The organism is Luteimonas sp. A482 (assembly GCF_054072655.1).
The window spans coordinates 56,473-107,218 of record NZ_JBSVRO010000008.1; the positions used below are offsets into that span (position 1 = coordinate 56,473).

Sequence of the window (50,746 nt, forward strand, 5' to 3'; positions counted from 1 at the left end):
CGCGGCAGGTCTTCGACGAGCGCATGCCGACACCGCACCAGCAGCAGCTGGGCCGCGAAGAGGTGATCGTCACCGCACGCGACCTGCTGGCGCCGCCGCTGGGCACCATCACCCGCATCGGTTTCGAGAACAACGTCGAGGTCTGCGTGCGCTACCTCGCCGCCTGGCTCGACGGCAGCGGCTGCGTGCCGATCCACTGGCTGATGGAAGACGCGGCCACCGCCGAGATCGCGCGCGCGCAGCTGTGGCAGTGGCTGCATGCCACCGACGGCGGCGGCACGCCCCTGCACCTGCACGACGGCACCGTGATCGACGAGGCGCTGTTCGACCGCGCGCTGCTCAACCTGCCCTCGCGCCTGGCCGGGCAGGCGATCCCGGGCGCGACGCGCGTGCAGGAGGCGATCGCCCTGCTCGAGGCGCTGAGCCACCAACCCACGCTCGAGGAGTTCCTGACCCTGCCGGCCTACGAACGCCTCGACTGAGCCGCCATCGCGCGCCGCCGCGCGCTGCCAGAACGCCAGCAGGCGCCAGACCACGCGCCTGCAAACCCGCATACCCGACATCGGAGCCACCATGAGCAACCGCAAGCAACAGATCGACGCCCTGCAGCAGCAGTGGGACAACGACCCGCGCTGGACCGGCATCCAGCGCCCGTACTCGGCCGCCGACGTGGTGCGCTTGCGCGGCAGCGTGCAGCCCGAGCACACCCTCGCGCGCCGCGGCGCCGAGAAGCTGTGGACCCTGGTCAACGGCGGCGCGAAGAAGGGCTATGTCAACGCCTTCGGCGCGATCAGCGCCGGCCAGGCGATGCAGCAGGCCAAGGCCGGGCTCGAGGCGGTGTACCTGTCGGGCTGGCAGGTTGCGGCCGATGGCAACAGCTCCGAGAACATGTATCCCGACCAGTCGCTGTACGCCTACGACTCGGTGCCGACCATGGTGCGGCGGATCAACAACACCTTCCAGCGCGCCGACGAGATCCAGTGGAAGAACATCTGCGACGGCAAGATGGACCAGGCCGATGCGATCGACTTCTTCCTGCCCATCGTCGCCGACGGCGAGGCCGGCTTCGGCGGCGTGCTCAACGCCTACGAGCTGATGAAGAACATGATCATCGCCGGCGCCGCGGCGGTGCATTTCGAGGACCAGCTGGCCGCGGTCAAGAAGTGCGGACACATGGGCGGCAAGGTGCTGGTGCCCACGCGCGAGGCGATCCAGAAGCTGGTTGCCGCGCGCCTGGCCGCGGACGTGCTGGGCGTGCCGACCGTGGTGCTGGCGCGCACCGATGCCGAAGCGGCGAACCTGCTGACCTCGGATTTCGACGACAACGACAGGCCCTTCGTCACCGGCAGCCGCACGGCCGAAGGCTTCTACAAGGTCAACAATGGCCTGGAGCAGGCGATCAGCCGCGGCGTGGCCTACGCGCCCTACGCCGACCTGGTGTGGTGCGAGACCGGCACGCCCGACCTCGGCTTCGCGCGCGAGTTCGCGCAGGCCGTGCACGCGGCACATCCGGGCAAGCTGCTCAGCTACAACTGCTCACCGAGCTTCAACTGGAAGAAGAACCTCGACGACGCGACCATCGCCAGGTTCCAGGAAGAGCTGGCGGCGATGGGCTACAAGTACCAGTTCATCACCCTGGCCGGCATCCACATCAACTGGTTCAACACCTTCAAGTTCGCGCACGACTATGCGCGCGGCGAGGGCATGCGCCACTACGTGGAGCAGGTGCAGGAGCCGGAGTTCGCCGCGCGCGAGCAGGGCTACACCTTCGTCTCGCACCAGCAGGAGGTGGGCGCGGGCTACTTCGACGACGTGACCACGGTGATCCAGGGCGGCAGCTCGAGCGTCACTGCGCTCACCGGTTCGACCGAGGAGGAGCAGTTCGAGCGTTCGCACGCGGTCGCTGCCTGAGCCCGCCGCGCGACAGGTGTGGGAGGGAAGAAACGGCCGGGCTCGATGCCCGGCCGTTTTCTTTTGTTTCTTCTCGGGGAGGAAGGTAGACCCGATTGCTGGAAGTCCCGCGCGACTTCGACTGGACGTCGCGCCCTGTCGACCGGGGATCGCTTTTCGCTCGGTCAGGGCCGCTACGCGGTCCGGCCCGGCACAGCATGCCGGGCGCTCGCGTGGATGCGCGGCATGCCGCGCAAGCCATCCACGCTCTCCCTGCCCTGACTCACGCGCAAAACATCCATGTTTTGCTTGCCGCGATCCCCGGTCGCCAGGGCACGACTCACTGCGACTGGTGATCCGATGCTTCGGTGCGAGCTTTCCGCAGCCACGTCAGTAACTGGTGCTGCGATGCTTCGGTGGGAGCCTTTTTCGAAGCCACGTCAGTGACTGGGCGATGGTCGTTGCGGGGCGGGGGTTGCGGAAAGCAGCGCATGGATGCGCTGCGGCGGCGAGTCAGCCATGGATGGCTGACCGAGCCGAGGAGCAACCCCCGGCTCGCAATGACCGCCACCACAGGCACGAATCCAACCCGCTTCTTCGATGGCCGGAGCCCGGATCGCCCAGCCCGTCTACTTCTGGTCCGCCTCGCCCACTGCCGCCTCCAGCGGCACGCCGTTGGCCTTCAGCCACTCGACCACGGCCTTGCGCTCGGCCAGGGCGCGATCATTGAGGATGGCGCGGTTGTAGCCGAAGTAGTACGGCTGGAACGTGGTGCCGCCCGAGTTCGCGGCAAGCGGGGAGGCGCCCTTGGCGAGCAGCGCCAGGATCGCGCCGCCGTTGTTGGTGCGCGCGGCCACGTGCAGCGGCGTGTCGCCGTTGCGGTCGGCGATGTCGGGATCGGCGCCCGCTTCAAGCAGGACACGATACTGACCGGCATCGGGGGACAGCAGCGCCTGCACCAGCGGTGTGGCGCCGGTGTTTGGATTGCGCGCGTTGGCGTCGCCGCCGTGATCGAGCACCAGCTGCAGCAGTTCGGCTTTGCCCGAGAACGCCGCCGCGTGAACGGGCGTCTCGCCGCGCGGATCGACGCGATTGGGGTCCGCGCCGCCCGCAAGCAGCGCTTCCACGCTGGCTGTGCGGCCCTGCCGGATTGCCGACATCAGCAGGGTGCTGCCGTCGCTGCCCGGCGCGTCGGCGTCGATGCGTTCGAGCTGGCGGCGGATCTCGGCGGCGTCACCGCGGTCGACGGCATCGGCCAGCGGGCTCAGTTCGGAACTGGAGAAGGCATCGTTGCTCATGGACGGCCGGGCGCACCCTGCGGCAAGGCATAGGAAGAGCGCGGACGCGATCGCGGAAGAGCGGCGCATGCGCGGCATTGGAAACGCGATCATAGCGCCGCGCAAGCGGCCGACCGGTGCATGTGGCTATCGGCCAAACAGCCCGCCGACGAAACTGGCGAAGTCCCTGCCGGCATCGGCTGCGCCCTGCGCGACCCAGCCTGCGCCATCGGCGAGGGATTCGACTGCCTGTCCGCCGGCGTCGGCCACGAACTCGACCGCGTCGCCGCCGCCATCGACCGCGCCCGACAGCACAGTGCCGGCCCAGCCATCGACGCGCGCGTCGATCTCCGCCGCCAGCGTGTCGGCATAGCCGTCGACGGTATCGCCGGCCGAACTCCATGCGCCTTCGGCGAAGTCGCCGACCAGGCTCGCCCCGCCCTGCACGTAACGGCCGTTGGCGAACTCGTTGCCCACCACCGCCTCGATGTCGCTGGCGAAGTCGTGCACGTTGCGCGCGTAGTCGTCCTTGGCTGCGTCCGGCAGCAGGTTCTGCAGGTCGCGGCCGAGGTTGGACGGGTTCTCGTAACCCGCCTGCCAGGGCTGGTGCTCGACCATGCCCGCGGTCAGCGCGTTGGGGCTGTGGCTGATCGCGCTGTAGGTGAGATTGCCGGCCAGGTTCGTGCCGCCGGTGATGACGCCGGTGACCGGGTTGAGCGCCACGAATGGTGTGTGTCGTGCGGTCTCGACGCCGGCATTGAGCAGGGCCAACTGCTCGGGGGTCATCCCCCCGAGCTCCATCGGTCCGTACTGGTTGAACATGTCGTGCGCGTCCGCAGCGGCCGGCTTCACCACGATCTGCGTGCCCAGCGCGTCCGGTGCGAGCACACCGGTGATCCAGCTGTCCTGCAGGTTGGTCAACGCATCGCTTTCCAGGGAATAGGCGCGGATGTGCCCGCCCCCGGCGAGATCGCGCGCGCGCTGTGGATCGATTCCGATCCGGTCGAGGGTATTGGGATGGATGCCCGAGGCATCGAAGGTCACCGCCGGCACGCCGCTGGCGAGCGCGCCAACCGACGCCAGTCCACCGCCCTGGGAATGGCCGGTGATGGCGAGGTTGGTCGACTCGCCGCCCGGGTTGTCGCCGAACACGCGCGCGAACTCGACCGCGGTGTTGACCGCGGTGACGCTGAACTTGTCGCCGTCGGGTGTCTCGAAGCCGGCGCCCTGGTGGAAATTGTTGTCCCAGTCCGCGCCACCTTCGGCGGTGCCGCGGTAGGACAGCACGTAGTTGCCGCTGCCGTCGCTGTAGATTTCGGCGCGAAACTCCTGCGCATTGCTGCCCACTGTGTCGTTGGCGCCGAGAAACTGCAGGCGCCAGGCCTGCGGATCCTGCACGCCCAGATCGCGCAGCTGCTGGTCGGTCACCGCGCTCCAGCCTTCCGGCGGCGCGCCGCGCGTGCCGTACACCGCGGTGGCCAGCTGCGACAGGGTCACGTCGAACGGCTGCGCCTGCGTGCCGCTGGCCACGTCGGCGAGGGTCTGGCCCGGCGGGATTCCGTGCGGGCCGCCTGCCTGTGAAGGCTGCACGCCGCCGGCGGGGGAGGTGACCGGCGGCTGCAGCTGGGGGTGGTAGCTGGCTTCCGGGCGATAGCCACCGGCGAAGGCGGCCGGCAGCGCCGCGCGATCGGCGGTCGACTGCGCCGCAGGCGGCAGCTGCGTGCGCGTGCCTGAATCGATGACCGGTGAAATCCCGCTGACCATGACGGTCTCCGTACCAGCTGGTACGGCAACGCTAGCGCGGCGGCACGCCGTTGACAGCTAGGGCGTCTACCAGGGCACGTGTTGATCGGACAACACAGGTAGAAACCTGCCGACCCGGTCGCGCTTCCGGGCCTGCCTGCTGCGGCGCAACATGCGTCGGGTTAGAATCGAGCGCAGCAATCGCTGCAGTTCTACAGGGGGACTTCGCAATGGAATCGATGCCACGCGTGTGGTCGCACGCTCGCCGGCTGTATCTCTTCGTCCTGCTCGCGGGGCTGTGTGCGGGCGCCGGCGCACAGTCGCTGCCGCGGCCTGCCGAGTTCTATTTCGACGAGGACAGCAGCGCGCGTCCGATCGTCGCCATCGAAGGAAACAACGAGGCCACCGTGGCGCAGCTGGTGCGCATGATGGAGCGCGGCGGCCGCAATGCCGAGCAGGCCGTCCCGCAGCTTGCGCACCTGTCGATGGCGGCGGGCCGCACCGAGACCGGCATGGCGCTGTATGCGCAGGGGCTGGCCTCGAGTTCGGAAGGCAGCCAGCGCCACCGCTCGCTGCAGTGGAACCAGGCCTGGGACCTGTACCGCGCCGGCGATGTCGAGGCCGCGCTGCCGCTGTGGCTGCAGGCGTCCAGTAACCGCGTGGTGAAGCCGTCCTGGGTGCCGCCGACGTTGGCGCTGGCCTTGTGGAAGCTGGGTCGGCGCGAAGAAGCCGTGGCCTGGTATGCCGCAGCTGTCCGCACCTACCCCGATCGCTGGACCAACGCCGGCGCGCTGCCCGGCCTGCTGCCCGACTGGAGCGACGACGACCGCGCCACCCTGGTCGAAGTGCTCGCGGCCTGGAGCCAGAATCCGCCGGCCTGGCCGTGAGCGCCCGCCTGCACGCGCCGCGGCTTCCGCGCTAAGGTGCCGCGCATCGACTCCCACCCAAACGGTGAACCGGTGCGCCAAACCGTCCTGATCATTGCGCTCGCCGCCGCCGCGGCGCTGGCGCCGCCGGCATCTGCCGCCGACCGCATCACCGGCAAGCCCTTCGCCACCCGCAGCGAAGTACATGCGCCGCAGGCGATGGCGGCCACGTCCCACCCGCTGGCCACCCAGATCGCGCTGGACGTGATGAAGGGCGGCGGCAGCGCGGTCGATGCCGCCATCGCCGCCAACGCCGCGCTCGGGCTGATGGAGCCGACCGGCAACGGCATCGGCGGCGACCTGTTCGCGATCGTGTGGGATCCGGCCACGCGCAGGCTGCACGGCTACAGCGGTTCGGGCCGCTCGCCGAAATCGCTGACCCTGGCCGAATTCGAGCGCCGCGGGCTGACCGAGGTCCCCTCGCACGGGCCGCTGCCGGTCACGGTGCCGGGCGCGGTCGACGGCTGGTTCGCACTGCACGAGCGCTTCGGCAAGCGCACGATGGCGCAGAACCTGGCGCCGGCGATCAGCTACGCGCGCGACGGACATCCGATGCACGAGGTCATTGCCTACTACTGGGATCGATCGGTGCCGCGGCTGTCGAAGTGGCCGGGCTTTGTCGAGCAGTTCACCATCGACGGCCGCGCGCCGCGCAACGGCGAGACCTGGAAGAACCCGCATCTGGCCAACACGCTGCAGCAGATCGCCGACGGCGGCCGCGACGCGTTCTACAAGGGTGCGATCGCGCGCACCATCGACGCCTACTTCAAGGCCAACGACGGCTTCCTGTCCTTTGATGACCTGGCCGCGCATCGCGGCGAATGGATCGAACCGGTCTCCACCAGCTACCGCGGCTTCGACCTCTGGGAGCTGCCGCCCAGCGGCCAGGGCATCGCTGCGCTGCAGATCCTCAACCTGCTCGAGCCCTACGACCTGAAATCCTTCGGATTCGGCAGCCCCGAGCACGTGCACCTGTTCGTCGAAGCCAAGAAGCTGGCCTTCGCCGACCGCGCCGCCTCCTATGCCGATCCGGACTTCTACGCGACCCCGGTCGAGCGGCTGATCTCGAAGGACTACGCGCGCGAACGCGACGGGCTGATTTCCATGGACCGTGCGATGCAGGCCGCCGAACCGGGCGTGATCCCGCAGCTCAACGAAGGCGACACCATCTACCTCACTACCGCCGATGCCAGCGGCATGATGGTCTCGCTGATCCAGTCCAACTACCGCGGCATGGGCAGCGGCATGGCGCCGCCGGGGCTGGGCTTCATCCTGCAGGACCGCGGCGAGCAGTTCGTACTCAAGGCCGGGCACCCGAACTCGTTCGCGCCGGGCAAGCGGCCGTTCCACACCATCATTCCCGCCTTCGTGACCAAGGACGGCAAGCCCTGGCTGAGCTTCGGCCTGATGGGTGGGGCGATGCAGCCGCAGGGCCACGTGCAGATCCTGCTCAACATGATCGACTTCGGCATGAACCTGCAGGAGGCCGGTGATGCGCCGCGCATCCAGCACGATGGTTCCACCGAGCCGGCGGGCCAGGCCGTGGCGATGGCCGATGGCGGCCGCGTCGAGCTGGAAACCGGCTTCCCCTACGAGACCGTGCGCGCGCTGATGCGCAAGGGCCACAGCGTGCGCTTCGCCGACGGCCCGTTCGGCGGCTACCAGGCGATCATGGCCAATCCGCACGGCGGCTGGACCGGCGCCAGCGAATCGAGAAAGGACGGGCAGGCGGCAGGCTACTGATCCGGCCGCGACGGGCCGCCGGTATCCTGTGGCGAACCTCCACGGATTCCGCACCATGAGCCCACGCCTGCTGCTGGTCGCCGCGCTGCTGCTCCTGCCCGTCGCCCAGGCGCAGGTCCCCCGTGACGCCGATACGGCCCAAATGGCCCAGGCCGATGCGCACCAGGCCTACATGCAGCGCCTGGCCACCGCGCTCGCCCGCGACGGTGGCGCCCGCGATCTGGCGCTGGCAGCGCTGCTGCGCCACGCCAGCGCTCCGCGGGCGCAGGCGCCCGACGACCCTACGGCGCCCCCGCCGCCGCCGCCGCGCGATGCCCAGGCCGAGGCCTGGCTGCGTGCGGCTGCAGCCAAGGCGGGCGACGACCTCGTCGCCAACCGCCTGCTCGTGCTGGCGGCGGGTGCCGATGATGGCGCGGTGCGCCTGGAAGCCGCCCGCCGCTGGCAGGCGGCCGAGCCGGACAACCTGATGCCGCTGCTGCATGCGGGCCTCACCGTCGATGCGCTGCTGGCGCAGGCGCGCAATGCTTCGCGTGCCGATGCGGGCATGTATGCAAGCGTGCGCTGGATTGCCTCGGCCTGGCAGCGGCATCCGCCGAACGCCGCCGAGCAGGCGGCGATGAGCCGCGGCCAGCCCTTCCACGGCGACGAGGCTGCGGCGGTCTCGGCCATGGCGCTGTGGGCCGCGAGCGCCGGGCCCGGTTACGACGCCCTGGTCGAGGGCTGCAGCCAGCAGATGCTGCGGGCGATGCCGGCGCGGCGCGGCGACTGCGCGCACGTGGCGAGCCTGCTGGCCGACCGTTCCACCAACATTGCCGACGAACACGCCGGCCTGGCGATGCTGGGCGCGCTGGCATCGACCCTGGCCGAGCGCAGCGAACTGCAGGCGCGCCTGCGGCGCATGGACTGGCGGATGCTGGAGTGGGGTCGACTGGGGCAGCAGCAGCCGCGCTACGGGGCGGAACAGTTCGCGCGCCTGTTGGCCGACCCGACGATCACAACCGAGCAGCAGCTGGTGGAGCGCGTGCTGGCCGAAGGCGGCGTGTCAGCCGACCCGCCGCCCGGCTGGGCGCCGCCGCGACGGTGATGCACGCCGCCGCGAATGGCGAACGCGGCGAGCCTCAGTCCGCGGGCACCGTCCGGCTGCCGGCCCAGGCGCGCAGCGCGTCGACCTGTTCGCGCATCACCACCGACAGTGGCCGCGTGGCGCGCAGCTCCTCCTGCAGCAGCGCGTTGTCGACGCCGCGGCCGTCGGCGTGGGCCGAGTACAGCGCGGCGACGATGGCCTGCTCGATCTCCGCGCCGGAGAACCCTTCGGCCGCCTGCGCCAGCGCAGGCAGGTCGAAGCGCTCGGGGCCCAGCTGGCGCCGCCGCAGGTGCAGTTCGAACACGTGCGCGCGGGTGTCGGCGTCGGGCAGGTCGACGAAGAAGATCTCGTCGAAGCGGCCCTTGCGCAGCAGTTCGGCCGGCAGCTCCTGCACCTGGTTGGCGGTGGCGACCAGGAACACGTTTGACTTGCGCTCGGCCATCCAGGTCAACAGGTAGCCCAGCACGCGCCGCGAGACGCCGCCGTCGCCGTCGGCGCTGCCGGCGGCCAGGCCCTTCTCGATCTCGTCGATCCACAGCACGCAGGGCGCGAGCTGTTCGGCCTGGGCCAGCGCCGCGCGCAGGTTGGACTCGGTTTCGCCGTGGTACTTGGCGTAGAGCGTGCCGAAATCCAGCCGCACCAGCGGCACGCCGAAGCCACCGGCCACCGCCTTGGCCAACAGCGACTTGCCGCAGCCCTGCACGCCCAGCAGCAGCATGCCCTTGGGCGGATCCAGGCCCGGTGGCGCGTCGCCGCCGGTGAACACGTGCCGGCGCTGCTCGACCCAGCGCTTGAGGCGACGGGCGCCGGCCACGTCGGCAAAGCGGGCGGTGTCGTATTCGTAGTGCAGGTGGCCGCTCTTGTTGAGCAGCTCGAACTTCAGCCGCATCAGCTCGGGCAGGTCGCCCGGGCCCAGCGCGCCGTCGTCGTGGATCAGGTGGCGCGCGATACGGCGCGCGTGCATCACGTCCAGGCCCTGCAGGTTGCGCACGATCCTGCGCACCACCGCTTCGTCGGCCTCGACCCGGCGGCCTTCGTGCTCGCGCTGCCAGGCGGCGATCTCCTCGCGGACCAGCTTGAGCAGGGCATTGCCGTCGGGCAGACGCAGGCGCAGGCGCGCGGCCCTGGCATCGAGCTCGCTTGGCAGCTCGATCCTGTGCCCGACCAGGACCACGGTATGCGCCAGGCAGTCGCGCCGCTGCAGGATGTCGCGCAGCTGCCGCTGGGTGCCGGCATAGCCCAGGTAGGGGTGGAAATCGAGCAACACGTAGACGCCACGTTGGTCCGCGTTGCGGATCGCGCCCAGGGTGGTGCCGGCGTCGGCGGGCAGCTGGGCCGGATCCTCGCCGTCCAGGTCCATGCGGCGCAGGCCCTCGGTGATCGACCAGCGGTACAGCGAGCGCCAGACGTGGGTCAATGACTGCCGGAACAGTTCCACCACCCGCATCTCGTCGGGTGTCTCGATCACGATCAGCGGCGTGTCGGCGCGAATCAGCGCCACGAGGTCCTGCAGGTCGCTCATGTACACGGGGTGGTTGCGGGGCCGGGCGACGATAGCAGACGCGACGGGCTGTCCGCCGGTCAGTCGCGTGGCAGGGCGGAAGCGCGCGGCCGGCCATTGAACAGCCAGCGCATCGTCGGGTGTGGGCGCACCAGCCAGTGGTGCATCGCCAAGGGCACCAGCGCGGCCACGGCCAGCACCATGCCGAACTTGGCCGGTGCCGCCCAGGGCATCGACAGCAGCACGCTGGCGGTGGCCACCACGCACAGGTGGTGGAACAGGTAGATCGAGTAGCTGGCGTCGGACAGGTAGCGGAACACGGGGCTGGGCGCGCCGGCCCAGCGCGAGAACCCCGCGAACAGCATCCGCACCAGGCACCAGGCCAGCCCGGTGCGCGCCAGGATCGTCACCGCCGCCGCAGCAGGCCCGCCCCCTTCGGGCAGGTGCCGCAGGGCGGCCCAGGTAATGCCGGCGCCGATCCACACACCCGCGCCGGCGCATGAGAACCGCCGCAGGAGTGAGGGCTGCACCTGCAGCAGGCAGCCGATCGCGAAGAACGGGGCGTGGTCCAGCAGTTCCTGGGGATTGACCAGGCCGGCCAGCTGCCGGGCCAGCATCGGCGCCAGGTGCGCCGCCATCGCGCTGGCCAGCGGCACCAGGGCGGCCGCCGCCAGCAGCACGGGCAGTGCATGCGGTTGCGCCAGCAGCGTGCGCCCCTGCCCGCCGGCACGGGCATCCAGCCAGGGTCGCAGCGCGGCCAGGGCGATGCAGTACAGCGCCAGGTCGACCAGGAACCAAAGGTGCCCGAGCCAGTCCCCGCACAACAGGGCGGGCAGCAGCGCGCCGCGCCAGAACCCGTCCGCGGGCGCTGCGGGCGCCAGGAACCAGACCTGCACCAGGTTGAAGGTCAGCAGCACTGCCAGCGCCGGCAGCAGCGTGCGGCGCAGGCGCTCGCGCAGGAACACCGGCGGCGCCTGCCGCCCCAGCAGCAGCATCGAGAAGTAGCCCGCGACCACGAAGAACGCCGGCATCCGGAACGCGTGGATCGCGACCGCGAGCGCTTCGAGCAGCGGGCTGCGGCTGGCGTCGGCGACCAGCCAGTCGCCGTCCAGGCCGTAGGGATTGATCGCGTGCAGCACCACGCCCAGCAGCATCAGCACGCTGCGCATCGCGTCCAGCTCGTGCAGGCGGACGCCGTGCGTTGCGGTCGCCGCGACGGCGAGCCTTGCGTCCACCACGCCGGCCGTGGCCGCGCCGCAGTCAGGCAACGTGGCCAGGGGGGAGGGACGCTCGCTCATCATGTAAAGGTTGCGTCAAGAGCGTGGAGGGGTCGCCCAAGTAACGTGGTCCGGTGGTCGCTACGGCCACGCCGCCGGTGTACGCTCGCGGCACGTTCCCAGGCGGAGGCGATGCATGAAGACAGTGCTGGTGGCCAGTTCCAAGGGCGGTGTCGGCAAGACCACGATCGCGACCCATCTGGCGGCGGAGTCGGCCGTGGCGGGGCGCAGCACGGTCATCATCGATGCCGATCCGCAGGGCTCTTCCACGCGCTGGGCCGAACGCCGTGCCGTGCTGGAAAGCGCGGTCCTGCCGATCAACGGCAGCAGCCGCCACAAGACCGCATGGAAGTCGATCCCCGAAGGCACCGAGCGGGTGGTGGTCGATGCCCCGGCCGGGGCCCACGCCGATGCGCTGGAGGTCTACCTCGAGCACGCCGACGCGCTGGTGGTGCCGGTGCTGCCCTCGGCGCTCGACATCGACGCCACCGTGCCCTTCCTCAACGCCCTGGCCAAACACCCGCGGGTGCGCAGCGGCGCGCTGCCGGTGGGCCTGGTCGGCAACCGCCTGCGGCCCTGGACCAATGCCTCGCAGCAGGCGATGGAGCTGCTCGGCCAGTGGCCGTACCCGCTGGTGGCACAGCTGCGTGACAGCCAGGCCTACGTGATGCTGGTCGGCTTCGGCAAGAGCCTGTTCGACTACAACTCGGCCCAGGTACGCGACCACCAGGCCGACTGGCAGCCGCTGCTCAAATGGCTCAGGCGCGCCTGAGCGAGACCTTCGGAGTACGACCGCCATGCGTGAATTGATCCTGTTGCGGCATGCCCATGCCGAGCTGCCGCGCACCGGCCAGGCGGACTTCGACCGCCCGCTGTCGGACGAGGGCCTGGCCGAGGCCGATGCGGTAGCCGCCTGGCTGCGCGAGAAGTCGCTGCTGCCCGACCTGGTGCTGTGCTCGCCCGCGCGGCGCGCCCGCGAGACCCTCGACGCGGTGACCCAGGTGGTCGGCGAACTGGACAAGCGCCTGGAGCCGTCGATCTACGAAGCCACGGCCGGCACCCTCGCCGGCCTGGTCGACAGCCATCGCCACGCCGACCGCCTGCTGGTGGTGGGCCACAACCCCGGGCTGGAGCGGCTGCTGGCGCTGCTGCACAGCGGCCAGTCCGGCGACTACCGTGGCATGCCGCCCGCGGCGGTGGCCGTGCTGCACCTGCCTGAAGACGCACAGATCGAACCGGGAATCGCCTCCGTCTCCGCCTTCTGGTGGCCCTGAGGGCAGATGGGATGCGCAATGTCTGTCGACGGCTGCGGTGGCTGGTGCTGCTGGCGGCCGGGATCGCCCTGTCCGCGCCCGCGGTGGAAATCGACACGGCACTGTCCCGCATCGGTTTCACCTTGAAGACGCGCTGGGGACAGACGCTGGACGGCACGTTCCCGGACTGGCACGGCGAGATCGTGGCGGTGTCCGATGCGCGCAGGCAGGTGCGCCTGCGCCTGCCCACGGGCGATGTGGAGATCCTCGATCATCCGCAATATTCCCGGGTCACCCGCGGGCGCGGTTTCTTCGACGCGGACCGGCACCCGTGGGTGGAGTTCGTGTCCGACCCGTACACGGACGAACTGCTGCGCGAGGGCGGGCTGCTGGGCGGCGCGCTGACCATCCGCGGCGTGCGCCGTCGCGAGGTGTTCACGCTCGAGCCCGCGACCTGTGCTCGCCCCACCATCGACTGCGCCGTGGTCGCCAGCGGCGTGGTCTACCGCAGCGACTACGCGATGGACCGCTGGGGCCTCGCCCTGTCCGACCGGGTGGTGTTCAACCTGCACATCCGCACGCGGCCCGCCGCGACGCCATGAGAGCGATGCGGGCGTTGTTCGCGCTGCTGGTCCTGGTCGGCAGCGGCTGCGGCAGCCTGTCCGCGCTGCAGCGCGACCAGGCTGCGGCGATCGCCGCGCAGGCCCGCTCGACCCTGGTCAGCTGCGATGCGGCCGACGCCTGTGCCCGGCCCTCGCCGCTGCGCGAGCTGGGCGAGCGCGCGATGGCCGACAGCACGCCGCAGCAGCCGCGCCACTACGCGCTGCTGCTCGATTACGGCCAGGACGCGCTGGTGTCGCGCCTGGACCTGATCCGCGGCGCGCAGCGCAGCATCGACCTGCAGACCTACATCTTCGACGAGGACGATGCCGGGCATCTGGTGCTCGACGAGCTGATGGCGGCGGTGCAGCGCGGCGTGCGCGTGCGCATGCTGGTCGACCAGCTGTCCGCGCTCAGGCAGGTCGATACGCTCGCCGCGCTGGCCTCGGCCCACGTCAACTTCGAGATCCGCATCTACAACCCGGTGCTCGACCGCGCCCGTATCACCTATCCCCTCTACGCCTGGGCGGCCGCCTGCTGCTGGCGCCGGCTCAACCAGCGCATGCACAGCAAGCTGCTGCTGGTCGACGGCCTGGTCGGCATCACCGGCGGGCGCAACTACCAGAACGACTATTACGACTGGAGCGCCGAGTACAACTTCCGCGACCGCGACGTGCTGGTCAGCGGGCCGGTCACGGCCGACATGGCGGAGAATTTCGAGGCGTTCTGGAACGCGCGCCTGAGCGTGCCGGTGGCGCGGCTCGACGACGTCGGCCGACACCTGCTGCGCAAGGGCGCGCCGCCGCTGCCAGACTGGCCCTACCAGCGTCCGGCGCGGGTGGAGGCGGTCTTGCGCGCGGCCGACGACCCGGCGCTGGTGCGCGAGCGCCTGGCCGATGCCGCGATCCCGGTGGGCGACGTGGTGTTCATCGCCGACCTGCCGCAAAAGCACCGGCGCGACCGCGAACTGGCGGCCAGCGCGGTCCACGCGTCGCCACTGCTCAACGAGCTGATTGAATCGGCGCGCACCGAAGTGCTGCTGCAGACGCCGTACCTGGTGCTCTCGCCGTATGCGCAGGACATGTTCCGGCGCATGCGCGCGCGGCCCTCGCCGCCGCGCGTGATCGTCTCGACCAACAGCCTGGCCGCGACCGACTCGTTCATCACCTACGCGCTGTCGTACAAGTACAAGCGCCGCCACCTGCGCGACTTCGGCTTCGAGATCCACGAGTTCAAGCCGTTCCCCGAGGATGCGCCGATCGATCTGGATGCGACCGGCGCGGTCGATATTTCCTGGAATGCCGACGGCAGCGCCAACGTCGGCGACGCCGCGCCGGCCGACACGGACGATGCCGACGACGATGACGACGATGACGACGAGCGCCGCACGCCACCGCTGGCGCGCGAGTACGCCGCGCTGCGCTACGCCGGCATCGGCGTGCACCAGCGCGTGCCGCTCAAGCGCGCCGGCGTGCGCTTCGGGCTGCACGCGAAATCACTGGTGATCGACGAGCGCATCGGCGTGGTCGGTACCCACAACTTCGATCCGCGCGGCGACGACTACAACACCGAGAGCGCGGTGATCATCGACGACCCGGCGTTTGCACGCGCGCTGGGCGACAGCATCCGCCGCGACATGGCGCCGGAGAACTCCTGGGCCATCGCGCGCCGCGACCGCCCGCCGGTGTTGTCCGGCCTCGAGTACTCGCTGAGCAAGGTGTCCGAACACCTGCCGGTGTTCGACCTGTGGCCGGTGCGCTACGCGACCAGCTACGAATTCCAGCCCGGTCCCGACTGCCCCGAGCCGCTGCCGGCCTTCGACGCCGGCTTTCGCGCCTGCTACGAGCCGGTCGGCGACTTCCCCGAGGTCAACCTCGGTTTCCGGTCGCTGCTGACGCGCATCTTCACCGCCTTCGGCGCAGGGCTGGCACCAATCCTCTGACCGGCCTCCGCGGCCGCACACCGGCTACGGCCGGGCCGCGAGCGGGCGGGGTGTCGTCAGTAATGCCTGCGCGGCTGCAACCCGTCGCCGCCTGACCCCATCAAATCAACAGGTTCCGGCCGATTCGCGGGCATTCGCGAGGACCGTGACTTCCGGCCCATGTCAGCGCTTGGCTGGTGTACTACTATACCAACACACCGAAACACACTTCCCCCGAGGACGCCATGAACCAGCTCACCACCACCTCCGTCACCAGCCGCAATGTGAAGGTCGCCCAGATCGTCCAGCGCCCACTTCCGGCGTTCGAGCGCCGCGAGCGCGACTTCGGCATCGGCTACGGCAACAGCAGCGGCTACGCCAGCGGCAAGCGCTATACCCCGGCGACCGCCACCGCACGCTTCCGCTTCGCCTGATCCTGCCGCTGTGCGCGCGCACCTGCGCGCCTGGCGTGGACGATTGACGCACGCGCGCCGCCGGCCCTAGGCTGCGCATCTTTACGCCCCCCGGGACCCGTCATGTCGCTTTCGTTGACCATCGATCTCAATGACCAGGATCTGGAGCACTTCTCCAGTGCGCTCAAGGCCGCGCGCAAGGCCGCGGCCGACAAGAGTCCCGAAGACATCGTGCAGGCTGCGGCGGCGCTGCTGGAAGGCGCGCAGCAGGTCAAGATGCCCGACTTCATCCGCGAGCGGCTGGAGCGGCTGGACGACATGATCGCGATGGCCCGCGACGCGGGCTGGCACCTCGACGAGGGCGACCTCCAGCACGTGCTGTCGGCGCTGGTGTACTTCGCCGACCCCAAGGACGTGATCCCCGACCACGTGCAGGTGCTGGGCTACCTCGACGACGCAATCATGATCGAGCTGTGCGTGCGCGAGCTCAGGCATGAGCTGGACGCGTACGACGACTTCTGCGAATACCGCGAGCGCGAGGCCAGCAGGCGCGGCATCGAACCGTCCGCGGTCGGCCGCACCGACTGGCTCGACAGCCGCCGCGACGAGCTGGTCGAACGCATGCACGCGCGCCGCGAGCGCAGCGGCGACAGCGAATTCGGCATGGGCTACGGCGGCAGCAGCGGCTATGGCCGCCCGGCGTACTCGCGCGCCTGGCGTCCGAGCCTGTTCCGCTTCAAGTGAGCACGGCGCGGATGTTCCGCACCGACACCGGGCTGGACGAACTCAACGCCATGTCGCGGGACACCGCGATCCAGGCGCTGGGCATCGTGTTCACCGGCATCGGCCCGGACTGGCTGTGCGCCACGATGCCGGTCGACGCGCGCACCCACCAGCCCCATGGCCTGCTGCATGGCGGCGCCTCGGTGCTGCTGGCCGAGACCCTGGGCAGCAGCGCCGGCGGGCTGTGCGCGCCGGAGGGCTGCGGCGTGGTCGGCATCGAGATCAACGCCAACCACCTGCGCGGCGTGCGCAGCGGCATCGTGACCGGCACCGCGCGCCCGCTGCACGTGGGACGCAGCACCCAGGTCTGGGAGATCCGCATCGAGGACGAGGCCGGGCGTCCGGTCTGTGTCTCCCGGCTGACGCTCGCGGTCGTCTCGCGCGCCTGACATCGCGCTACCGCATCGAAACCTTGGCACCGCGCCGTCTTCGTTCGCGGCTGAAGCCGCTCCTACAGAAGGGACGGAGGCGAGTCCGACGACGACTGCCCGGTGACGGCATCGCGGCGAAGGCAGTCCGCGACGGCTGCCCCTCCGGGAACCGGCCCTGCACGCCCGTCTGCCCTCGCTGGCCCGCCATGGCACGCATTCGGTATCGTGGGCGGCTTCGGACTCCCCCGGTCCTGCTGGCTGCCCTCCTTCGTGCGCGTCCTTCGTTACACCTTTCGCATCCCCTTCCTGCTGTGGCACGTGCTGGTCCACCTGCCGTTGACGCTGCTGTTGATGACGCCGCCGCTCGGCCGGCTGCGGGTGGCCGGTGACTGGCTCGACCACCGCGTGCTGCGCTGGTGGTCGGGTGGGCTGATGCGCGTGTTCGGCATGCGCGTGCGCCGCGTCGGCGAGCCGATGCCGGGCGCAGTGATGTTCGTGGCCAACCACGTCAGCTGGATCGACATCGTCGCCCTGCACAGCCAGCGGATGATGGGCTTCGTGGCCAAGCGCGAGATCGCCGGCTGGCCGGTGGTGGGCTGGGTGGCCTCGCGCGGCGAGACGATCTTCCACCAGCGCGGCAGCCAGGAATCGCTGGGCGGCGTGCTGCACGAGATGCTGGCGCGGCTGCGCGACGGGCGCGCGGTGGGCGTGTTCCCGGAAGGGCGTACCCGCGACGGGCGCTCGGTCGGGCCGTTCCATGCGCGTATCTTCCTGGCCGCGGTCGAGGCCGGCGTGCCGGTGCAGCCGGTGGCACTGCGCTATGGCGAACGTGCCAGTGCGCAGCCGGTGGTGGCGTTCGCGCCCGGCGAGAGCTTCTTCGGCAACTTCATGCGCCTGCTCGGCGAGCCGGTGCGCCCGGTCGAAGTGGTGTTCCTCGAACCGGTGGCGCCAGGTGATGCCGAAGGCCGCCGCCGCATCGCCGACACCGCGCGCGAGCGGATCATCGCGGCCATGCGCACATGAACCCGGCCGCTGGCGACGGTGGCGACGGCATGGCGGCCTTCGCGCCGCCGCGCTGGCTGCGCAGCCCGCACCTGCAGACCATCCTCGCCACCAGCGCCTGGCGTCGCAATCGCGGCGCGCAGGCACTGGGCGCGACCGGCGCGGTGACGCGGCCGCATGTCGTCGACGGCGGCGAAGGCGTGCGCCTGCTCGGCCTGCACAGCGCCGTGCCCGGCGTGCAGTCGCGCGGCCTGGCCCTGCTGCTGCACGGCTGGGAGGGCAGCGCCGAATCGAGCTACATGCGCCTGACCGCGGCGCAGCTGCTGACGCGCGGCTTCGAGGTGTTCCGCCTCAACTTCCGCGACCACGGCGACACCCACCACCTCAATCCCGACATCTTCCACTCCTGCCGGATTGAGGAAGTGGTGCATGCGGCCTGCGACGTCGCGCGCCTGTTCCCGGCGCGGCCGATGGTCGCCGCCGGCTACTCGCTCGGCGGCAATTTCGCCCTGCGCCTGGCGCTGCGCGCACCGGCTGCCGGCCTGCCGCTGGCGGGCGTGGCCGCGGTGTGCCCGGTGATCGACCCGGCCCGCACCATGCTGCAGATGGAAAACGGGCTGTGGCTGTACATGCGCTACTTCGAGCGCAAGTGGCGCGGCTCCCTGCTGCGCAAGCGCGCGCTGTTCCCCGAGCGGGTCGACGTCGACGACGCCACCCTGCGCCTGGGCATGCGCGAGCTCACCGACTGGCTGGTGCGGCGGCATACCTCGCTGGGATCGATCGAAGCCTACTTCGACGGCTACTCGATCGCAGGTGATCGCCTGCGCGGCCTGCAGGTGCCGGCCCACGTGCTGATGGCAGCCGACGACCCGGTGGTCCCGATCGACGAGTTCCATGCGCTGTCGCTGCCCGAGGCCGCGCGCGTGGAGATCCAGCCCTGGGGCGGCCACTGCGGCTTCCTCGAGGACCTGCGCTGCAGCGGCTACGCCGAGCGCTGGACGGCCGCGCGGCTGGCGGGCGCGACCCGTTGTTGACCGGCGCTGCTCAGGTCAGCTTGACGCAGACGACCTAGAATTGGCGGATCGAGCCCACCGGCTCAACCCTGACGGACATGGCGACATGCTTGATGACGTAATCGCAGCCCTGCGCAACGGGCGTGTGGCCGAGGCTCTGGCACTGGCGGACAGCCACGCGACGGCTGCGCCTGACGATCCGGAGGCCCACCGGCTGCTGGCCGCCGCGCAGGCCGCCAGCGGCGACCTCGCCGCGGCGCACGCCAGTCTCGACCGCGCCTTCGCGCTGGCGCCCGACGACGCAGGTCTGCACTATCAGCGGGCGACCCTGCTGGTGGGGGAACGTCGGGCGGAAGATGCACGCTCCGAGCTCGCGCAGAGCGTTGCACTCGATTCCAACGAACTGCGCGCGTACCTGCTGCAGGCACAGCTGGCGCTGTGGGATCGCGATGTCGCGCGGGCCGAGCAGCAGTTGCGACTCGCCGCGAAGGTCCAGCCCGATCATCCAGGCGTATTGACACTGCGTGGGCTGGTATTGCTCGAGCAGGGGCGTCCAAAGGAGGCCTCAGCGCTGCTGGTCCAGGCCGTGAGCCAGGCGCCGGAGAATCCGCAGACGCGATACACCCTTGGCTTGGCCTTCCTCGCGGAAGGACACGCCGCGTTCGCCGAACAGGCGTTTGCCCGTGTGCTGGAACGGATTCCCGGCATGCACGCGGTACGCCTCCTGCTTGCCGAGGCCATCCGACAGCAGGATCGGCCCGCCGATGCTGCCGACGTCGTCGAGGCGGGGTTCGCCTCCGGACATGCTCCGCCCGCGGACATGCTTCGCCTTGCCGGTGAACTCCGCCTTGCAGCCGGCCAGGACGCGCGTGCGCTGGCCTTGCTCAAGCGCGGTGCCGCGGCCGCGCCGGAGGACCGCCGGCTGCTCGATGCGCTGATCGAGGCCCTCCGCCGCCAGGGCGACGCGGCGGATGCCCGGCAGACGCTGGAAACTGCCCTGGCTTCCGCTCCGGATATCGATGGACTCTGGTCTGCCCGGCTCTCGTTCGAACCCGGCGACGGAGACCTGGCCGGAATCGCCGAGCGCTGGGAGCTGGCAATACCTGGCTCGCTGCCTGCCATGCAGCTGCAGATGTGGCTGGCCGACCGCGCTGGCGACCGCCAAGTGGCCAAGGGTTACGCGGACCGCATCGTGGCCCTGGACCCCGGCCATTTTGAAGCGCACGTCCAGATCATCCACTCCCTGTTCTTCGATGATCCGCCTGCCGCGGTGGCGCACATCGAAACGCTGCTGCCGCAGGTCAGCGACGAGCGCACCTTGCGGATGATGCTCGGCTGGCTCGGACGCGCGCAGGACCGGGCAGGGTGGCCTGCCGATGCGGTGGGGACGTGGGCGCGGATCACCGCCATCGCCGATCCGCTGGCGATCGATCTTCCTGTCGGCAGCGGTGCAGAGAGCATGTCGGCGACGATGGCGGAGCGGTCTTCGGACCAGGGCCCGGTTTTCCTATACGGCCCGCCCGGATCCGGCGTCGAGCGCGTGGTCGGCACGCTGTACCAGGCGCTGCCGCAACGGACGCGAATGGATCGGATGGACGCGACGCCGCCCGACGATCTGCTGCAGGCGCAGGACACCGCGCGGCGCATCGCCGCCGGCGAGCTCAGCGCCCAGGCCGTGGCGGCCACATGGCGGGTAGCGCTGCCCGCACGCAAGGCTGCGGCCGCGACGGTCATCGACTGGCTGCCCTGGTGGGACCAGGCACTGTTGCCGGTCCTGGGTGACGCCATTGCGGATGCGTCCTTGTGGCTGGTACTGGCCGACCCGCGCGACATGCTGCTGGACTGGCTGCAGAGAGGCGGCACTTACCGACGCTACAAGGTGCAATCGCACTTGGCGATGGCGGACTGGCTGGCCGGCGTACTCCGGCAAATGGCGGCCGTCATCGCGGACAATCCAGTCTCTGTCCGGGTACTGCGCGTCGATGAGACTGCCGACAACGCCGTAGCGCTGGCGACCCAGGCAGGCGCGCTTGTTGGCACGACCCTGGTCCCGTTGCAGGCGTTGGGGCCCACCCGCTTTCCGTCCGGCCATTGGCGCCGCTATGCCGACGTCCTGGCCGAACCGTTCGCGCTGCTGACGCCGGTCGCCAAGGCGCTGGGCTATCCTGAAAACTGATCCCTGCCGGAGATCCGTGATGCAGATCCGCAGCGACAGCTTCGAACACCGCGGCGTGATTCCCGCGGAATTCGCGATGGGCGCGGCCGACGGCTTCGGCGGCAACCGCAATCCGCACCTGGCCTGGGACGATGCGCCGGACGGCACGCGCTCGTTCGCGCTGCTGTGCATCGATACCGACGCGCCGACCGATCCGACGCTGGCCGGCAAGGAGGGCGTCGAGATCCCGGTGGACCATCTGCGCGGCGATTTCGTGCACTGGGTGATGGTCGACATCCCCGCCGACGTGCGCCAGATCGCCGCGGGCAGCTGCAGCGACGGCATCGACAAGCGCGGCAAGAGCGATCCTCCGGGGCCGGCCGGCGTGCGCCAGGGCCTGAATGACTACACCGGCTGGTTTGCCGGCGATGCCGACATGGGCGGCGACTACCTGGGTTATGACGGCCCCTACCCGCCGCCCAACGACCTGCGCATGCATCGCTACTTCTTCCGCCTGTTCGCGCTCGACGTGGCACGGCTCGAGGTGCCGGTGAAGTTCGCCGCCGCCGACGCGCTGCGCGCGATGCAGGGACACGTGCTCGCCGAGGCGGCGATCCACGGGACCTACTCGCTCAACGCGCGGGCCGGGGCCTGACCCTGGGCGATCCCCGCTGTAGGCCTGTGGCCGCCGGCGACACGGTTCAGGGCGCCACCGCCTCCGATTCCACCACCATGTCGAGCACGTAGGCGGTCGACGAACCGTCGGCCGGCGGGTTGGCGAGGTTGAAGCGGTCGAGCCGCAGCACGTTGCGGATGCCCGGCTCGTGGGTGTAGCCCTCGATTTCCTGGTAGAAGAACTCCCACTCGCCAGCTTCCTGGCGCAGGCCGTTGGCGTCGAACGTGACCTCGCGCACATGCAGGCAGCGATGGTCGGGCATCAGCGGGTGGTGGCAGGCCACGCGCTGCGGCGCGACCTCCAGGAACACGCGTTCGCCTTCGCCGCCGTGCCGCGAGGCCGCCGTCGGCTCGCCGGTGAACGTCAGCCGGTCGCCGCCGGCGGTGGTCAGCACCAGCGTGCCGTTGCCGCCGGCCACCAGCGTGCCGGCGCCGGCCAGGCGTGCGCCGATCGCCTCGTCGGCGGCCATCAGCGCGCCACCGCCGCAGAACATCTTGGTCTGCGCCAGCGCACCGACCTCGAACCGGTCGCCCGATAGCGTGTAGCCCCCGTTCATCTGGTTGCAGCCGCCGCTGATCGAGACCCGGCCATCGGCGAAATCGAGCTGCAGGGGCTTGGCCGGATCCGGGAGCAGCGCGTCGATGCGCTGGCCCGCGGCATCCGCCGCATCGGTCAGGCGCCAGTGCGAGGCGGCCAGGGCCGCGGCGTCCAGCGCCGGGGCGGCGGCGGTGGCGGCCGCGGGTGGCGGGGGCGTGTCCGCCGGCGGCTTGGACGGGGCGCAGGCCGCCAGGGCGACGACCAGCAGCAGCGGCAGGACAGGACGCATCGCAGTCTCCTTCGGGCGGGACGGCCCCAGCCTACGCGCCTGCCGCCCGGAGGCAAAGTCCCGGGATGTCGATCCGCGCGACGGGCGTTCGTCGTCGATGCAAGACGCGGTCGCTGCGGCGGCGCGATCGGAAACGTCGCACGCACAAGGAGATCCCATGTCCCGCCGGGGCTTCGTCAATTTCCCGGTCAGGGACCTCGATGTTCCGGTGCGGTTCTTCACCGCGCTCGGCTTCGATTTCAACCCGGAGTTCACCGACGCGAACGCGACACTGCATGGTCGTGTCCGACGACAACTTCGTGATGCTGCCGCTCGCGGCGTCGCTGCCGCACGCGCGCGACTCGCGCCCCGGACCAGCGGCCGGCAATGCGCCATGCAACGATCCGCCGCCGCGCATCGAGCCGGCGCCGGCGACATGACTTCCGCGGCTTGCATGCCGGTCGGGTGCGATGTTCTGATCCGGGTCGATGGTCGTCCCGGACCCACGCCGCAGCATCGACGCCGTCTGGCGCGCCGAATCACCGAAGGTGATCGGGGCGCTGATGCGCATGGTCCGCGACATCGACCTGGCCGAGGAACTGGCGCAGGACGCGCTGGTCGCCGCGCTGGAGCGCTGGCCCGGCGGTGGCGTGCCTGACAACCCGGGCGCATGGCTCATGGCCGCCGCCAAGAACCGCGCGCTGGACCATCTGCGCCGCGACCGCATGCTCACGCGCAAGCACGCGCAGATCGCGCACGAGCTCGACGGCCTGCACGACGAGCTGCATGCCGCGCGCGAGGCCGCGCTCGACGACGACATCGGCGACGACCTGCTGCGCCTGATCTTCGTCGCCTGCCATCCCATGCTGTCGATCGAAGCGCGGGTGGCGCTGACCCTGCGGCTGCTGTGCGGGCTGACCACCGACGAGATCGCGCGCGCGTTCCTGGTGCCCGAGGCGACGGTCGCGCAGCGCATCGTGCGCGCCAAGCGCACGCTCGGCGAGGCCGACGTGCCGTTCGAGGTGCCGCGCCGCGACGAACTGCCGGAGCGGATGTCGGCGGTGCTGGGCGTGGTCTACCTGGTGTTCAACGAAGGCTACGCCGCGACCACAGGCGACGACCTGATGCGGCCGGCGTTGTGCGCAGAGGCGCTGCGGCTGGGGCGCCTGCTGGCCGGGCTCGCGCCCGGCGAGGCGGAAGCCTGCGGCCTGCTTGCGCTGATGGAACTGCAGTCCTCGCGCGCGGCCGCACGGGTCGGGCCGTCGGGAGAGCCGATCCTGCTGCAGGACCAGGACCGCGCCCACTGGGACCGCGCCGCGATCGAACGCGGCCTGGCGGCGCTGGCGCAGGCGGAACGTCTGTCCAGGGCGCACGGGGCCTACACGCTGCAGGCCGCGATCGCCGCCTGCCATGCCCATGCCGCGCGCATCGATGACACCGACTGGACGCGCATCGTCGCGCTGTACGACGCGCTGGTGGCGCTGGCGCCGTCACCGGTGGTGAAGCTCAACCGTGCAATGGCCGTGTCGATGCGTTCCGGGCCCGCGCAGGCGCTGCCGCTGGTCGATGCACTGATGGCCGAACCCGCCTTGCGCGACTACCACCTGCTGCCGGCGGTGCGCGGCGACCTGCTGCACAGGCTTGGCCGCGCCGGCGAAGCGCGCGCGGAATTCGAGCGCGCCGCCGCCCTGACCCGCAACGCACGCGAGCGCGCGCTGCTGCTGGCGCGCGCCGACGCCGCGGCCCGGGGCTGAGCACGGTCGTGGACGTAGATGCGACTGGCCCGCTCTGGATCTGCGACGAAGCATGGCGCGACATTTCGACGGCCGGACGCCGCCAGTCGGACAGCGACGGGCCACTGCGATCGGGGTCGCGCGAACGCGTGGTCGTGATCCGCCTGCAGCGCGACCGGCCACGCGCGCTGCAGGCATGCGGACCGGAGCCCGCGCGGTAAAAGGCGCGTTTCGCTCAGTCGCCCGCCGGCAGCCACAGCAGCAGCGCGGCGCCCAGCGCGATGCGGTACACCGCAAAACCGGTAAAACGGTGCTGCTTGATGTAGTCCAGCAGCCACTTCACCACCACGAAGCCGGTCACGGTGGCCGCCGCGAAGGCCAAGGCGACATCGCCCCAGGCTTCGCCGCCGAGGCCGCCATCCTTCCACAGCTCCAGGAACGCATACGCGCTGGCCGCGAACATCGTCGGGATCCCCACCAGGAACACGAATTCGGTCGCCGCCGAACGTCGGCCCAGCCCCGCCAGCATCGCCATGAAGATCGCCGCGGCCGAGCGCGAGGTGCCGGGGAACACGCCTGCCACCACCTGCGCCAGGCCCACCAGCACCGCCACCGTCCAGGTCACGTGGACCGCGTCGCCGCGGCGCTCGGCCATGCGCTCGGCGAAGATCATCCACACCCCGCCCAGGATCAGCGCCCAGGCGATCGGCGTCACCGTGTCGGGCAGTTCCCAGCCGGCCAGCCGCACCGGCAGGCCGACCACGGCCGTGACCAGGAACGCCACCGCCAGCTTCATCGCGTAGTCGCGGTGCTCACGTTCGCCAAGGCCGGTCGCCAGCTGCCAGATGCGCTGGCGGAACACCAGGGTGATTGCCAGGATCGCGCCAGCCTGGATCACGATGTTGAAGAAGTCCGAGCGCGCGCCCAGCCAATACTGGGCGATCAGCAGATGGCCGGTGCTCGACACCGGCAGGAATTCGGTCAGCCCTTCGAGGATGCCCAGCAGCAGGGCGGACAGCGGATCGGACATGGGGTCGCTTCTGGCGGAGTCGGGCAGGATAACGGAAACCCCTGCAGCAACCGGCGTGCGCGCATGGTCGTGCGCAGTGGCGTCGGTGACCCGGCAGGATCCGACAGCAGGGCGGGTTGCCGATCCCCCCGATGGTGCAAACCCAACGAAACCTTCACCAGAATGAGGCGTGATTTCCCGAGGGATGGTTCGTATCCGTCTGATATCAACAACTTGGAGGTTGGCACGGCCTTTGCGTATCAACCTGCATCATTCGCACACCAGAGGCTCCCATCCGATGTCGCTCGAGAACGTGGAAAAGCTGATCAAGGACCACAAGGTCGAATTCATCGACCTGCGCTTCGTGGACATGCGCGGCGTGCAGCAGCACGTCACCTTCCCGGCAAACATCGTCGAACCGGCGCTGTTCGAGGACGGCAAGATGTTCGACGGCTCGTCGATCTCCGGCTGGAAGGGCATCGCCGAGTCGGACATGATCCTGCTGCCCGACGCCTCCACCGCCTACCTGGATCCGTTCTACGCCGATCCCACGCTCAACCTGACCTGCGACATCCTCGATCCGGCGACGATGCAGGACTATTCGCGCGATCCGCGCGGCATCGCGCGTCGTGCCGAGGCCTACCTCAAGTCCACCGGCATCGCCGACCAGGCCTTCTTCGGCCCCGAGCCCGAATACTTCATCTTCGACTCGGTCCGCTTCGCCAACGAGATGGGCCACACCTTCTTCCACGTCGAGTCCGAGGAAGCGGCCTGGAACACGGGCAAGGAATACGAAGGCGGCAACAGCGGCTACCGTCCCGGCGTAAAGGGCGGCTACTTCCCGGTGCCGCCGACCGACTCGCTGCACGACCTGCGCGCGGAGATGGTCAAGACGCTCGAGCAGATCGGCATCGAAACCGAAGTGCACCACCACGAGGTCGCGACCGCCGGCCAGTGCGAGATCGGCACCAAGTTCAACTCGATGGTCAAGAAGGCCGACGAGTTGATGGCGACCAAGTACGTGATCCGCAACGTGGCGTTCCGCAACGGCAAGACCGCGACCTTCATGCCCAAGCCGATCGTCGGCGACAACGGCAGCGGCATGCACGTGCACATGTCGCTGGCCAAGGGCGGGCAGAACCTGTTCTCCGGCGACGGCTACGGTGGCCTGTCGCAGATGGCGCTGTGGTACATCGGCGGCGTGTTCAAGCACGCGCGCGCGATCAACGCCTTCGCCAACTCCGGCACCAACAGCTACAAGCGCCTGGTGCCGGGCTTCGAGGCGCCGGTGATGCTGGCCTACTCGGCGCGCAACCGCTCGGCAAGCTGCCGCATTCCGTGGGTGTCCAACCCCAAGTCGCGCCGCATCGAGGTGCGCTTCCCCGATCCGCTGCAGTCGGGCTACCTGACCTTCACCGCGCTGATGATGGCCGGCCTGGACGGCATCAAGAACCAGATCGACCCGGGCGGCCCCAGCGACAAGGATCTGTACGACCTGCCGCCGGAAGAAGAGAAGAAGATCCCGCAGGTGTGTTCCAGCCTCGACCAGGCGCTGGAAGCGCTGGACGCCGACCGCGACTTCCTCAAGGCCGGCGGGGTGATGAGCGACGACTTCATCGACGCCTACATCGACCTGAAGATGCAGGAAGTCACGCGCTTCCGCGCGGCGACCCACCCGCTCGAATACCAGATGTACTACGGCCTCTGATGCACGCTTGACTCCTTCCCCCGCTCGCGGGGGAAGGCCGGGATGGGGGCAAGGCGCGCGGCGCCGAGCGTTCCCGCAATGAACATCCATCCATTGATCCAGCGCCCGGCGGCGAGCCGGGCGTGCGGCCCTCCCCCACGCGGGCCGCGGACTTTTCCAGGGCGAGGAACACGCAACGCCGAAGCAATCGACAGCACGGACAGGAAAGGTGATGACCGGTCGAGGCGCCACAGAGTGCCCGTCGGCACCCACGTCGGGCATGGGGATGCCGGGCCGGGTGGAACGCGCAGTACGCAAGACCGGGGAGGGCTTTCCACTCACTAAGGAGCCTGTCATGTCGTCTCGCAAGATCGCAGTTGCCACACTCCTGTCCGCCGGGCTGATGCTCGCCGGCAATGCCTCTGCCGAGGTGTCGGGTTCCGTCACGGTGGTCAGTGACTACGTGTTCCGCGGCATCACCCAGACCAACGAAAATCCCGCCCTGCAGGGCGGCGTCACCTGGAACCACGACAGCGGCTTCTACGCCGGTGCCTGGGGCAGCAGCATCAGCTGGCTGTCCGATTCCGATCCCGATGTCTCCAGCCAGGTCGAACTCGACGGCTTCGTCGGCTACGCCGCCGATTTCGGCGACAGCGGCGTGGGCTACGACGTCGGCGCCAACTACTACTGGTATCCGGGCGACTACCCGGCCGGCTTCACCGACGTCGACACGCTCGAGCTGTACTTCGGCCTGAGCTGGAACGTGCTGAAGGCGAAGTACTCCTACGCCACCACCGATCTGTTCGGCATCCCCGACTCCGACGGCAGCGCGGCACTCGATCTGGGCGCGGGCTGGGAGTTCGACGGCGGCTGGAGCATCGGCGCGGGCTATGGCCGCCAATGGGTAAGCGGCTACAGCGGCGAGCTCGACTACGACTACTGGAAGCTCACCGGCGGCAAGAGCTTCGAGAACGGCTTCGCCATTGGCGTGGAATGGCACGACACCGATCTCGCCGGACTGGACGACACCGTACTGGTGTCGCTGTCCAAATCGTTCTGAGCGCGCACACCAAGAGAGGCGACCCATGAAACTGATCATTGCCATCATCCGGCCGTTCAAGCTCGACGAAGTGCGCGAGGCGCTGGCCGAGGCCGGCGTCAACGGCCTGACCGTCACCGAGGTCAAGGGCTTCGGCCGCCAGAAGGGCCACACCGAGCTCTATCGCGGCGCGGAGTACGTGGTTGATTTCCTGCCCAAGCTCAAGGTCGAGGCCGCCGTTTCCGACGAGGCTTTCGAAGCGGCGCTGGAGGCGATCAGCCGCTCCGCGGGCACCGGCAAGGTCGGCGACGGCAAGGTGTTCGTCGTCGCGCTTGACCAGGTCATCCGCATCCGCACCGGCGAGATCGGCGCCGATGCGCTCTAACCCACCTGTGGAGGCTCATTCCATGAAATTCCTTTCGTTCTCCGGGTGGAAGACCCGTATGCAGGTGCTGGGACTGGCCCTGCTGGTGGGCGTGGCCGGGCTGACCGGCACGTTCGATGCACTCGCGCAGGATGCGACGGCGCCTGTGGCCGAGGCGGTTGCCGAAGCCGCCGCCGCGCCGACCGTCGACAAGGGCGACGTCGCCTGGATGCTGACCTCGACCATGCTGGTGCTGCTGATGGTGGTACCGGGCCTGGCGCTGTTCTACGGCGGCATGGTGCGGTCGAAGAACGTGCTGTCGGTGTTGATCCACGTGATCTCGGTGTTCTCGCTGCTGGTGGTGCTGTGGATCGTCTACGGCTACTCGCTGGCGTTCTCCGGCGAAGGCGCGTGGATCGGCAACCTCGACAAGCTGTTCCTCAAGGGGGTGACGATCGACACGCTCGTGGCCACGTTCACCGACGGCGTCAGCCTGCCGGAGTACGTGTTCGTCGCGTTCCAGTCGACGTTCGCCGGCATCACCGGCGCGCTGATCGTCGGTGCGTTCGCAGAGCGGGTGAAGTTCTCGGCGGTGCTGCTGTTCTCGGTGATCTGGTTCACGCTCGGCTACCTGCCGATCGCGCACATGGTCTGGGCGACCGGCGGATTCCTGTTCGAGCGCGGCGCGCTGGACTTCGCGGGCGGCACCGTGGTGCACATCAACGCGGGTATTGCCGGCCTGGTGGGCGCGTACTTCGTCGGCAAGCGCGTGGGCTACGGCCGCGAGGCGCTCAAGCCGCACAACGTCACCATGACCTTCGTCGGTGCGTCGCTGCTGTGGGTGGGCTGGTTCGGCTTCAATGCCGGCTCCAACCTGGAAGCCACCGCCGGCGCGGCGCTGGCCTTCATCAACACCCTGGTGGCCACGGCCGCGGCGGTGCTGGCGTGGGCGCTGACCGAGAAGCTGACCAAGGGCAAGGCCTCGGCGCTGGGCGTGGCCTCCGGTGCCGTCGCAGGCCTGGTCGGCATCACCCCCGCGGCGGGCCTGGTCGGTCCGCTGGGCGCGATGGCGATCGGCGTTGCCGCGGGCGTGACCTGCGTCTGGGGCGTGACCGGGCTGAAGAAGCTGCTCAAGGTCGACGACACTGCCGACGTGTTCGGCGTGCACGCGATTGGCGGCATCGTCGGCGCGATCCTGACCGGCGTGTTCTACGCACCCGCCCTCGGCGGGCAGGGCGGCGACGACTTCAACATGGCGGCGCAGGTGGGCACGCAGGCGCTGGGCGTGGCGCTGACCATCGCCTGGATCGGCATCGTTTCCGTCATCGGTTTCCTGGTGGCCAAGCTGGTGTTCGGCCTGCGCGTGAGCGAGGAAGCCGAGCGCAACGGCCTCGACATCAGCAACCACGGCGAGTCCGCCTACGAGAGCTGATCATGCAGTGATACACCTCCCCCACGAGGTGCAGGCGGGCAGCGCAGGCTGCCCGCTTTTTCTTTTGGGTGTGCGGGGCGGCTGCGGCTGCATTGTGACCGCTGCGCCTGGCGGCCGGCTGGATCAGGATCGCTTGCCGATGCCGGCGAAACCAGTTCCCGCCCGTTGCGCACACGGGCGATGCAGGATTCCGACGGCGCCGTCTATCATGGGTCTCCAGGCGCCCGAGCCGTTCCCGCCGATGTCCCGTCCCGCTTCCACCCTGCGCGTCGCCGTCCTCGAGGACGATGCCAGCCTGCGCGACAACCTGCTGCTGCCCGAGCTGCGCGAACACGGCTTCGCGCCGGTGGGCGCCGCCTCGGCCGCGGAGTTGTACCGGAACCTGCTGCAGCATCGGTTCGACCTGGCGCTGCTCGACATCGGGTTGCCAGACGAGGATGGCGTCAGCGTCGCCGGCCACCTGCGCGAACTGCTGCCCGACATCGGCATCGTGATGCTGACCGGCAACCAGCAACGCGCCAGCCACCTGCAGGCGCTGGTCAATGGCGCCGACGCGTTCCTGCCCAAGCCGGTCGACATCGACATCCTGATGGCGACGCTGCACTGCCTGGCCAGGCGGCTGCGGGCGCCATCGGCCCACGGGCGCGAGCCGACGGAGCATGGCGGGTCCAGCCCCTGGCGCCTGGAGTCGGACGGCTGGTGCCTGGCCGCGCCGACCGGCACGCTGCTCGCGCTGACGGTGCTCGAGCGCGAACTGATGCGGCGGCTGCTGGACGCGCGTGGCGAGGCGGTGTCTCGCGATCAGCTTGTCCAGGCGCTTGCGCGGGGAGGCGATGTGCACGACTTCGATCCGCGGCGGCTGGACATGCTGGTCCACCGGCTGCGCCGCAAGGTGGCCGGGACGGTCGGCAGCGCCGCACAGTTCCCGCTGCTGGCCGCGCGCGGCGTCGGCTACCTGTTCGCCGGCTGAGGGTCTGCACCGGCCCCGGCACGCGGTAATTCGATCCGGAACCGGGTGCCGCGGCCAGGCTCGCTCTCGACGCCGATCTCGCCGCGTGCGCTCCGGATCATGTCGCGCACCAGCGCCAGGCCCAGTCCGGTCCCGCTGCCGGCCGGCTTGGTGGTGTAGAACGGCTCGAAGATCCGCGCGCGAAGGGCTTCGGGAATGCCCTGTCCGGTGTCCTCCAGGTCGAGTCTGACGCGCTGGCCGTCGGCCCCTCGCGCGTCGCCCGCGCTGACCGTGAACTCGCCACCGTCGGGCATCGCGTCGCGTGCGTTGCCGGCGATGTTGAGGAGCATGAGGATGAAGCTCGCGCGGTCCAGCCGCACCGGCAGCGGTTCGTCGCCGGCGTGGATGCGCACGCGGATGCCCGTGGGGAACAGCTGCCGCAGCATCGGTCGCAGTTCCGCCAGCGCCTCGCGCAGGTCGAACACCTCGGGCCGCAGGATCTCCTGACGACTGAAGTCGAGCAGCTTGCGATTGATCTCCAGTGCGCGACGCGCCTCCACTTCGACCCCGGCGAGCGCGTCGACCAGCCCGGGCTTGCCGCGGTCGGCCAGCCGCTCGCGCCGTTGCGCGTAGCCCAGGATCACGCTGAGCACGTTGTTGAAATCATGGGCGACGCCGCTGGCGAGCTGGCCGGTGGCCTCGACCTTCTTCGCATGGATCAACTGGGCCTGCGCGCGCTCGCGGGCGCTCATCTCCTGTTCCAGTTCGCCCTGGCGGACGTCGGATTCGTGGAGCGCCTCGCGCAGCGCCGCCACCGTGCGGTCGAGCATGATCGCGACGATGAAGTACGAGGACGCGATCGACGGCGCGTTCTGGAACGCGCGCGGACCCAGCTCGGCGTAGTCGACCAGGCAGCCGGTGGCCACGATCGCGAGCAGCGCGCAGAAGATCAGCCACAGCGCGCGCCGGCCCAGCACCAGGCCGCCCACGATCAGCGACAGGAACTGGTCCGACTGCCCGATCATCATCAGCTGGAAGCCGGACGTGAAGTGGTTGACCCAGGTCGTGGCCACCAGCGTCGCCAGGTAGAGGACCACGGCTGGGCGGAACAGGCCCCTGCGGATCCACGCCAGGCTCACGCCCGCCGCGATCACCATCAGCGCCGCCAGCGCGATGTTGACCTGGCCGCCGCGCGGTACGCCGAGCTTGGCCAGGTGGTAGCCCCACATGGTCGGCAGTGCCACCAGCAGGAACAGCAGCAGGATCTGCATCGCCGGGGCGTTGCGCCGGTCGACCGGGTCGTCGATCGGCACGTCGTGCAGCCAGCGGACAAGCGCATCGAGCATGTGGGCGGCACCTGCGGCCAGCGGCCGGACCAGCGTCCCGGACCGACGAAAGAAAGCGCAATTATGCGTAGGCAAGCCGCATTTTTTGCAAGGTTTCGTGGATGACGCGCGCAGTCGTCATCACCCATCGTACCGGGAGTTGGCGGTTGCGGTGCCGTGTTCCCGGCGGGAACGGCCGTCGCTGGTAGCGCCGGCAGCGCGTCCTGCCGCAGCCGGTGCAGGCTCCGCCAACCGCCCGGCAATTGTCCCGATCGAGGAATCCGATTTTGAACAGGATCTACCGCAAGGTGTGGAGCAAGTCGTTGTCGATGCTGGTCGTGGCTTCGGAGCTGGCGGGTTCCACGCGTGGGGGTCCGGTGTCGTCGGGCGGTACCAGACCCAGTCGGCGGCGGTCGCTGCTGGCGTTGGCCTGCGTCGGCGGTTTGGCGACGGGCTTGGCCGGACAGGCCCTTGCGGCGGACGCGATCTGCATCGATCCAGTCGCTGACGCGCCTGTGGGCGGGACCCCTGGCAGCGGGAGCGGGGTGACCTGCGGCGAGGGCGCGCTGGCTGATCGCGCCGGCATCGAAGCGACCGATGCGGTGACCGCGGCGGACCGGTACTTCCAGGCCACCGGCAGCGAGGCCAGTGACGCCGGCGCCTGGGCCGAAGGCGACGAGGCCACGGCCGCGGGTGAAGCGGCGAACGCGATCGGCAGCGGCGCCTCGGCTTTCGGCGGCGGGGCGCTGGCCTATGCCGACGGCACCACCGCGATCGGCCACAGTGCGTCCGCGCTCGATGCCAACGCCACCGCGATCGGCAGCCAAAGCGCTGCGACCGTCGCCCACGCGACCGCGCTGGGCAACGGCAGCACGGCCAGCGCCGCGTATGCGACCGCGATCGGCTCGGCCAGCACGGCCAGCGGCGGCAATGCGGTGGCGATCGGCTTCATGAGCGCGGCCTCCGGCCCGAATGCGCTGGCAATCGGCGGTGCAGCCGCGAGTCAAGGCACCAATACGATCGCACTTGGCGTCAGCAGCCAGGCCACCGCCGCGTTTGCTGCCACGGTCGGCTTCGCCTCCGCCGCGACCGGCGTCGCTTCGGCGGCCTTCGGCCCCGCCGCCCGCGCGACCGCCATGAATGCCGCCGCGTTCGGCGGCGGGGCCCAGGCGACAGCCGGATACGCCACCGCGGTCGGCTATGGCGCGCGCGCCACGTTCGCCTACACCACCGCAGTCGGCAACGGCAGCCTGGCCAGCGGCCAGTCCGCGACCGCGGTTGGTGGCGCAGGCATCTTCGCCGGTGGCGCCAACGCCTCGGGTGCCTACGCATCGGCGTTCGGGCACAACGCACGCGCCACCGCCGGCAATGGCACCGCCATCGGCACCAACACGCTCGCCGGCCCCGATACCGCCAGCCTCACCGCCGCGATCGACACCACCGCCGTGGGCACCGAAGCCTGGGCGACCGAGGACGGCGCGACGGTAGTCGGCTACAACAGCTACGCGCAGGCGCTGGACTCGGTGGTGCTGGGTTCGAATGCCTGGACCACCAAGGACGCGCACAACAGCGTCTCGCTGGGCGCCGGCTCGCTGGCCGACCGCGCCGACACGGTGTCCGTGGGTGCGGCTGGTGACTGGGCCGACGCGTCCGGCGTGGTCCACGGCGCGATCGATCGCCAGGTCACCAACGTGGCCGCGGGCACGGAAGCCACCGATGCGGTCAACGTCGGCCAGCTCAACGAAGCCGTCGCCGACATCGAGGAAGGCAACAAGTATTTCCATGCGACCGGCAGCGAGAACAGCGACGCTGGCGCCTGGGCCGAAGGCGACGAGGCCACGGCCGCGGGCGAAGCGGCGAACGCGATCGGCGACGGCGCCTCGGCCTTTGGCGGCGGCGCGCTGGCCTATGCCGACGGCGCGACCGCGATCGGCCAGGGCGCGACTGCGCTGGGGGCCGACTCGATTGCGATGGGCACCACCGCCAATGCGCAGGACGTGAACGGCGTGGCCATCGGCAACGCCAGCAGCGCCGCTGGCGCAAATACCGTGGCGCTTGGCCTACAGGCCAATGCCGAAGGGCCGTCCTCGATGGCGATCGGGGCGCACAGCCTCTCTTCGGGCATGTTTTCGATTGCGGTCGGCGGACTGGCGGAAGCGACCGGTCTCGCCGCCACGGCGATCGGCCCGACCGCCTGGGCGACCGGCCGCGAGTCGACCGCGGTCGGCTCTGCCGCAACCGCAAGCCAGTGGTACGCGTCGGCGCTGGGCGCCGGATCGCAGGCGGGGTTCTTCGGCACCGCGATCGGCGCGCTGAGCAACGCGGCGGAGGTCGCGACCGCGATCGGCCAGGGCACGATCGCCGCCGCGGCCGGTACCGGCGTGGGCGTGCAGGCATCCGCCGGCCAAGGGGGAGTCTCGATCGGCAACAGCGCCACCACCGCGCAGTTCGGCACTGCGGTGGGCTCGAACTCGCTGGCGGGCCGTGACTTCGACTCGGTGACCGATGCGATCAACACCGTAGCCGTGGGCGGGGAAGCCTGGGCGACCGAGGACGGCGCGACGGTAGTCGGCTACAACAGCTACGCGCAGGCGCTGGACTCGGTGGTGCTGGGTTCGAATGCCTGGACCACCAAGGACGCGCACAACAGCGTCTCGCTGGGCGCCGGCTCGCTGGCCGACCGCGCCGACACGGTGTCCGTGGGTGCGGCTGGTGACTGGACCGACGCGTCCGGCGTGGTCCACGGCGCGATCGATCGCCAGGTCACCAACGTGGCCGCGGGCACGGAAGCCACCGATGCGGTCAACGTCGGCCAGCTCAACGAAGCCGTCGCCGACATCGAGGAAGGCAACAAGTATTTCCATGCGACCGGCAGCGAGAACAGCGACGCTGGCGCCTGGGCCGAAGGCGACGAGGCCACGGCCGCGGGCGAAGCGGCGAACGCGATCGGCGACGGCGCCTCGGCCTTTGGCGGCGGCGCGCTGGCCTATGCCGACGGCGCGACCGCGATCGGCCAGGGCGCGACCGTGTTCGGCCTCAATGCCACCGCGCTGGGCAGCGGTGCGTTCGCCGAGGCCGAAGAGGCCTTTGCCGGCGGCCATGGCGCGCAGGCGCTCGGCGGCGCCAGCATCGCGCTGGGCAGCAACGCCATCGCCGAAGGCACCGGCGGAATCTCGATCGGCATGGGGACCGAATCGGCCGGGTTCATGTCCACCGCGGTCGGCACCTACGCCGTGGCCGGGGGGCCGTTCTCCACCGCCGTCGGCGCCACGGCCTGGGCGGTCGAATGGGACGCCACCGCGATAGGCACCGGCGCGACCGCGTACTACGCGGGTACCGCGCTGGGTTCAGGCGCCACTGCCGGTGCGTTCTCGATCGCCATTGGCGGGTACGCGCAGACCGGGCACTGGGTGTTCGACGAGGTTTCGGGCACGTCGTACTACGAGTCGCTCGGCGGCACCGCGATCGGCACCAGCGCCAATGCGACGGGGCTCAATGCCGTTGCCCTGGGCACCTACAGCAATGCCACCGGCGCCGACAGCATCGCGATCGGCTTCAACACCCTGGCTGGCACGTACTGGGATTCCCCGCTGGTGGGCGACCACACCACGGCGGTCGGCAACGAGGCCTGGGCGATCGGCATGCACGCGGCCGGCTTCGGCTACAACAGCTTCGCCGCTGCCGACCAGGCGACCTCGCTGGGTGCCAACGCGTGGGTGCTGGGCTCGGCAGGCAACAGCGTGGCCCTGGGCCACGGCTCGCTGGCCGATCGCCCCAATACGATCTCGGTGGGCGCTGCGGTCGACTGGTCGCCCTCGTACGACGGCGATGGCGACGGTCTGCCCGATGGCATCACGATCGCCGCCTTCGATCGCCAGATCGCCAACGTCGCCGCCGGCACCGAGGACACCGATGCGGTCAACCTCGCGCAGCTGCGCGAGGTGTCCGACGGGGTGGGTGCGCTGGCCGATGGCGTGGTGAGCTATGACGACGCGTCGCGCGGGACGGTCACCCTGGCTGGTGCAACCGGCACGGTGATCACCAACGTCGCCGCCGGCGCCCTGGCCGAAGACAGCATCGACGCGGTCAACGGCAGCCAGCTGTTCGAGACCAACGAGCGCGTGGGCGTGGTCGAGGGCCGGGTCGACGAGCTCGACGGCCGCATCGGCGACATCGAGGGCGTAGCCGCCAACGCGGTGGCCTACGACGACGCCAGGCGGGCAACGGTCACGCTGGGTGGCGACGATGGCACCCTCATCGACAACCTCGCGTCCGGTGCAGTCTCGGCCGGCAGCGGACAGGCGATCAACGGCGGCCAGCTGTACGAAGCGCTCGACAGCGCCGCGCAGCTCATCGGCGGCGGTACGGCGGTGACCGCACTGGGCACGCTGTCGGCGCCCACCTTCATGATCCAGGGCGCCAACTACTTCAGCGTCGGCGACGCGCTGGGCGCGCTGGACGCGCAGGTCAGCCTGCTCGGGCAGCGCCTCACCGGAGTCGAGGGGCAGGTTGCGACCGGCGCAGGGAACGACCGCGTCGCGGTGGGCGGGGAGACCCCGGCGCGGATCGGCGAGGACACCAACGCGGTCGCGATCGGCGATGGCGCCACGGCGAATGGCGAGAACGGCGTGGCGGTCGGTGGTGGTGCCCATGCCGAAGGTCCGGATGACGTGGCGATCGGCGGCAATGCCCGCGTGGGTGCCGACGGCAGCGTCGCGGTGGGGGCCAACGCAAGCATCGGCGCGGCGGCCACCGATTCGGTGGCGCTGGGCGAGGGCGCGGGTGTCACCGCGGCCTCGGGCACGGCGATCGGCCAGGGCGCGAGCGTGACCGCCGAAGGTGCCGTGGCCCTGGGCCAGGGCTCGGTGGCCGACCGCGCGAACACCGTCTCGGTCGGCAGCGCCGGCGGCGAACGCCAGGTCACCAACGTCGCAGCGGGCACCGAGGACACCGACGCGGTGAACGTGGCCCAGCTCGACACCTCGGCCACCCGCACGCTGGCGCAGGCCAACGAGTACACCGACCAGAAGTTCGCGGCCTGGAACGACAGCTTCAACACGATGCGCAACGACATCGAGCACCGCTTCGGCGACATCGAGCGCCGCGTGGACCGCCAGGGCGCGATGAGCGCGGCGATGCTGAACATGGCGACCAACGCGGCGGGCGCACGGACCGAGCGCGGCCGGATCGCGGTCGGTGCCGGCTTCCAGGGCAGCGAGGCGGCGCTCTCGATCGGCTACGGGCGCAGGATCGGCGACCGCGGCTCGTTCAGCGTCGGCGGCGCGTTCAGCGGCGACGACAGATCGGCGGGCGTCGGCTTCGGCCTCGACCTCTAGGGCAGCGCCCCATCCGCGTCGCCGGCGCTGCGCCGGCGACGCACACCACGTTGCGCGCAGGCGCACCTACTCAGCGGAGATCGGTTGATGTTGAAGAAGAATACGCTCGGCCTGGCAGTTGCCGGCATCGTCCTGGCAACGGCTGCGGTGGGCCCGAACGAAGCGGCGGTCGGGCCGAAGCCGCCGCAGGTGGCGGCACTGCGCACGGTTCCGGTCACGAGCGCCGGCGGCGACCGCCTCATCGTCAAGTACCGGGCAGGCGCGGCCGCGGCGCGCAGCCTGGGGGGCAAGCTGGCAACGGTGAACAGGGCAGCTGCGCGCGCCCTGGTCGCGACGGCGCGCGCGGGCATCGGCGCCAGCATCGCACCGGTCTCGGCCAACCACGTGCGGGCGATGGCGGTCGGCTCGGACGTCATCAGGCTCTCGCGCAAGCTTGGGCGCAACGAACTCGACCATCTGGTGCGCGAGCTGTCGGCGGACCCCGCGGTCGAGTACGCCGAGATCGACGCACGGATGTACCCGCTGCGCACGCCCAACGATCCCCACTACGCCAGTCACCAGTGGCACCTGCAGGACACCGCCGGCGGGATCAACCTGCCCCCGGCCTGGGATCTGTCGACCGGCGAGGGCGTGGTGGTCGCGGTGCTCGATACGGGCGTGCTGCCCGCGCACCCGGACCTCGGAGCGAACCTGCTTGAAGGCTACGACTTCATCACCAACCCGTTCATGTCACGCCGGGCGACCGCGGACCGCGTCCCCGGTGGCTTGGACCTGGGCGACTGGACCGTTGAGTACGACGAGTGCTACGCGGGCTCGGAGCCTGCACCCAGTTCCTGGCACGGCACCCATGTGTCCGGCACGATCGCGCAGCTGACCGACAATGCCGAAGGCGTAGCCGGCGTGGCGTTCGACGCTCGCGTGCTCCCGGTGCGGGTGCTCGGCCGCTGCGGTGGCCAGCTGTCGGACATTTCCGACGCGATCGTCTGGGCCTCGGGTGGCGGCGTGGCCGGTGTGCCCGCGAACGAGAATCCGGCCGAGGTGATCAACATGAGCCTGGGTGGCTACGGCAGCTGCGGCCCGACCTACCAGGACGCCATCGACATCGCCGTGGGCAACGGCAGCGTGGTGGTGGTCGCGGCGGGCAACTCGGCCGAAAACGCCAGTGACTTCCGTCCGGCCAGCTGTGCCAACGTCATCAACGTCGGCGCCAACCGCTACAACGGCGGCATCGCGTTCTACTCCAACCATGGCACCTCGGTCGACATCTCGGCGCCCGGCGGCGGCGCCTGGGAGGATCCGGGCAACAGCGGCTGGGATGGCTACATCGTGCAGAGCGGGTCGCTGGACCCGGAAACCGACCAAGGGAACTACGACTACGTCGGCATGATCGGCACGTCGATGGCCGCGCCGCACGTCGCCGGAGCCGCAGCCCTGGTGCAGGGTGCGCTGGTCGGCGCCGGCCGCGACCCGCTGGACCATGCCGGCATGGAGGCGCTGTTCAAGCAGACCGCGCGCGTGTTCCCGGTCGCGATCCCGGCCAGCACGCCAATCGGCGTCGGCATCCTCAACGTCAAGGCGGCGCTGGACAAGGCGCTGGAGGTCCCGTGCGAGGTGGACTGCGCCCCGGACGCGATCGCGCTGGTCAACAAGGCCGAGGTGCGCGGCCTGTCCAACACCAGCAACGATGGCGTGTACAGCTTCGAGGCCGCGGCCGGCCAGACGTTGAGCTTCCTGACCATGGCCGGCAGCGGCAACGTGTCGATCTTCGCCAGCCGCGGCGTGGTGCCCACCGAAGCGACGTTCGACGCGAAGTCGACCCGAGCGGGCAACACCGAGACGATCCGCTTCACCGCGCCGCAGGCCGGCACGTACTACGTACGCCTGACTGGGGTTTACGCCGGGCTGACGCTCGTCGCGCGGCAATAAACGCTCCAGGGGACGGGGGGCCGGAGGGCGTGCGCCTGCTCCCTCCGGCCTTCCCGGTTTTCCCATGGCTTGCAATCGCGGCAGGCAGGGGCTGCAATGGCCCCATGCATGCATTCCTCCGCCTCGCCGCGGCCACGGCCTGCCTCATGGCCCTCTCCGCCTGCCAGCATGGGGCGCCGCGAAATCCGATGGCGACATGGGTGCCGTCGCCGAACTTCGATGTCCGCCGCGCGCAGGTGATCGTGCTGCATTACACCGAGCAGGATTCGGTCGAGCGCAGCCTGCACACGCTGCGGACCGCCAACAGCGGTGGCCGGGTGAGTGCGCACTACCTGGTCGGCGATGATGGCCGCATCTACCAGCTGGTGTCGGACGAACACCGCGCCTGGCATGCGGGTGCCGGCAGCTGGGGCGCGATCCACGAACTCAACTCGGCCTCGATCGGCATCGAGATCGACAACGACGGCGTGGAGCCCTTCAGCGAGCCGCAGGTCGCGGCGGTGGTGCGCCTGCTCGAGGACCTCACCACGCGTCACCGCATTCCGAAGGCCGCGGTGATCGGCCACTCGGACCTGGCGCCGGGGCGCAAGATCGATCCGGGTCCGCTGTTTCCATGGCAGCGGCTGCACCAGGCCGGCTTCGGCATCTGGCCCGATGCCGACGCGCCGTCGCCGCCGCCCGGGTTCGATCCGATCAACGCGCTGCGGCTGATCGGCTACCCGGTCGACAGGCCCGAGGCGGCAATCCACTCCTATCGCATGCGTTTTCGTGGCGACAACGGCAAGGCGCTGGACGATGAGGACCTGCGCATCCTGCATGCGCTGACCTGGTGGCGCTCGCCGGTGTCATCCACGGACGCCGGCGCTCCGTAACCCCGATCGAAGCGCCGGTGCGCCGGGACGCCCGGTATCCGTGTTGCCGGCTGCCCTGCAGCCAGGATCCCCGCAGATCGCAGCCGAGTTCAAGCGCAGTCTCGTCACCGGCCGTCATCGGCCTGCGGGCGGAATCACTGCGACGCAAAAACACGGCGCAGCGGTGTCCCACTCAACCTGCCTTGCTCGCCCGGCCGCCCGACTTGGCCGGCTTCTTCGCCGGCTTTTTCTTTGTCGCGACCTTTTTCGTCGCCTTCTTCGCCGGCGTGCGCTTGTTGTCGCCCAGGCTCTTTTGCAGCAGGGCCACGAAGTCGACCACGTTGGTGGTCGCGTCCTCGCTGGTGGCTGGCTCTTCCAGCACCTGGGTGGTCGCGCCCTTGTCCTTGATGCGCTTGCGGATGATCTCGGACAGGCGCTCGCGGAACTCGTTGCGGTACGCGTCCGGCTGCCATTCCGTGGCCATGGAATCGACCAGCTGCGTGGCCATCTCCAGCTCCTTCGGGCTGATCCGGTAGTCGCCGGTGTTGCCCTCGGGCAGCTTGTATTCGGCCGGGTCCACCAGCTCCTGCGGGTAGCGCATCATCATCAGCACCAGCGCATCGCCCAGCGGCATCACCGCAGAAAGATATTCGCGGGTGCGGATCACCACCCGCGCCACCCCGATCTTGCCGGCCTTGCGCAGGGTTTCGCGCAGCAGCACGTAACCCTTCTCGGCCTTCTTGCCCGGCACCAGCACGTAGGGCTTCTCGAAGTAGCGGATGTCGATCGCCTCGGCGTCGACGAAGGCCTCGATCTCGACCGACTCGTGCGTCTCGGGCGAGGCCGCGGCGATGTCGGACTTGTCGATCACCACATAGCTGCCCTTGTCGTACTCGAAGGCCTTGATGATCTCCTTCCACGGCACTTCCTCGCCGGTGTCGGCGTTGACCCGCTCGAAGCGGATCGGCTTGCGGTCGCGCGCATCGAGCATGCGGAACGACAGGTCGTTGCTGCGCGCGCCCGACATCAGCGAGACGGGCACGTTGAGCAGTCCGAAGCTGAGGTTGCCGGTCCAGATCGGTCGGGCCATGCCATCGCTCGCAGGTGGAAACGGACCGACAGCCTGCCCCGGGCGGTGTCGTGGCCTTGTGCAAGCGGCAAAACCCGGGGGCGCGTCGCCGCGGTGGCGGAGCCTCAGCTTTCGGTGGCGGTTTCGGCCATGGCGCGCCAGCGCGGCAGGCGGTCGAGCTGGCCGACCGAGGCCAGGTAGGCCTGGTCGACATCGCGGCCGTTGACCAGGGCCGCAGCGACATGCACCGCGCCGGTCACCCAGAAGCTGCCGCGCACGCGTGCCGGGCGGTCGTGGAACGCGACGGCTTCGACGATCGGGCCGGGCAGGCCCCACAGCCCCAGCAGGTAGGCGCCGGTGGTGCTGTAGGGCGTGGTGGTCGTATCGATGCCGGCCGAACGTGGCAGCAGCAGGCCGACCTCGGCCAGCAGGCCGGCGGTGGACGCGAGGTCCGCGCTGGGCCCGGCCAGCAGCTTGCCCGCTAGCTGCGAAATGCGCAGCGAGCGATCGCGCAGCTCGTCGGCTTCGGCGCCCGCGGAGAACACCTCGCTGGCGAGCACCAGCTGGCGCAGCGTGTTGTGGCCCAGGCGGGTCACCGCCGAACGCAGGTCGGTGATCTCGCGGCCGCCGGAGTAATAGGCGGAGTTCGACAGGCGCAGCACCCGCGCCGCGACGGTGGGATCCTGTGCGACCACCTCGGCGACCTTCGCCGCGGTGCTGTCGGGGTCGCGCAGCAGCGCGGTCAGCGCCAGGTACTGGCGCGGCGCCGCCGGCAGCGTGCCGACGCGTTCGATCGCATGCTTGAGCGCCGGGTCGTCGAGCAGTTCGCGCAGTTCGACCACGCTCTCGATGGCATCGATGAGCGCCAGCGAGTCGAGCGGCTCGTTGAGGATCCGGTGGCTGGTGCCGAGCGCATCGAGCAGGTCGTGGGCGGCATCGGGCTCAAGCAGCAGGATGCGCACCGCGCCGGGATGGCGCGGGCGCAGGCCCGCGAGCACGGCCAGCCCGCTGCTGCTGCCCACCCGCGAGGCGCAGACCAGGACGTCCGGCGCGCGGCCGCCATCGCCCGCAGGCACGTCCGCCGCGCTCGCCACGTGTTCCAGGTGCCAGTCCGGGTCGTGATCCAGCAGTTCGCGCCGGACGCCCGCGACATGACCGGCGTCGCCCCCTACAACCACGATCTGCACGACAGTTTCCCCTTTGATTGCACTGGATACGGAAGATACCGCGCCGCGACGGGCGGTCGTAGCCTGCGCTGCACGTTCTTCCACCTTGCGCACAGTTCGCGGGCGTGCGGCGTGCACAGCTTCCCGCTATCCATCCATCGACATCGGCAGGATCGCGCGCAGCACCGTTCCGCCGCCCGGCCGTGCCGAGATCGTGACGCTTCCGCCGAGCTGGGTCGCGCGTTCGCGCATGGTCACCAGGCCGAGTCCACCCGCGCGGCTCGCATCGAAACCGCGGCCGTCATCGGAAACGCGCAGCAGCAGTCGCGCACCTTCCGCGTCATCTTCGAGCTCGACCTCCACCTCCGCCCGTGTCGCGCCGGCGTGGCGTGCGATGTTGGTCAGCGCTTCCTGCGCGATGCGGAAGCACGCCAGTTCGACCGCGGCCGGCAGGCGCCCGTCGATCGGCGCGACCTCCAGGCGGATGTCGAGCGCCGTGTTGCGTGCGAGCAGGGTCACCTGGCCGCGCAATGCGGCCTCCAGTCCCAGCGAATCGAGCTGCGGCGGACGCAGCAGCAACGACAGGTTGCGCAGTTTGAGCACGGTCTGGTCGGCGATCGCGATGATCTCGTCGAGGATCTCGCGACGCATCAGCGGGTCCGCGGCAAGCGTGTCGTCGGTGAGTGAGGTCGCGGCGAGCTTGATCGCGGTGATCGACTGGCCGATGTCGTCGTGCAGTTCGCGCGACAGCGTGCGGCGCTCGTCCTCCTGCACGGTCAGCAGGCGCTGCGCGACCGACTGCAGCTCCTCGCGCAGCCGGCTCTGCTCCTGCAGGCTCAGGTTGACCTCGTGGAACGAGGCTTGCGCACGCGCCGCCAGCCCGTTCATGGCGTCGGCCAGCGGCAGCAGTTCGCGCGGGAGGTTGTCCGGGACCAGCGGAGCGGCATCGCTGTCGAGCGCGAACTGGCGCATGCGCTTGAGCAGCTGGCGGACGCTGCGGCCAAGGCGACGCATCTTGATGACCACCACGGCGAGCACGCCGGCGAGCACGAGCGCCAGCAGCGCCAGAACCGCCAGCGCCGTGCGCCGCAGCTCGGCTTCGATCGAGCCGCGCGGCTGCAGCAGCACCAGTCGCCAGCCGTTGTCGAGCCGCACCGCGATCGCGAACGCGTCGCCGCCGCCGTCAAGCACGCCATCCAGAGACTGCACGCCGCCCAGCGTGCGCGCCAGACGGACGAGCGCGCGGTCGGTCGCCGAACTGCCCATGACGTCGAGTGGACCCTTCGTTACGCCTTCGCTCGCATGCACGACGGTGTACGCGCGATCCAGCAGAAGCAGCTCGAACCCCTGTTCATCCGCGCCGCGTTTCGGGAACAGCGACTCCACCAGGACCGAGCCTTCGACCACGCCGGCAAACCGGCCGTCGGCCAGCAGCGGCACCGATACCGCGACCAGCGTCGCGTTTCCCGGGCCACGGCCCAGGAACGCGTTGGAGATATGTCCCCGGCCGGTCTGGCGCGGAACCTGGAAATATTCGCGGTCGGCGACCGAGGCGGGCGTACCGCTGTCCGGCATGAGGGGCACGCTGGTCGACACGCTGCCTTCCGCATCGGTGACCACCAGGCGGGCGAACGCGGGATAGTGGCGATTGACGCGCGCCAGGTCGCTCTGCCAGCGGCCGATATCGGCGATGTCGCCGTCGCTGTTGCGGCGGTCGGCGAGTACCTGCATCGCCGCCAGGTGGATCTGCAGGAAGCCTTCCAGCTCGCGCGCGCTGGAGGTGGCGGTGGCCGCCAGGCGGGTCGCGCTTTGCGCCCGCACCGACATCGACGCCTGCCAGAGCAGCACCCCGGCCAGCACCAGTACGGGCAGAAACACCGCCAGCAACACCAGTCCGGTGAACTCGCCCAGCAGCGTGCGACCTGGGCGTGCCGCGGATTCTGTTGCGTCGGTCATGGCGGCCACGCTACCGGCCGGGACCGCGTGGCTGCAAGCCCGGGCCACGGCGATGCCCCTCAGAACAGCTCGACGCTGCCCGCATCCATCGACTGCTGGGTCACCGGCTTGTGCGGTGGCCGCTCCCATTCACCGCGCATCTGCGCGATGCGCTGGCCGATCTGGGTGAGCGCGCGTTGCAGTTCGGCGTCGGCGTGCCCGCCGCTGCGATGCAGCAGGTCCTGCAGCACCGTGGCTTCGCGGTTGATCGCGCCGAGCCGGTCCAGGTGCACGTTGGCGGCGGTCAGCGCCTGGGTGGCGATGTCCTCGAACTGCAGCGAGCGCACGGCCTCGGCGACCGAGCCATCGATGGACTTGGCGCATTCGGCGATCTCGCGCATGCCGTTGCCGAGGTTGCGGTTGATGCCGTCGACGCGCTCGAGCATGGCGGCGGCCTCGATCCGCGCCAGGCGGCTGCGGTCGAGGTCGCGCGATGCCATCGTGCTGACGGTGTCGCGGACCCGCGCGATCGAATCCTTGGAGCTGTGCGCGAGCTTGCGGATCTGTTCGTTGAACGCGGTCGAGCGCTCGGACAGGTTGCGCACCTCGTCGGCGACCACCGCAAAGCCGCGCCCGGCCTCGCCGGCACGCGCCGCCTCGATCGCGGCGTTGAGGGCCAGCAGGTTGGTCTGGTCGGCGATCGACTTGACGTCCTCGAGCAGCGAGAAGATGCCGTCCAGGTGCTCGGCCATGGCGTCGATGTGGGTCACGGTGGCGCCGCTCTGGCCGCTGACCGCTTCCAGCGCCTCGACCAGCTGTTCCATCTGCTGGCTGGCCTGCAGCGCGAATCGGTGCACGTCCGAGCCGTTGCCGTTGCCGTTGCCGTCGCCGTCGTTGCGGCGATCGATGATGCGCGAGGCCACTTCGCTCTGCTGGCGCGAGCGGCGGTTGACCGCGTCGAAGCTGCCGCCCAGCTTGGCGACCGATTCGCGGATCAGTTCGCGGGTGCGCTCGATCTCGCCGCGCGAACCCTGCACCTCGGCGCCGATGAAGTTGCGTAGGTCCTCGAGCAGACGACCCTGTTCGCCGAGCCGGGCGGAGTCGCCGGCCGACGGGCGCAGCACCGTCCATGCAAAGCCGAGCCAGGCCAGGGTCATGGCCGCGAGCGCGCCCCAGCGCACCGGCGGAGGCAGGTCGAGCGCCTGGGCCACGATCAGGACCAGGGTGAGCACCAGCGGCGGTGCCAAGCGGAGCAGTACGCGCGAATCCATCATCGGTTCCGTGGTTGGTCGAAACGGTCTGCCCTAGGTAACGGCAGTAACGGGTCTTGCTTTAGCCGTCGCGCGAGGCCGCGAGCAAACGCTGCGCCACCTGCGGCAGCGGCACGACTTCCTCGGCCGCGCCATTGGCCACCGCGGCGCCGGGCATGCCCCAGATCACGCTGCTGGCTTCGTCCTGTGCCAGGGTGCGCGCGCCGGCCTTGCGCAGGGCCAGCAGGCCGGCCGCGCCGTCGTCGCCCATGCCGGTGAGTAGCGCCGCGCTGGCGTTGCGCCCGGCGTGCGCGGCCACCGACTGGAACAGCACGTCGACACTGGGCCGGTGCCGGCGCACCGGGTCGTCCTCGCCCAGCCGGCACACCCAGCGCGCGCCGCTGCGCAACACGCGCAGGTGGCGGCCGCCAGGCGCGACATAGGCGTGGCCGGCCAGCAGCGGCTGGTTGTCGGCCGCCTCCATCACGGTCATGCGGCTGTGGCGGTCGAGCCGTTCGGCGAAGGGCCCGCTGAACGCGGCCGGGATGTGCTGGACGATGAGCGTGGCCGGTGCGTCGGCCGGCATCTGCGCCAGCACTTCGCGGATGGCTTCGGTGCCGCCGGTCGATGCGCCGATCGCCAGCAGGCGCTCGGTGGTGCGATAGCCGATGGGTCCTTCGCAGCGCGCGGCCGGCGCCGGCGAGATGCGCGCGACGCGCGCCATCGCGGCCTGCTTCACCTTGTCCACCAGCACGGCGCCGTATTCGACCAGGCCGCGGGCGATGTCGATCCTGGGCTTGGCGATGAAATCCACCGCGCCCAGCGCCAGCGCATCAAGCGTCACCGAGGCGCCGGCCTCGGTCAGCGACGACACCATCAGCACCGGCATCGGCCGCAGCCGCATCAGGTTGCGCAGGAACGTCAGCCCGTCCATGCGCGGCATCTCGACGTCCAGGGTCAGTACGTCCGGCGCGAGCTGCTTGATCTTGTCCCGCGCGATGTAGGGGTCCGACGCGGTGCCGACCACCTCGATGCCCGGGTCTGCGCCAAGCAGCTCCGACATCAGGGCGCGCACCAGCGCCGAATCGTCCACGATGAGCACCCGGACCGGACGCCTGGCCATGTCAGAACAGCTCCACGCTGCCGGCGGCAGGGGCGCGGGCGAGGCGCCCGTACAGCGCGCGCTCGGCGTCGACGACTTCCTTGCGGGTCGCCGGCAGGCGCCTGACCAGGCTGCGCCCGGACTGCACGAAGAAGGCGACCTTGCGCGCCTGGTTCTCGCCCAGGTCCTTGGCGATCACCGGGATCTTCTCTGCGGCCAGGTAGTCGAGCACGAAGTCGGCATTGCGCGTGCCGATGGGATGGCTGTGGAAGCCGCTCAGCACGTTGCCGCCGCCAAACACCTTGGCCTGCAGGCGCTGGCGCCGCGCGCCGCGCTTGAGCAGGTCGTTGATCAGCAGCTCCATGGCGTTGACGCCATAGCGCGCCGACGTGGCGTTGATGTCGCCGCCCGGCAGCATGAAATGGTTCATGCCGCCCAGGCCAAGCAGGGGGTCGTACAGGCAGGCGGCCACGCACGAGCCCAGCAGCGTCACCAGCGCCACCGGCTGGTCGGTCGCCAGGTAGTCCGCCGGCAGCAGGCGGATCGCCTGGGTCTGCAGCGCGGAGTCGAAGTAGCCGCCGGCGGGCGACGTCGCCACTGCGCTGCTCATCCGGTGCCCGCCCTCGCTGCAGCCCGGTAGACGGTGCGACCGCAGGGCGACACCAGGTCGGCCGCGTGGTTGAAGCTTTCGGAGTGGCCGGTGTACAGCCGGCCCTCGGCCGTCAGCAGCGGGGCGATGCGCTGCAGCACCCCGTACTGGGTGGGCTTGTCGAAATAGATCATGACGTTGCGGCAGAACACGGCGGTCCAGGCGCCGTGCTTCAGGCCGTAGTCGGCATCGAGCAGGTTCAGCGCGCGGAACTCGACCAGCGCACGCAGCTCGGGCCGCACCCGGCACAGGCCGGCGTTGGCGCCGGCGCCGCGCTGGAAGAAGCGGCGCTTGCGGGGCGTCTCGATCGCATCGATGCGCTCGAGCGGGTACACCCCGCGCGCGGCCGCCTGCAGCACGTTGGTGTCGATGTCGGTCGCCAGGATGCGCACCGGCGGGGTCAGCGTGTCGAATGCCTCGCAGGCGGTCATCGCGATCGACCAGGGCTCCTCGCCGGTCGAGGCCGCGCAGCACCAGACCTGCAGCGGTGGGCCGCCGCGATGCGCCGCCTGCAGCTGGCTGGCCAGCAGCGGGAAGTGGTGCGCCTCGCGGAAGAACGAGGTCAGGTTGGTGGTCAGTGCGTTGACGAAATTCTGCTCTTCGTCGTCGGCGTCGTCCTCGACCAGGTCCAGGTAGTCGCTGAAGCGGTCGAAGCCGCATGCGCGCAGGCGCCGGACCAGGCGGCTGTAGACCATGTCGCGCTTGTGCGCGCCCAGGTTGATGCCGGCGCGGTCATGGATCATGCGGCACACGCGTCGGAAGTCGCGGTCATCGAAGACGAACGTGCGGTCCTCGACGGTCTGTGCGTGGCTGTCGCGGACCGGCTCAGGCACGGTCGAGCTCCCCCTGCGCCAGCGCCATGGCCAACTCGGGTGCCGCCAGCCGGGCCCCGAGCCAGTGTTCGAACACCGGCTGCGCCAGCGCCTGCGAATACAGGAAGCCCTGCACCTCCTGGCAGCCGAACTCACGCAGCAGCGCCGCCTGGCCGACGGTTTCCACGCCCTCGGCGATCACCGCCATGTCGAAGTTCCTCGCGATCAGCGTGATCGAGCGGACGATGGCCTTGTCGCCGCGGCTGCCGACCAGGTCGCGGACGAAGGAGCGGTCGATCTTGACCCGGTCGACCGGCAGCCGGTGCAGCATCGACAGCGAAGCGTGGCCGGTACCGAAGTCGTCATAGGACACGCGGATGCCGCGCTTGCGCAGCTGCAGCAGGGTGCGTTCGGCGACGCCGTCGTCGCGCAGTGCGATCGTCTCGGTCAGCTCGATCTCCAGCTGCGCCGCCGGCAGGCCGCTGGCGGCGAGCGCGAGGTCGATCTTGTCGACCAGGGCGTCGTCGTTGAACTGCGCCGGGAACAGGTTGACGCCCACCGTCAGCCCGCGGCCGCGCACGAGCGGCCAGCGTACGGCGTCGCGGCAGGCCTGATGCAGGATCCAGGTGCCGACGTGGGTGGCGATGGCGCTGCGCGACAGCGCATCGATGAAGGCGCCGGGCATCAGCAGGCCGCGCACGGGATGGCGCCAGCGCAGCAGCGCCTCGGCACCCGAGGGCAGCCCGCTGGCGAGATCGATCTGCGGCTGGTAGTGCAGCTCGAACTCGCCGTCGCGGAATGCGCGCCGCAGCTCCAGGTCGAGCTGCCTGCGGTCCACCGCCTCTTCGCGCATCGATGACGAGAACCGGCGCAGCTGCATGCTGCCGCCGCGCTTGGCGTGGCGCAGGGCCAGCGCGGCGAGCGCGAGCAGCCCGCTGCTGCCACAGTCGTCGTATGCGGCCAGGTCGGGATTGCCGGCGTCGTCGAACGCCAGGCCGATGCAGGCCTCGACGTGGACGCGCTGGTGTTCGATCTCGCAGGGGCGCGCGACCTCGCGCAGCAGCGCCTGCAGGCGTGGCTCGAGTCCGTCGATGTCGTCCGGAGCCGGGAACAGGATCACGAACTCGTCGCTGCCAAAGCGCGCCAGATGTGCGTCGACCGGCAGCCACGCCATCAGGCGCGAAGCCACGACCTGCAGCACGGTGTCGCCGATGACGTGGCCAAGGGCCTCGTTGACGGCCCGGAAATTGTCGAGTCCCAGCAGCGCCACGCCCAGGCGTGCGCCGCGGCCGCGCAGCGAGTCGACGGTGGCGAACAGGGCCTCGCGGTTGGGCAGTCCGGTCAGCGCATCGAGCCGCCCCGAACGCGGTTCGCGCCGCGGGACGGCATCGTTGGAGTCGCGCAGGACCAGCACAATGCCCCGGGCGTTGCCATCGTGCCAGGCGCAGCGTGCGGCCTGCACCGTGCGCAGCTCGCCGAACGCGTCGCGGATCCGCAGTTCACGCAGGCTGCGCGCGTTGTCGCGGCTGCCGGACGGAGCACGCAGCCAGCTGGCCACCGCAGCGGGGTCGAGCTGCAGCTCGGCGGGCACCAGCAGGTCGAGCGCCTGCCCCGGGGTCGCGACTGGCCCCAGCAGATCGCGTGCGGCCGCGTTGGCGAAGATCGTCGCGCCGTGCGCGTCGGCCATGATCACCGCGCTGAAGCCGGCTTCGGCCACCTGCCGGCAGCGTGCCAGCACGTTGCCGCCGAACACGCGCGTGGCCAGCGTGGCCAGCGATCCGATCCGGGCCGCCACCGTCGCGGCGCAGACCTCGCGCCGGTGCGGGCTGCCCGCACCGAGCACACCGAGCAGTTCACCGGTGGGGCCGAACAGCACGGTCGCGATGAAGTGGCGGATGCCGGCGGGACCGGCCACCAGGACATCGTCGGCCAGGCGCGGATCGTCGCTGGCGTCGGCGATCACGGCCAGGGGGTTCGCGGCGTCCACGATCGTGCATAGCCGGCTACCGGCGAATGCGGCGGTCGGCGCCAGGCCCCGCACGGCGGCCAGGCGCAGTTGGCCGTCCTCCATCACCCACAGCATCGTGCTCGGGCAGTCGAGCAGGTCCGCCGCCACCTCCAGGACCGCGGTGAAACCCGCATCGCGCTCGGCGTCATGCGGCTCGGTGTCCGACAGTGTGGAAGGCTTTCCGGACCGCGGCACGGGAGCGGCAGGCGCCCACGGGTGTGCGGTGGCGCGGTCTGCTGGGAGGGAAAGCATGGGCGTTCGATCCGGACGTGGGGCGAAGGACGGAGAGGAGGTCGTGGGCGGGTGTCAGGCGGGGACTTCGACGGTCTTCGCCGGCGCGGCGGCGGCCGTGCGGCGAGCGCCCCGTACGTCGCCCGCGGCGACGGCCGCCGCAGCGGGCGCGCCTGCCGCCGGCGCATGCACTGCGCCCTGGGTCGAGAACACCGCCACCGTGTGCACCAGTTGCCCGGCCTGCTGCTCCATGCTGCGCGCAGCGGCCGTGGCTTCCTCGACCAGCGCGGCGTTCTGCTGCGTGCTTTCGTCCATCTGGGTGATCGCCTGGTTGACCTGCTCGATGCCCGCGCTCTGCTCCTGCGAGGCGGCCGAGATGTCGGCGATGATGTCGGTGACGCGCTTCACGCTGGTCACGATCTCGCCCATGGTGCGCCCGG

General features: G+C 70.3%; 41 protein-coding genes and 2 pseudogenes (1 of these 43 cut by a window edge). 26 read left to right on the top strand and 17 right to left on the bottom strand.

Annotation, left to right across the window (positions count from 1 at the left end; genetic code table 11):
* On the top strand, nt 1–482 hold the 3' portion of the coding sequence (aceB, locus tag ACW5DW_RS16560) for a malate synthase A (protein WP_457020404.1). It extends 1,132 nt beyond the left edge of the window; the window shows 482 of its 1,614 coding nt (coding positions 1,133–1,614); its start codon lies beyond the left edge, outside the window; it ends in the stop codon at nt 480–482.
* Nucleotides 483–573: 91 nt separating this feature from the next.
* Nucleotides 574–1,911, top strand: coding sequence for an isocitrate lyase (gene aceA, locus ACW5DW_RS16565; protein ID WP_457020405.1), 1,338 nt, complete (start codon nt 574–576; stop codon nt 1,909–1,911).
* 608 nt (nt 1,912–2,519) lie between these two features.
* On the opposite strand, the gene ACW5DW_RS16570 is transcribed toward aceA, so the two are convergent.
* A complete protein-coding gene (locus tag ACW5DW_RS16570; protein ID WP_457020406.1) occupies nt 2,520–3,188 on the bottom strand; it encodes an ankyrin repeat domain-containing protein in 669 nt (222 codons plus the stop codon).
* Nucleotides 3,189–3,314: 126 nt separating this feature from the next.
* Nucleotides 3,315–4,931, bottom strand: coding sequence for a hypothetical protein (locus ACW5DW_RS16575; protein WP_457020407.1), 1,617 nt, complete (start codon nt 4,929–4,931; stop codon nt 3,315–3,317).
* 209 nt (nt 4,932–5,140) lie between these two features.
* Between ACW5DW_RS16575 and ACW5DW_RS16580 the strand changes: the two genes are divergently transcribed.
* From ACW5DW_RS16580 to ACW5DW_RS16590, 3 genes are all read left to right on the top strand, one after another.
* Nucleotides 5,141–5,797, top strand: coding sequence for a tetratricopeptide repeat protein (locus tag ACW5DW_RS16580; RefSeq protein WP_457020408.1), 657 nt, complete (start codon nt 5,141–5,143; stop codon nt 5,795–5,797).
* A gap of 87 nt (nt 5,798–5,884) precedes the next feature.
* A complete protein-coding gene (gene ggt, locus ACW5DW_RS16585; protein ID WP_457020443.1) occupies nt 5,885–7,579 on the top strand; it encodes a gamma-glutamyltransferase in 1,695 nt (564 codons plus the stop codon).
* A gap of 55 nt (nt 7,580–7,634) precedes the next feature.
* Nucleotides 7,635–8,663, top strand: coding sequence for a hypothetical protein (locus ACW5DW_RS16590; protein WP_457020409.1), 1,029 nt, complete (start codon nt 7,635–7,637; stop codon nt 8,661–8,663).
* Nucleotides 8,664–8,697: 34 nt separating this feature from the next.
* On the opposite strand, the gene ACW5DW_RS16595 is transcribed toward ACW5DW_RS16590, so the two are convergent.
* Both ACW5DW_RS16595 and ACW5DW_RS16600 read right to left on the bottom strand, forming a co-directional pair.
* Nucleotides 8,698–10,185, bottom strand: a complete 1,488-nt coding sequence (locus ACW5DW_RS16595) for an AAA family ATPase (protein ID WP_457020410.1) — start codon at nt 10,183–10,185, stop codon at nt 8,698–8,700.
* Between the two features lie 59 nt (nt 10,186–10,244).
* Complete coding sequence (locus tag ACW5DW_RS16600) at nt 10,245–11,462, bottom strand: acyltransferase family protein (RefSeq protein ID WP_457020411.1); 1,218 nt, start codon at nt 11,460–11,462, stop codon at nt 10,245–10,247.
* 115 nt (nt 11,463–11,577) lie between these two features.
* Here ACW5DW_RS16600 and ACW5DW_RS16605 point away from each other — a divergent pair, with 115 nt between their 5' ends.
* The 11 genes from ACW5DW_RS16605 to ACW5DW_RS16655 all read left to right on the top strand — a co-directional run bounded on the left by ACW5DW_RS16605 (nt 11,578) and on the right by ACW5DW_RS16655 (nt 21,607).
* On the top strand, nt 11,578–12,213 hold the full coding sequence (locus ACW5DW_RS16605; protein WP_457020412.1) for a nucleotide-binding protein: 636 nt from the start codon (nt 11,578–11,580) through the stop codon (nt 12,211–12,213).
* A gap of 25 nt (nt 12,214–12,238) precedes the next feature.
* Nucleotides 12,239–12,715, top strand: coding sequence for a SixA phosphatase family protein (locus ACW5DW_RS16610; protein ID WP_457020413.1), 477 nt, complete (start codon nt 12,239–12,241; stop codon nt 12,713–12,715).
* Between the two features lie 11 nt (nt 12,716–12,726).
* Nucleotides 12,727–13,296: a YceI family protein gene (locus tag ACW5DW_RS16615; protein ID WP_457020414.1), complete on the top strand. Its 570-nt coding sequence runs from the start codon at nt 12,727–12,729 to the stop codon at nt 13,294–13,296.
* Nucleotides 13,293–15,236 (top strand): phospholipase D family protein, encoded by a 1,944-nt coding sequence (locus ACW5DW_RS16620; RefSeq protein WP_457020415.1) that lies wholly within the window; start codon nt 13,293–13,295, stop codon nt 15,234–15,236. The genes ACW5DW_RS16615 and ACW5DW_RS16620 overlap by 4 nt, the downstream gene beginning before the upstream one ends.
* 224 nt (nt 15,237–15,460) lie before the next feature.
* Complete coding sequence (locus ACW5DW_RS16625) at nt 15,461–15,649, top strand: hypothetical protein (protein ID WP_457020416.1); 189 nt, start codon at nt 15,461–15,463, stop codon at nt 15,647–15,649.
* Nucleotides 15,650–15,751: 102 nt separating this feature from the next.
* Nucleotides 15,752–16,372 (top strand): YkvA family protein, encoded by a 621-nt coding sequence (locus tag ACW5DW_RS16630; protein WP_457020417.1) that lies wholly within the window; start codon nt 15,752–15,754, stop codon nt 16,370–16,372.
* A gap of 11 nt (nt 16,373–16,383) precedes the next feature.
* Nucleotides 16,384–16,800, top strand: coding sequence for a hotdog fold thioesterase (locus tag ACW5DW_RS16635; protein WP_457020418.1), 417 nt, complete (start codon nt 16,384–16,386; stop codon nt 16,798–16,800).
* Between the two features lie 252 nt (nt 16,801–17,052).
* Entirely contained in the window at nt 17,053–17,805 is a 753-nt protein-coding gene (locus tag ACW5DW_RS16640; protein ID WP_457020419.1) for a lysophospholipid acyltransferase family protein, read from the top strand.
* Nucleotides 17,802–18,818 (top strand): YheT family hydrolase, encoded by a 1,017-nt coding sequence (locus ACW5DW_RS16645; RefSeq protein WP_457020420.1) that lies wholly within the window; start codon nt 17,802–17,804, stop codon nt 18,816–18,818. Before ACW5DW_RS16640 ends, ACW5DW_RS16645 begins: the two co-directional genes overlap by 4 nt.
* Nucleotides 18,819–18,903: 85 nt before the next feature.
* Complete coding sequence (locus tag ACW5DW_RS16650; RefSeq protein WP_457020421.1) at nt 18,904–20,973, top strand: tetratricopeptide repeat protein; 2,070 nt, start codon at nt 18,904–18,906, stop codon at nt 20,971–20,973.
* A gap of 19 nt (nt 20,974–20,992) precedes the next feature.
* Nucleotides 20,993–21,607, top strand: coding sequence for a YbhB/YbcL family Raf kinase inhibitor-like protein (locus tag ACW5DW_RS16655; RefSeq protein WP_457020422.1), 615 nt, complete (start codon nt 20,993–20,995; stop codon nt 21,605–21,607).
* Between the two features lie 46 nt (nt 21,608–21,653).
* Here the strand turns inward: ACW5DW_RS16655 and ACW5DW_RS16660 are convergent, their stop codons facing one another.
* Together ACW5DW_RS16660 and ACW5DW_RS16665 are read right to left on the bottom strand one after the other, a co-directional pair.
* Entirely contained in the window at nt 21,654–22,454 is an 801-nt protein-coding gene (locus ACW5DW_RS16660) for a DUF4377 domain-containing protein (protein ID WP_457020423.1), read from the bottom strand.
* Between the two features lie 31 nt (nt 22,455–22,485).
* On the bottom strand, nt 22,486–23,004 hold the full coding sequence (locus ACW5DW_RS16665) for a hypothetical protein (protein WP_457020445.1): 519 nt from the start codon (nt 23,002–23,004) through the stop codon (nt 22,486–22,488).
* Between ACW5DW_RS16665 and ACW5DW_RS16670 the strand changes: the two genes are divergently transcribed.
* On the top strand, nt 22,922–24,187 hold the full coding sequence (locus ACW5DW_RS16670; protein WP_457020424.1) for an RNA polymerase sigma factor: 1,266 nt from the start codon (nt 22,922–22,924) through the stop codon (nt 24,185–24,187). The two genes, ACW5DW_RS16665 and ACW5DW_RS16670, sit on opposite strands and share 83 nt — an antisense overlap.
* A 214-nt stretch (nt 24,188–24,401) precedes the next feature.
* Here the strand turns inward: ACW5DW_RS16670 and ACW5DW_RS16675 are convergent, their stop codons facing one another.
* A complete protein-coding gene (locus ACW5DW_RS16675; RefSeq protein WP_457020425.1) occupies nt 24,402–25,196 on the bottom strand; it encodes an undecaprenyl-diphosphate phosphatase in 795 nt (264 codons plus the stop codon).
* A 277-nt stretch (nt 25,197–25,473) separates the two neighbouring features.
* On the opposite strand from ACW5DW_RS16675, the gene glnA reads away from it, so the two are divergent.
* From glnA to ACW5DW_RS16700, 5 genes are all read left to right on the top strand, one after another.
* Nucleotides 25,474–26,883 carry a type I glutamate--ammonia ligase gene (gene glnA, locus ACW5DW_RS16680; protein WP_457020426.1) on the top strand — a complete coding sequence of 470 codons (1,410 nt, stop codon included), beginning with the start codon at nt 25,474–25,476 and terminating at the stop codon, nt 26,881–26,883.
* A 334-nt stretch (nt 26,884–27,217) separates the two neighbouring features.
* Nucleotides 27,218–27,922, top strand: coding sequence for a TorF family putative porin (locus ACW5DW_RS16685; protein WP_457020427.1), 705 nt, complete (start codon nt 27,218–27,220; stop codon nt 27,920–27,922).
* Between the two features lie 25 nt (nt 27,923–27,947).
* A complete protein-coding gene (locus ACW5DW_RS16690; protein WP_457020428.1) occupies nt 27,948–28,286 on the top strand; it encodes a P-II family nitrogen regulator in 339 nt (112 codons plus the stop codon).
* A gap of 91 nt (nt 28,287–28,377) precedes the next feature.
* Nucleotides 28,378–29,697, top strand: coding sequence for an ammonium transporter (locus ACW5DW_RS16695; protein WP_457020444.1), 1,320 nt, complete (start codon nt 28,378–28,380; stop codon nt 29,695–29,697).
* Nucleotides 29,698–29,938: 241 nt separating this feature from the next.
* Nucleotides 29,939–30,667, top strand: a complete 729-nt coding sequence (locus ACW5DW_RS16700) for a response regulator transcription factor (RefSeq protein WP_457020429.1) — start codon at nt 29,939–29,941, stop codon at nt 30,665–30,667.
* Here the strand turns inward: ACW5DW_RS16700 and ACW5DW_RS16705 are convergent.
* Nucleotides 30,649–31,992: a sensor histidine kinase gene (locus ACW5DW_RS16705; RefSeq protein ID WP_457020430.1), complete on the bottom strand. Its 1,344-nt coding sequence runs from the start codon at nt 31,990–31,992 to the stop codon at nt 30,649–30,651. The two genes, ACW5DW_RS16700 and ACW5DW_RS16705, sit on opposite strands and share 19 nt — an antisense overlap.
* Before the next feature lie 308 nt (nt 31,993–32,300).
* Here ACW5DW_RS16705 and ACW5DW_RS16710 point away from each other — a divergent pair.
* From ACW5DW_RS16710 to ACW5DW_RS16725, 4 genes and pseudogenes are all read left to right on the top strand, one after another.
* A pseudogene (locus ACW5DW_RS16710) lies at nt 32,301–36,086 on the top strand (hypothetical protein); the annotation flags it as partial.
* Between the two features lie 468 nt (nt 36,087–36,554).
* Nucleotides 36,555–37,307, top strand: a pseudogene (locus ACW5DW_RS16715) (YadA family autotransporter adhesin); the annotation flags it as partial.
* 87 nt (nt 37,308–37,394) lie between these two features.
* Entirely contained in the window at nt 37,395–39,233 is a 1,839-nt protein-coding gene (locus tag ACW5DW_RS16720) for a S8 family serine peptidase (protein ID WP_457020431.1), read from the top strand.
* A gap of 104 nt (nt 39,234–39,337) precedes the next feature.
* Nucleotides 39,338–40,105: an N-acetylmuramoyl-L-alanine amidase gene (locus tag ACW5DW_RS16725; RefSeq protein WP_457020432.1), complete on the top strand. Its 768-nt coding sequence runs from the start codon at nt 39,338–39,340 to the stop codon at nt 40,103–40,105.
* A 172-nt stretch (nt 40,106–40,277) separates the two neighbouring features.
* Here ACW5DW_RS16725 and ku read toward each other — a convergent pair whose 3' ends face one another.
* From ku to ACW5DW_RS16770, 9 genes are all read right to left on the bottom strand, one after another.
* Nucleotides 40,278–41,174: a non-homologous end joining protein Ku gene (gene ku / locus ACW5DW_RS16730; RefSeq protein ID WP_457020433.1), complete on the bottom strand. Its 897-nt coding sequence runs from the start codon at nt 41,172–41,174 to the stop codon at nt 40,278–40,280.
* 104 nt (nt 41,175–41,278) lie between these two features.
* A complete protein-coding gene (locus ACW5DW_RS16735) occupies nt 41,279–42,340 on the bottom strand; it encodes an HDOD domain-containing protein (protein WP_457020434.1) in 1,062 nt (353 codons plus the stop codon).
* A gap of 126 nt (nt 42,341–42,466) precedes the next feature.
* Complete coding sequence (locus ACW5DW_RS16740) at nt 42,467–44,275, bottom strand: ATP-binding protein (protein ID WP_457020435.1); 1,809 nt, start codon at nt 44,273–44,275, stop codon at nt 42,467–42,469.
* A gap of 59 nt (nt 44,276–44,334) precedes the next feature.
* Nucleotides 44,335–45,525 (bottom strand): methyl-accepting chemotaxis protein, encoded by a 1,191-nt coding sequence (locus ACW5DW_RS16745; RefSeq protein WP_457020436.1) that lies wholly within the window; start codon nt 45,523–45,525, stop codon nt 44,335–44,337.
* 61 nt (nt 45,526–45,586) lie between these two features.
* On the bottom strand, nt 45,587–46,627 hold the full coding sequence (locus tag ACW5DW_RS16750; protein ID WP_457020437.1) for a protein-glutamate methylesterase/protein-glutamine glutaminase: 1,041 nt from the start codon (nt 46,625–46,627) through the stop codon (nt 45,587–45,589).
* 1 nt (nt 46,628) lies between these two features.
* Nucleotides 46,629–47,216: a chemoreceptor glutamine deamidase CheD gene (gene cheD, locus ACW5DW_RS16755; RefSeq protein ID WP_457020438.1), complete on the bottom strand. Its 588-nt coding sequence runs from the start codon at nt 47,214–47,216 to the stop codon at nt 46,629–46,631.
* A complete protein-coding gene (locus tag ACW5DW_RS16760) occupies nt 47,213–48,088 on the bottom strand; it encodes a CheR family methyltransferase (RefSeq protein WP_457020439.1) in 876 nt (291 codons plus the stop codon). Before ACW5DW_RS16760 ends, cheD begins: the two co-directional genes overlap by 4 nt.
* Nucleotides 48,081–50,270, bottom strand: a complete 2,190-nt coding sequence (locus ACW5DW_RS16765; protein ID WP_457020440.1) for a putative bifunctional diguanylate cyclase/phosphodiesterase — start codon at nt 50,268–50,270, stop codon at nt 48,081–48,083. The genes ACW5DW_RS16760 and ACW5DW_RS16765 overlap by 8 nt, the downstream gene beginning before the upstream one ends.
* 111 nt (nt 50,271–50,381) lie before the next feature.
* Nucleotides 50,382–50,746 (bottom strand): methyl-accepting chemotaxis protein (locus ACW5DW_RS16770; protein ID WP_457020441.1); only part of this gene is annotated, 365 nt, incomplete at its 5' end.

Excerpts from the sequence above, each read along its gene's own strand:
- aceA (WP_457020405.1), top strand. The coding sequence starts at position 574 with ATGAGCAACCGCAAGCAACAGATCGACGCCCTGCAGCAGCAGTGGGAC.
- ACW5DW_RS16570 (WP_457020406.1), bottom strand. The coding sequence starts at position 3,188 with ATGAGCAACGATGCCTTCTCCAGTTCCGAACTGAGCCCGCTGGCCGAT.
- ACW5DW_RS16575 (WP_457020407.1), bottom strand. The coding sequence starts at position 4,931 with ATGGTCAGCGGGATTTCACCGGTCATCGATTCAGGCACGCGCACGCAG.
- ACW5DW_RS16580 (WP_457020408.1), top strand. The coding sequence starts at position 5,141 with ATGGAATCGATGCCACGCGTGTGGTCGCACGCTCGCCGGCTGTATCTC.
- ACW5DW_RS16590 (WP_457020409.1), top strand. The coding sequence starts at position 7,635 with ATGAGCCCACGCCTGCTGCTGGTCGCCGCGCTGCTGCTCCTGCCCGTC.
- ACW5DW_RS16595 (WP_457020410.1), bottom strand. The coding sequence starts at position 10,185 with ATGAGCGACCTGCAGGACCTCGTGGCGCTGATTCGCGCCGACACGCCG.
- ACW5DW_RS16600 (WP_457020411.1), bottom strand. The coding sequence starts at position 11,462 with ATGAGCGAGCGTCCCTCCCCCCTGGCCACGTTGCCTGACTGCGGCGCG.
- ACW5DW_RS16605 (WP_457020412.1), top strand. The coding sequence starts at position 11,578 with ATGAAGACAGTGCTGGTGGCCAGTTCCAAGGGCGGTGTCGGCAAGACC.
- ACW5DW_RS16610 (WP_457020413.1), top strand. The coding sequence starts at position 12,239 with ATGCGTGAATTGATCCTGTTGCGGCATGCCCATGCCGAGCTGCCGCGC.
- ACW5DW_RS16615 (WP_457020414.1), top strand. The coding sequence starts at position 12,727 with ATGCGCAATGTCTGTCGACGGCTGCGGTGGCTGGTGCTGCTGGCGGCC.
- ACW5DW_RS16620 (WP_457020415.1), top strand. The coding sequence starts at position 13,293 with ATGAGAGCGATGCGGGCGTTGTTCGCGCTGCTGGTCCTGGTCGGCAGC.
- ACW5DW_RS16625 (WP_457020416.1), top strand. The coding sequence starts at position 15,461 with ATGAACCAGCTCACCACCACCTCCGTCACCAGCCGCAATGTGAAGGTC.
- ACW5DW_RS16630 (WP_457020417.1), top strand. The coding sequence starts at position 15,752 with ATGTCGCTTTCGTTGACCATCGATCTCAATGACCAGGATCTGGAGCAC.
- ACW5DW_RS16635 (WP_457020418.1), top strand. The coding sequence starts at position 16,384 with ATGTTCCGCACCGACACCGGGCTGGACGAACTCAACGCCATGTCGCGG.
- ACW5DW_RS16645 (WP_457020420.1), top strand. The coding sequence starts at position 17,802 with ATGAACCCGGCCGCTGGCGACGGTGGCGACGGCATGGCGGCCTTCGCG.
- ACW5DW_RS16650 (WP_457020421.1), top strand. The coding sequence starts at position 18,904 with ATGCTTGATGACGTAATCGCAGCCCTGCGCAACGGGCGTGTGGCCGAG.
- ACW5DW_RS16655 (WP_457020422.1), top strand. The coding sequence starts at position 20,993 with ATGCAGATCCGCAGCGACAGCTTCGAACACCGCGGCGTGATTCCCGCG.
- ACW5DW_RS16660 (WP_457020423.1), bottom strand. The coding sequence starts at position 22,454 with ATGCGTCCTGTCCTGCCGCTGCTGCTGGTCGTCGCCCTGGCGGCCTGC.
- ACW5DW_RS16670 (WP_457020424.1), top strand. The coding sequence starts at position 22,922 with ATGGTCGTCCCGGACCCACGCCGCAGCATCGACGCCGTCTGGCGCGCC.
- ACW5DW_RS16665 (WP_457020445.1), bottom strand. The coding sequence starts at position 23,004 with ATGCGCATCAGCGCCCCGATCACCTTCGGTGATTCGGCGCGCCAGACG.
- ACW5DW_RS16675 (WP_457020425.1), bottom strand. The coding sequence starts at position 25,196 with ATGTCCGATCCGCTGTCCGCCCTGCTGCTGGGCATCCTCGAAGGGCTG.
- glnA (WP_457020426.1), top strand. The coding sequence starts at position 25,474 with ATGTCGCTCGAGAACGTGGAAAAGCTGATCAAGGACCACAAGGTCGAA.
- ACW5DW_RS16685 (WP_457020427.1), top strand. The coding sequence starts at position 27,218 with ATGTCGTCTCGCAAGATCGCAGTTGCCACACTCCTGTCCGCCGGGCTG.
- ACW5DW_RS16690 (WP_457020428.1), top strand. The coding sequence starts at position 27,948 with ATGAAACTGATCATTGCCATCATCCGGCCGTTCAAGCTCGACGAAGTG.
- ACW5DW_RS16700 (WP_457020429.1), top strand. The coding sequence starts at position 29,939 with ATGTCCCGTCCCGCTTCCACCCTGCGCGTCGCCGTCCTCGAGGACGAT.
- ACW5DW_RS16705 (WP_457020430.1), bottom strand. The coding sequence starts at position 31,992 with ATGCTCGATGCGCTTGTCCGCTGGCTGCACGACGTGCCGATCGACGAC.
- ACW5DW_RS16720 (WP_457020431.1), top strand. The coding sequence starts at position 37,395 with ATGTTGAAGAAGAATACGCTCGGCCTGGCAGTTGCCGGCATCGTCCTG.
- ACW5DW_RS16725 (WP_457020432.1), top strand. The coding sequence starts at position 39,338 with ATGCATGCATTCCTCCGCCTCGCCGCGGCCACGGCCTGCCTCATGGCC.
- ku (WP_457020433.1), bottom strand. The coding sequence starts at position 41,174 with ATGGCCCGACCGATCTGGACCGGCAACCTCAGCTTCGGACTGCTCAAC.
- ACW5DW_RS16740 (WP_457020435.1), bottom strand. The coding sequence starts at position 44,275 with ATGACCGACGCAACAGAATCCGCGGCACGCCCAGGTCGCACGCTGCTG.
- ACW5DW_RS16745 (WP_457020436.1), bottom strand. The coding sequence starts at position 45,525 with ATGGATTCGCGCGTACTGCTCCGCTTGGCACCGCCGCTGGTGCTCACC.
- ACW5DW_RS16750 (WP_457020437.1), bottom strand. The coding sequence starts at position 46,627 with ATGGCCAGGCGTCCGGTCCGGGTGCTCATCGTGGACGATTCGGCGCTG.
- cheD (WP_457020438.1), bottom strand. The coding sequence starts at position 47,216 with ATGAGCAGCGCAGTGGCGACGTCGCCCGCCGGCGGCTACTTCGACTCC.